This is a genomic window from Lysinibacillus canaveralius (genome assembly GCF_047301505.1).
Taxonomy (GTDB): domain Bacteria; phylum Bacillota; class Bacilli; order Bacillales_A; family Planococcaceae; genus Lysinibacillus_B.
In genome coordinates this window covers 3,725,825-3,780,000 of sequence record NZ_CP154840.1, presented here as the reverse complement: position 1 = coordinate 3,780,000, position 54,176 = coordinate 3,725,825, and the positions used below count along the sequence as shown (strand labels likewise).

The 54,176-nt window shown below is 42.2% G+C and carries 53 protein-coding genes, 17 tRNA genes and 2 rRNA genes (2 of these 72 running past the window's edge); 49 read left to right on the top strand and 23 right to left on the bottom strand.

Annotated features, from left to right (window positions below; all coding sequences use genetic code 11):
• The 19 genes from AA0Y26_RS19180 to AA0Y26_RS19090 form a co-directional block, all read left to right on the top strand.
• A 23S ribosomal RNA gene (locus tag AA0Y26_RS19180) occupies positions 1 to 2,810 on the top strand (it extends 119 nt beyond the left edge of the window).
• A 125-nt stretch (positions 2,811 to 2,935) separates the two neighbouring features.
• Positions 2,936 to 3,051 (top strand): 5S ribosomal RNA (gene rrf, locus AA0Y26_RS19175).
• Between the two features lie 15 nt (positions 3,052 to 3,066).
• Positions 3,067 to 3,141, top strand: a tRNA-Asn gene (locus tag AA0Y26_RS19170).
• 8 nt (positions 3,142 to 3,149) lie between these two features.
• Positions 3,150 to 3,241, top strand: a tRNA-Ser gene (locus tag AA0Y26_RS19165).
• A 26-nt stretch (positions 3,242 to 3,267) separates the two neighbouring features.
• Positions 3,268 to 3,342: transfer RNA gene (locus AA0Y26_RS19160), tRNA-Glu, on the top strand.
• Between the two features lie 29 nt (positions 3,343 to 3,371).
• Positions 3,372 to 3,447 (top strand) — tRNA-Val (locus AA0Y26_RS19155).
• 15 nt (positions 3,448 to 3,462) lie between these two features.
• Positions 3,463 to 3,539, top strand: a tRNA-Met gene (locus AA0Y26_RS19150).
• A 3-nt stretch (positions 3,540 to 3,542) separates the two neighbouring features.
• Positions 3,543 to 3,618, top strand: a tRNA-Asp gene (locus AA0Y26_RS19145).
• A 15-nt stretch (positions 3,619 to 3,633) separates the two neighbouring features.
• A tRNA-Phe gene (locus tag AA0Y26_RS19140) sits at positions 3,634 to 3,709 on the top strand.
• Between the two features lie 12 nt (positions 3,710 to 3,721).
• Positions 3,722 to 3,797, top strand: a tRNA-Thr gene (locus AA0Y26_RS19135).
• Positions 3,798 to 3,800: 3 nt separating this feature from the next.
• Positions 3,801 to 3,884 (top strand) — tRNA-Tyr (locus tag AA0Y26_RS19130).
• Positions 3,885 to 3,888: 4 nt separating this feature from the next.
• Positions 3,889 to 3,962 (top strand) — tRNA-Trp (locus AA0Y26_RS19125).
• A 39-nt stretch (positions 3,963 to 4,001) separates the two neighbouring features.
• Positions 4,002 to 4,077 (top strand) — tRNA-His (locus AA0Y26_RS19120).
• Positions 4,078 to 4,103: 26 nt separating this feature from the next.
• Positions 4,104 to 4,179 (top strand) — tRNA-His (locus AA0Y26_RS19115).
• Positions 4,180 to 4,211: 32 nt separating this feature from the next.
• Positions 4,212 to 4,286: transfer RNA gene (locus AA0Y26_RS19110), tRNA-Gln, on the top strand.
• Between the two features lie 3 nt (positions 4,287 to 4,289).
• Positions 4,290 to 4,364 (top strand) — tRNA-Gly (locus AA0Y26_RS19105).
• Between the two features lie 13 nt (positions 4,365 to 4,377).
• Positions 4,378 to 4,451 (top strand) — tRNA-Cys (locus AA0Y26_RS19100).
• Positions 4,452 to 4,496: 45 nt separating this feature from the next.
• Positions 4,497 to 4,571, top strand: a tRNA-Gly gene (locus AA0Y26_RS19095).
• A gap of 6 nt (positions 4,572 to 4,577) precedes the next feature.
• A tRNA-Leu gene (locus tag AA0Y26_RS19090) sits at positions 4,578 to 4,659 on the top strand.
• Positions 4,660 to 4,930: 271 nt separating this feature from the next.
• Here AA0Y26_RS19090 and AA0Y26_RS19085 read toward each other — a convergent pair.
• Positions 4,931 to 5,731, bottom strand: coding sequence for a formate/nitrite transporter family protein (locus tag AA0Y26_RS19085; protein WP_413363613.1), 801 nt, complete (start codon positions 5,729 to 5,731; stop codon positions 4,931 to 4,933).
• Between the two features lie 641 nt (positions 5,732 to 6,372).
• Here AA0Y26_RS19085 and AA0Y26_RS19080 point away from each other — a divergent pair.
• The gene (locus AA0Y26_RS19080) at positions 6,373 to 7,941 is read left to right on the top strand and encodes an alkaline phosphatase family protein (protein ID WP_413363612.1); all 1,569 of its coding nucleotides are present in this window, start codon (positions 6,373 to 6,375) and stop codon (positions 7,939 to 7,941) included.
• Positions 7,942 to 8,276: 335 nt separating this feature from the next.
• Here the strand turns inward: AA0Y26_RS19080 and AA0Y26_RS19075 are convergent, their stop codons facing one another.
• The gene (locus AA0Y26_RS19075; protein WP_413363611.1) at positions 8,277 to 9,029 is read right to left on the bottom strand and encodes an ABC transporter permease; all 753 of its coding nucleotides are present in this window, start codon (positions 9,027 to 9,029) and stop codon (positions 8,277 to 8,279) included.
• Positions 9,026 to 9,799: an ABC transporter ATP-binding protein gene (locus AA0Y26_RS19070; protein WP_413363610.1), complete on the bottom strand. Its 774-nt coding sequence runs from the start codon at positions 9,797 to 9,799 to the stop codon at positions 9,026 to 9,028. Before AA0Y26_RS19070 ends, AA0Y26_RS19075 begins: the two co-directional genes overlap by 4 nt.
• A gap of 160 nt (positions 9,800 to 9,959) precedes the next feature.
• Between AA0Y26_RS19070 and AA0Y26_RS19065 the strand changes: the two genes are divergently transcribed.
• The 6 genes from AA0Y26_RS19065 to nagB all read left to right on the top strand — a co-directional run bounded on the left by AA0Y26_RS19065 (position 9,960) and on the right by nagB (position 15,418).
• Positions 9,960 to 10,409: a LytTR family DNA-binding domain-containing protein gene (locus AA0Y26_RS19065; protein WP_413363609.1), complete on the top strand. Its 450-nt coding sequence runs from the start codon at positions 9,960 to 9,962 to the stop codon at positions 10,407 to 10,409.
• A 3-nt stretch (positions 10,410 to 10,412) separates the two neighbouring features.
• Positions 10,413 to 10,841 (top strand): DUF3021 domain-containing protein, encoded by a 429-nt coding sequence (locus AA0Y26_RS19060; RefSeq protein WP_413363608.1) that lies wholly within the window; start codon positions 10,413 to 10,415, stop codon positions 10,839 to 10,841.
• Between the two features lie 649 nt (positions 10,842 to 11,490).
• The gene (locus tag AA0Y26_RS19055) at positions 11,491 to 12,174 is read left to right on the top strand and encodes a hypothetical protein (RefSeq protein ID WP_413363607.1); all 684 of its coding nucleotides are present in this window, start codon (positions 11,491 to 11,493) and stop codon (positions 12,172 to 12,174) included.
• 18 nt (positions 12,175 to 12,192) lie between these two features.
• Entirely contained in the window at positions 12,193 to 14,079 is a 1,887-nt protein-coding gene (locus AA0Y26_RS19050; RefSeq protein WP_413363606.1) for a DUF6792 domain-containing protein, read from the top strand.
• 39 nt (positions 14,080 to 14,118) lie between these two features.
• Positions 14,119 to 14,412 (top strand): hypothetical protein, encoded by a 294-nt coding sequence (locus AA0Y26_RS19045; protein ID WP_413363605.1) that lies wholly within the window; start codon positions 14,119 to 14,121, stop codon positions 14,410 to 14,412.
• Between the two features lie 292 nt (positions 14,413 to 14,704).
• On the top strand, positions 14,705 to 15,418 hold the full coding sequence (nagB, locus tag AA0Y26_RS19040; protein WP_413363603.1) for a glucosamine-6-phosphate deaminase: 714 nt from the start codon (positions 14,705 to 14,707) through the stop codon (positions 15,416 to 15,418).
• Positions 15,419 to 15,445: 27 nt separating this feature from the next.
• On the opposite strand, the gene AA0Y26_RS19035 is transcribed toward nagB, so the two are convergent.
• Entirely contained in the window at positions 15,446 to 16,324 is an 879-nt protein-coding gene (locus tag AA0Y26_RS19035; RefSeq protein WP_413363602.1) for a DMT family transporter, read from the bottom strand.
• 188 nt (positions 16,325 to 16,512) lie between these two features.
• Between AA0Y26_RS19035 and AA0Y26_RS19030 the strand changes: the two genes are divergently transcribed.
• Positions 16,513 to 17,424 (top strand): S66 peptidase family protein, encoded by a 912-nt coding sequence (locus tag AA0Y26_RS19030; protein ID WP_413363601.1) that lies wholly within the window; start codon positions 16,513 to 16,515, stop codon positions 17,422 to 17,424.
• A 218-nt stretch (positions 17,425 to 17,642) separates the two neighbouring features.
• Here the strand turns inward: AA0Y26_RS19030 and AA0Y26_RS19025 are convergent, their stop codons facing one another.
• Together AA0Y26_RS19025 and AA0Y26_RS19020 are read right to left on the bottom strand one after the other, a co-directional pair.
• The gene (locus AA0Y26_RS19025) at positions 17,643 to 18,149 is read right to left on the bottom strand and encodes a hypothetical protein (RefSeq protein ID WP_413363600.1); all 507 of its coding nucleotides are present in this window, start codon (positions 18,147 to 18,149) and stop codon (positions 17,643 to 17,645) included.
• Positions 18,150 to 18,160: 11 nt separating this feature from the next.
• Positions 18,161 to 18,850 (bottom strand): B3/4 domain-containing protein, encoded by a 690-nt coding sequence (locus tag AA0Y26_RS19020; RefSeq protein ID WP_413363599.1) that lies wholly within the window; start codon positions 18,848 to 18,850, stop codon positions 18,161 to 18,163.
• Between the two features lie 50 nt (positions 18,851 to 18,900).
• On the opposite strand from AA0Y26_RS19020, the gene queG reads away from it, so the two are divergent.
• Both queG and trmL read left to right on the top strand, forming a co-directional pair.
• Positions 18,901 to 20,028: a tRNA epoxyqueuosine(34) reductase QueG gene (gene queG / locus AA0Y26_RS19015; RefSeq protein WP_413363598.1), complete on the top strand. Its 1,128-nt coding sequence runs from the start codon at positions 18,901 to 18,903 to the stop codon at positions 20,026 to 20,028.
• A gap of 16 nt (positions 20,029 to 20,044) precedes the next feature.
• On the top strand, positions 20,045 to 20,518 hold the full coding sequence (gene trmL, locus AA0Y26_RS19010) for a tRNA (uridine(34)/cytosine(34)/5-carboxymethylaminomethyluridine(34)-2'-O)-methyltransferase TrmL (RefSeq protein WP_413363597.1): 474 nt from the start codon (positions 20,045 to 20,047) through the stop codon (positions 20,516 to 20,518).
• Between the two features lie 152 nt (positions 20,519 to 20,670).
• Here trmL and AA0Y26_RS19005 read toward each other — a convergent pair whose 3' ends face one another.
• The gene (locus tag AA0Y26_RS19005; protein ID WP_413363596.1) at positions 20,671 to 20,832 is read right to left on the bottom strand and encodes a uroporphyrinogen-III decarboxylase; all 162 of its coding nucleotides are present in this window, start codon (positions 20,830 to 20,832) and stop codon (positions 20,671 to 20,673) included.
• Between the two features lie 249 nt (positions 20,833 to 21,081).
• Between AA0Y26_RS19005 and AA0Y26_RS19000 the strand changes: the two genes are divergently transcribed.
• Positions 21,082 to 21,303, top strand: coding sequence for a hypothetical protein (locus AA0Y26_RS19000; protein ID WP_413363595.1), 222 nt, complete (start codon positions 21,082 to 21,084; stop codon positions 21,301 to 21,303).
• A gap of 37 nt (positions 21,304 to 21,340) precedes the next feature.
• Here AA0Y26_RS19000 and lepB read toward each other — a convergent pair whose 3' ends face one another.
• From lepB to AA0Y26_RS18985, 3 genes are all read right to left on the bottom strand, one after another.
• The gene (lepB, locus tag AA0Y26_RS18995; RefSeq protein WP_413363594.1) at positions 21,341 to 22,138 is read right to left on the bottom strand and encodes a signal peptidase I; all 798 of its coding nucleotides are present in this window, start codon (positions 22,136 to 22,138) and stop codon (positions 21,341 to 21,343) included.
• Positions 22,119 to 22,667, bottom strand: coding sequence for a sigma-70 family RNA polymerase sigma factor (locus tag AA0Y26_RS18990; RefSeq protein ID WP_413363593.1), 549 nt, complete (start codon positions 22,665 to 22,667; stop codon positions 22,119 to 22,121). The genes lepB and AA0Y26_RS18990 overlap by 20 nt, the downstream gene beginning before the upstream one ends.
• A 166-nt stretch (positions 22,668 to 22,833) precedes the next feature.
• Positions 22,834 to 23,718 (bottom strand): VOC family protein, encoded by an 885-nt coding sequence (locus AA0Y26_RS18985; protein ID WP_413363592.1) that lies wholly within the window; start codon positions 23,716 to 23,718, stop codon positions 22,834 to 22,836.
• A 369-nt stretch (positions 23,719 to 24,087) separates the two neighbouring features.
• Here AA0Y26_RS18985 and AA0Y26_RS18980 point away from each other — a divergent pair, with 369 nt between their 5' ends.
• Positions 24,088 to 24,249, top strand: a complete 162-nt coding sequence (locus tag AA0Y26_RS18980) for a multidrug ABC transporter ATPase (RefSeq protein ID WP_413363591.1) — start codon at positions 24,088 to 24,090, stop codon at positions 24,247 to 24,249.
• Between the two features lie 145 nt (positions 24,250 to 24,394).
• On the opposite strand, the gene AA0Y26_RS18975 is transcribed toward AA0Y26_RS18980, so the two are convergent.
• On the bottom strand, positions 24,395 to 26,008 hold the full coding sequence (locus AA0Y26_RS18975) for a long-chain fatty acid--CoA ligase (RefSeq protein ID WP_413363590.1): 1,614 nt from the start codon (positions 26,006 to 26,008) through the stop codon (positions 24,395 to 24,397).
• 154 nt (positions 26,009 to 26,162) lie between these two features.
• Complete coding sequence (locus AA0Y26_RS18970) at positions 26,163 to 27,464, bottom strand: NCS2 family permease (protein ID WP_413363589.1); 1,302 nt, start codon at positions 27,462 to 27,464, stop codon at positions 26,163 to 26,165.
• 150 nt (positions 27,465 to 27,614) lie between these two features.
• Between AA0Y26_RS18970 and AA0Y26_RS18965 the strand changes: the two genes are divergently transcribed.
• Positions 27,615 to 28,445 carry an aldo/keto reductase gene (locus tag AA0Y26_RS18965; protein ID WP_413363588.1) on the top strand — a complete coding sequence of 277 codons (831 nt, stop codon included), beginning with the start codon at positions 27,615 to 27,617 and terminating at the stop codon, positions 28,443 to 28,445.
• 66 nt (positions 28,446 to 28,511) lie between these two features.
• Positions 28,512 to 29,345, top strand: coding sequence for an aldo/keto reductase (locus AA0Y26_RS18960; RefSeq protein ID WP_413363587.1), 834 nt, complete (start codon positions 28,512 to 28,514; stop codon positions 29,343 to 29,345).
• 69 nt (positions 29,346 to 29,414) lie between these two features.
• Here the strand turns inward: AA0Y26_RS18960 and AA0Y26_RS18955 are convergent, their stop codons facing one another.
• The 5 genes from AA0Y26_RS18955 to AA0Y26_RS18935 all read right to left on the bottom strand — a co-directional run bounded on the left by AA0Y26_RS18955 (position 29,415) and on the right by AA0Y26_RS18935 (position 33,446).
• Positions 29,415 to 30,791 (bottom strand): hypothetical protein, encoded by a 1,377-nt coding sequence (locus AA0Y26_RS18955; RefSeq protein ID WP_413363586.1) that lies wholly within the window; start codon positions 30,789 to 30,791, stop codon positions 29,415 to 29,417.
• Between the two features lie 19 nt (positions 30,792 to 30,810).
• Positions 30,811 to 31,431 (bottom strand): hypothetical protein, encoded by a 621-nt coding sequence (locus AA0Y26_RS18950; RefSeq protein WP_413363585.1) that lies wholly within the window; start codon positions 31,429 to 31,431, stop codon positions 30,811 to 30,813.
• A gap of 227 nt (positions 31,432 to 31,658) precedes the next feature.
• The gene (locus AA0Y26_RS18945; protein WP_413363584.1) at positions 31,659 to 32,492 is read right to left on the bottom strand and encodes an RluA family pseudouridine synthase; all 834 of its coding nucleotides are present in this window, start codon (positions 32,490 to 32,492) and stop codon (positions 31,659 to 31,661) included.
• Positions 32,493 to 32,551: 59 nt separating this feature from the next.
• Positions 32,552 to 33,019: a thioredoxin family protein gene (locus AA0Y26_RS18940; protein WP_413363582.1), complete on the bottom strand. Its 468-nt coding sequence runs from the start codon at positions 33,017 to 33,019 to the stop codon at positions 32,552 to 32,554.
• Position 33,020: 1 nt separating this feature from the next.
• Positions 33,021 to 33,446, bottom strand: coding sequence for a disulfide oxidoreductase (locus tag AA0Y26_RS18935; RefSeq protein WP_413363581.1), 426 nt, complete (start codon positions 33,444 to 33,446; stop codon positions 33,021 to 33,023).
• A gap of 122 nt (positions 33,447 to 33,568) precedes the next feature.
• Here AA0Y26_RS18935 and AA0Y26_RS18930 point away from each other — a divergent pair, with 122 nt between their 5' ends.
• The 9 genes from AA0Y26_RS18930 (at position 33,569) to AA0Y26_RS18890 (ending at position 41,096) form a co-directional block, all read left to right on the top strand.
• The gene (locus AA0Y26_RS18930; RefSeq protein WP_413363580.1) at positions 33,569 to 35,125 is read left to right on the top strand and encodes a GNAT family N-acetyltransferase; all 1,557 of its coding nucleotides are present in this window, start codon (positions 33,569 to 33,571) and stop codon (positions 35,123 to 35,125) included.
• A gap of 139 nt (positions 35,126 to 35,264) precedes the next feature.
• Positions 35,265 to 36,374: a GAF domain-containing sensor histidine kinase gene (locus AA0Y26_RS18925; RefSeq protein WP_413363579.1), complete on the top strand. Its 1,110-nt coding sequence runs from the start codon at positions 35,265 to 35,267 to the stop codon at positions 36,372 to 36,374.
• Positions 36,375 to 36,386: 12 nt separating this feature from the next.
• Positions 36,387 to 37,037, top strand: coding sequence for a response regulator (locus AA0Y26_RS18920; RefSeq protein WP_413363578.1), 651 nt, complete (start codon positions 36,387 to 36,389; stop codon positions 37,035 to 37,037).
• Between the two features lie 139 nt (positions 37,038 to 37,176).
• Entirely contained in the window at positions 37,177 to 37,950 is a 774-nt protein-coding gene (locus AA0Y26_RS18915; protein ID WP_413363577.1) for a hypothetical protein, read from the top strand.
• Positions 37,947 to 38,303 (top strand): GntR family transcriptional regulator, encoded by a 357-nt coding sequence (locus AA0Y26_RS18910; protein WP_413363576.1) that lies wholly within the window; start codon positions 37,947 to 37,949, stop codon positions 38,301 to 38,303. Before AA0Y26_RS18915 ends, AA0Y26_RS18910 begins: the two co-directional genes overlap by 4 nt.
• Positions 38,304 to 38,307: 4 nt before the next feature.
• Positions 38,308 to 39,009 (top strand): ATP-binding cassette domain-containing protein, encoded by a 702-nt coding sequence (locus AA0Y26_RS18905; protein ID WP_413363575.1) that lies wholly within the window; start codon positions 38,308 to 38,310, stop codon positions 39,007 to 39,009.
• Complete coding sequence (locus AA0Y26_RS18900) at positions 39,010 to 39,924, top strand: ABC transporter ATP-binding protein (RefSeq protein ID WP_413363574.1); 915 nt, start codon at positions 39,010 to 39,012, stop codon at positions 39,922 to 39,924. It begins immediately after the preceding gene.
• Positions 39,908 to 40,840, top strand: a complete 933-nt coding sequence (locus AA0Y26_RS18895) for an ABC transporter permease subunit (protein WP_413363573.1) — start codon at positions 39,908 to 39,910, stop codon at positions 40,838 to 40,840. The genes AA0Y26_RS18900 and AA0Y26_RS18895 overlap by 17 nt, the downstream gene beginning before the upstream one ends.
• Before the next feature lie 40 nt (positions 40,841 to 40,880).
• A complete protein-coding gene (locus tag AA0Y26_RS18890) occupies positions 40,881 to 41,096 on the top strand; it encodes a hypothetical protein (protein ID WP_413363572.1) in 216 nt (71 codons plus the stop codon).
• A gap of 37 nt (positions 41,097 to 41,133) precedes the next feature.
• Here the strand turns inward: AA0Y26_RS18890 and AA0Y26_RS18885 are convergent, their stop codons facing one another.
• Both AA0Y26_RS18885 and AA0Y26_RS18880 read right to left on the bottom strand, forming a co-directional pair.
• Positions 41,134 to 42,024 carry a cation diffusion facilitator family transporter gene (locus tag AA0Y26_RS18885; RefSeq protein ID WP_413363571.1) on the bottom strand — a complete coding sequence of 297 codons (891 nt, stop codon included), beginning with the start codon at positions 42,022 to 42,024 and terminating at the stop codon, positions 41,134 to 41,136.
• 78 nt (positions 42,025 to 42,102) lie between these two features.
• Positions 42,103 to 43,446 (bottom strand): hemolysin family protein, encoded by a 1,344-nt coding sequence (locus AA0Y26_RS18880; RefSeq protein WP_413363570.1) that lies wholly within the window; start codon positions 43,444 to 43,446, stop codon positions 42,103 to 42,105.
• A gap of 646 nt (positions 43,447 to 44,092) precedes the next feature.
• Here AA0Y26_RS18880 and AA0Y26_RS18875 point away from each other — a divergent pair.
• The 4 genes from AA0Y26_RS18875 to AA0Y26_RS18860 all read left to right on the top strand — a co-directional run bounded on the left by AA0Y26_RS18875 (position 44,093) and on the right by AA0Y26_RS18860 (position 49,504).
• Positions 44,093 to 45,835, top strand: coding sequence for an ABC transporter ATP-binding protein (locus AA0Y26_RS18875; RefSeq protein ID WP_413363569.1), 1,743 nt, complete (start codon positions 44,093 to 44,095; stop codon positions 45,833 to 45,835).
• Entirely contained in the window at positions 45,832 to 47,568 is a 1,737-nt protein-coding gene (locus AA0Y26_RS18870) for an ABC transporter ATP-binding protein (RefSeq protein WP_413363568.1), read from the top strand. Before AA0Y26_RS18875 ends, AA0Y26_RS18870 begins: the two co-directional genes overlap by 4 nt.
• A 36-nt stretch (positions 47,569 to 47,604) precedes the next feature.
• Complete coding sequence (locus tag AA0Y26_RS18865) at positions 47,605 to 48,045, top strand: GNAT family N-acetyltransferase (RefSeq protein ID WP_413363567.1); 441 nt, start codon at positions 47,605 to 47,607, stop codon at positions 48,043 to 48,045.
• Between the two features lie 196 nt (positions 48,046 to 48,241).
• Entirely contained in the window at positions 48,242 to 49,504 is a 1,263-nt protein-coding gene (locus AA0Y26_RS18860; RefSeq protein ID WP_413363566.1) for an MFS transporter, read from the top strand.
• A 16-nt stretch (positions 49,505 to 49,520) separates the two neighbouring features.
• On the opposite strand, the gene AA0Y26_RS18855 is transcribed toward AA0Y26_RS18860, so the two are convergent.
• Positions 49,521 to 50,330, bottom strand: coding sequence for an undecaprenyl-diphosphate phosphatase (locus AA0Y26_RS18855; protein WP_413363565.1), 810 nt, complete (start codon positions 50,328 to 50,330; stop codon positions 49,521 to 49,523).
• An 18-nt stretch (positions 50,331 to 50,348) separates the two neighbouring features.
• Here AA0Y26_RS18855 and AA0Y26_RS18850 point away from each other — a divergent pair, with 18 nt between their 5' ends.
• Complete coding sequence (locus tag AA0Y26_RS18850; RefSeq protein ID WP_413363564.1) at positions 50,349 to 50,510, top strand: hypothetical protein; 162 nt, start codon at positions 50,349 to 50,351, stop codon at positions 50,508 to 50,510.
• A gap of 207 nt (positions 50,511 to 50,717) precedes the next feature.
• Here AA0Y26_RS18850 and AA0Y26_RS18845 read toward each other — a convergent pair whose 3' ends face one another.
• The 3 genes from AA0Y26_RS18845 to AA0Y26_RS18835 form a co-directional block, all read right to left on the bottom strand.
• Positions 50,718 to 52,046, bottom strand: coding sequence for a hemolysin family protein (locus AA0Y26_RS18845; protein WP_413363563.1), 1,329 nt, complete (start codon positions 52,044 to 52,046; stop codon positions 50,718 to 50,720).
• Between the two features lie 36 nt (positions 52,047 to 52,082).
• Entirely contained in the window at positions 52,083 to 52,421 is a 339-nt protein-coding gene (locus AA0Y26_RS18840; RefSeq protein ID WP_413368317.1) for a MerR family transcriptional regulator, read from the bottom strand.
• Positions 52,422 to 52,600: 179 nt separating this feature from the next.
• Positions 52,601 to 52,810, bottom strand: coding sequence for a YheE family protein (locus AA0Y26_RS18835; protein ID WP_413363562.1), 210 nt, complete (start codon positions 52,808 to 52,810; stop codon positions 52,601 to 52,603).
• Positions 52,811 to 52,930: 120 nt separating this feature from the next.
• Between AA0Y26_RS18835 and AA0Y26_RS18830 the strand changes: the two genes are divergently transcribed.
• Both AA0Y26_RS18830 and AA0Y26_RS18825 read left to right on the top strand, forming a co-directional pair.
• Positions 52,931 to 54,076: a DUF445 domain-containing protein gene (locus AA0Y26_RS18830; protein ID WP_413363561.1), complete on the top strand. Its 1,146-nt coding sequence runs from the start codon at positions 52,931 to 52,933 to the stop codon at positions 54,074 to 54,076.
• 23 nt (positions 54,077 to 54,099) lie between these two features.
• Positions 54,100 to 54,176, top strand: partial view of a YlbF family regulator gene (locus tag AA0Y26_RS18825; RefSeq protein ID WP_413363560.1) — the 5' portion only. The gene runs 268 nt beyond the window's last position; only the first 77 of its 345 coding nucleotides appear in the window; the start codon lies at positions 54,100 to 54,102; its stop codon lies off the right edge, out of view.

Here is a 54,176-nt window from a genome sequence, read left to right as displayed (position 1 = left end):
GGGGGAACCCACTGCGTTTAATCGCGCAGTACTTTCGCGTGAATTCATAGCGCGTTAGAGACAGACCCAGGGAACTGAAACATCTAAGTACCTGGAGGAAGAGAAAGAAAATTCGATTCCCTGAGTAGCGGCGAGCGAAACGGGAAGAGCCCAAACCAAGAGGCTTGCCTCTTGGGGTTGTAGGACACTCTATACGGAGTTACAAAGGAATGATTTAGGCGAAGCGACTTGGAAAGGTCCGCCAGAGCAGGTAAAAGCCCTGTAGCCAAAAAGTCATTCCCTCCAGAGTGGATCCTGAGTACGGCGGAACACGTGAAATTCCGTCGGAATCCGGGAGGACCATCTCCCAAGGCTAAATACTACCTAGTGACCGATAGTGAACCAGTACCGTGAGGGAAAGGTGAAAAGCACCCCGGGAGGGGAGTGAAAGAGAACCTGAAACCGTGTGCCTACAAGTAGTTAGAGCCCGTTAATGGGTGATAGCGTGCCTTTTGTAGAATGAACCGGCGAGTTACGATTACGTGCGAGGTTAAGTTGAGAAAACGGAGCCGCAGCGAAAGCGAGTCTGAATAGGGCGAAATAGTACGTGGTCGTAGACCCGAAACCAGGTGATCTACCCATGTCCAGGGTGAAGGTGAGGTAACACTTACTGGAGGCCCGAACCCACGCACGTTGAAAAGTGCGGGGATGAGGTGTGGGTAGCGGAGAAATTCCAATCGAACTTGGAGATAGCTGGTTCTCTCCGAAATAGCTTTAGGGCTAGCCTCGTGATTGAGAATACCGGAGGTAGAGCACTGTTTGGACTAGGGGGGCATCTCGCTTTACCGAATTCAGACAAACTCCGAATGCCGGATATTTATACACGGGAGTCAGACTGCGAGTGATAAGATCCGTAGTCAAAAGGGAAACAGCCCAGACCACCAGCTAAGGTCCCAAAGTAATCGTTAAGTGGAAAAGGATGTGGCGTTGCTTAGACAACCAGGATGTTGGCTTAGAAGCAGCCATCATTTAAAGAGTGCGTAATAGCTCACTGGTCGAGTGACGCTGCGCCGAAAATGTATCGGGGCTAAACGATTCACCGAAGCTGTGGATTGACATCTTTGATGTCAGTGGTAGGAGAGCGTTCTAACTGCGTTGAAGTCAGACCGGAAGGACTGGTGGAGCGGTTAGAAGTGAGAATGCCGGTATGAGTAGCGAAAGACGGGTGAGAATCCCGTCCACCGTATGACTAAGGTTTCCTGAGGAAGGCTCGTCCGCTCAGGGTTAGTCGGGACCTAAGCCGAGGCCGACAGGCGTAGGCGATGGACAACAGGTTGATATTCCTGTACTACCTCCCCACCGTTTGAGAAATGGGGGGACGCAGTAGGGTAGGGTAAGCAGAGCGTTGGTTGTCTCTGTTCAAGCAGTAAGGCGTGTGTGTAGGCAAATCCGCACACTGTAACGTTGAGCTGTGATGACGAGTCCGTATGGACGAAGTTCCTGATCTCACACTGCCAAGAAAAGCCTCTATCGAGGTGGGAGGTACCCGTACCGCAAACCGACACAGGTAGTCGAGGAGAGAATCCTAAGGTGTGCGAGAGAACTCTCGTTAAGGAACTCGGCAAAATGACCCCGTAACTTCGGGAGAAGGGGTGCTCTGGTAGGGTGAAAGCCCGAGAGAGCCGCAGTGAATAGGCCCAGGCGACTGTTTAGCAAAAACACAGGTCTCTGCAAAACCGTAAGGTGACGTATAGGGGCTGACGCCTGCCCGGTGCTGGAAGGTTAAGAGGAGCGGTTAGCGCAAGCGAAGCTGTGAATTGAAGCCCCAGTAAACGGCGGCCGTAACTATAACGGTCCTAAGGTAGCGAAATTCCTTGTCGGGTAAGTTCCGACCCGCACGAAAGGCGTAACGATCTGGGCACTGTCTCAACGAGAGACTCGGTGAAATTATAGTACCTGTGAAGATGCAGGTTACCCGCGACAGGACGGAAAGACCCCGTGGAGCTTTACTGTAGTTTGATATTGAATTTTGGTACAACTTGTACAGGATAGGTAGGAGCCAGAGAGCCCGGAGCGCCAGCTTCGGAGGAGGCGTCGGTGGGATACTACCCTGGTTGTATTGAAATTCTAACCCATGCCCCTCATCGGGGCAGGAGACAGTGTCAGACGGACAGTTTGACTGGGGCGGTCGCCTCCTAAAAGGTAACGGAGGCGCCCAAAGGTTCCCTCAGAATGGTTGGAAATCATTCGTAGAGTGTAAAGGCACAAGGGAGCTTGACTGCGAGACCTACAAGTCGAGCAGGGTCGAAAGACGGGCTTAGTGATCCGGTGGTTCCGCATGGAAGGGCCATCGCTCAACGGATAAAAGCTACCCCGGGGATAACAGGCTTATCTCCCCCAAGAGTCCACATCGACGGGGAGGTTTGGCACCTCGATGTCGGCTCATCGCATCCTGGGGCTGTAGTCGGTCCCAAGGGTTGGGCTGTTCGCCCATTAAAGCGGTACGCGAGCTGGGTTCAGAACGTCGTGAGACAGTTCGGTCCCTATCCGTCGTGGGCGTAGGAAATTTGAGAGGAGCTGTCCTTAGTACGAGAGGACCGGGATGGACATACCGCTGGTGTACCAGTTGTTCTGCCAAGGGCATCGCTGGGTAGCTATGTATGGACGGGATAAGTGCTGAAAGCATCTAAGCATGAAGCCCCCCTCAAGATGAGATTTCCCATTACGCAAGTAAGTAAGACCCCTGAAAGACGATCAGGTAGATAGGTTCGAGGTGGAAGTATGGCGACATATGGAGCTGACGAATACTAATCGGTCGAGGACTTAACCAAATTTTGTGTGCTGCACAATGAAACGTTTATCCAGTTTTGAAAGAACAAGAAAAACTGTGGATTTTTAATAAAAAACACTTGAAATTAGCATAGAATATGCTATAATAAATCTTGTCTTTTAAGAGTCTAGTGATGATGGCAGAGAGGTCACACCCGTTCCCATACCGAACACGGAAGTTAAGCTCTCTAGCGCCGATGGTAGTTGGGGGCTTCCCCCTGTGAGAGTAGGACATCGCTAGGCTTCCAATAAAAATATTCCGAAGTAGCTCAGTGGTAGAGCAACCGGCTGTTAACCGGTTGGTCGTAGGTTCGAGTCCTACCTTCGGAGCCATTCTTCTTGGAGAGTTGTCCGAGAGGCCGAAGGAGCACGATTGGAAATCGTGTAGGCGGGTAACACTGTCTCAAGGGTTCAAATCCCTTACTCTCCGCCAGATTATATTTAGAGACGTTTTACATTGGCCCGTTGGTCAAGTGGTTAAGACACCGCCCTTTCACGGCGGTAACACGGGTTCGAATCCCGTACGGGTCACCACTTATTAAAATCATAAGAAATAACCAGATGGAGGATTAGCTCAGCTGGGAGAGCACCTGCCTTACAAGCAGGGGGTCGGCGGTTCGAGCCCGTCATCCTCCACCATCTTAATAACATTGTCGCGGGGTGGAGCAGTTCGGTAGCTCGTCGGGCTCATAACCCGAAGGTCACAGGTTCAAATCCTGTCCCCGCAACCAAATGGTCCCGTGGTGTAGCGGTTAACATGCCTGCCTGTCACGCAGGAGATCGCCGGTTCGATCCCGGTCGGGACCGCCATTCTTTATAAAATATGGGTCAGTAGCTCAGTTGGTAGAGCATTAGATTGAAGCTCTAAGTGTCGGCGGTTCGATTCCGTCCTGACCCACCATATTTCCAAAATGCCGGTGTAGCTCAGTTGGTAGAGCAACTGACTTGTAATCAGTAGGTCGTGGGTTCGACTCCTATCGCCGGCACCATTTGGAGGGGTAGCGAAGTGGCTAAACGCGGCGGACTGTAAATCCGCTCCTTAGGGTTCGGCGGTTCGAATCCGTCCCCCTCCACCATTTTAGGGGCATAGTTCAACGGTAGAATAGAGGTCTCCAAAACCTTTGGTGTGGGTTCGATTCCTACTGCCCCTGCCAGTTTTTTTATTTCATGAATTTTACTTAAACAATACAATGGCGATTGTGGCGAAGTGGTTAACGCACCGGATTGTGGTTCCGGCATTCGTGGGTTCGATTCCCATCAGTCGCCCCATCCTTTTAAGTAAATTCCTTATAATGGCGGTTGTGGCGAAGTGGTTAACGCACCGGATTGTGGTTCCGGCATTCGTGGGTTCGATTCCCATCAGTCGCCCCATTACTTTTTAAATAACTTGCATATTATATTATTGGGGTATAGCCAAGCGGTAAGGCAACGGATTTTGATTCCGTCATGCCTAGGTTCGAATCCTAGTACCCCAGCCATTTGCGGAAGTAGTTCAGTGGTAGAACACCACCTTGCCAAGGTGGGGGTCGCGAGTTCGAACCTCGTCTTCCGCTCCAATATTCTTTTTACGGCGGCTTAGCCAAGTGGTAAGGCACAGGTCTGCAACACCTTTATCACCGGTTCAAATCCGGTAGCCGCCTCCAGATTTTTTTGATCGGACATCCGGTTTTTTTTTATCTTAATAATTTGCGGAAGTAGTTCAGTGGTAGAACACCACCTTGCCAAGGTGGGGGTCGCGAGTTCGAACCTCGTCTTCCGCTCCAATCCATGCCGGTGTGGCGGAATTGGCAGACGCGCACGACTCAAAATCGTGTTCCTTCTGGAGTGTCGGTTCGACCCCGACCACCGGTATCTTAACTAACGAGAAACATGGTTATAGTAAACTTCACAGTATATTCTGTGGAGTTTTTTTTATTTTTCTTTTGCACGACAGAATAATTAAGAATCGTGTGCACTGAACCGAGGAAGAAGCATTAGAAATTCAATTATATAAGGGAAGGCAAAGCAAAGGACTACTCCAACTTTAGTAAGCAAAAATTGAAGTAGCCCTAAGAGAACCAGCCTATTATCGTAGCGTCAATTTAAAATAATAGGGTTTTCTAAATATTTATATGTCAGTTTCCTAAGAATTCTTAGGAAGTTTCTGAACTTGATTATCTTGTTTCTGATAAACATAAAAATACAACAATCCAACAAAAAGGGCCCCGCCTACAACATTGCCTAGGAAGGCTGGAATGATGTTTTCAATAAGATCAATCCAATTAAGCTGTCCTGCAAAAATCGCTGCTGGTATCACAAACATATTGGCAACAACGTGTTGGAAGCCAATCGCGACAAAGGCCATGACTGGGAACCAAATGCCGGCAATTTTCCCGATAAAATCATCTGCTCCATAAGCCAGCCAAATTGCTAGACATACAAGCCAGTTACAACCAATCGCTGATATAAAGGTTTGTAGGAAGGTTTCATCTACTTTTGAATGTGCCACTGCCACCGTTTTATCCAAATATGGGCCTGTTTCAGTTAAACCCACCACATGACCAAAGAAATATGCTACAAAAAGAGCTCCAACTAGATTTGCTAAAGTGACCCAAAACCAATTATGTACGAGATTCCCTAGAGATATTTTCTTTGCATAAAACGCCATGGATACCGACATTATATTTCCTGTAATCAATTCTGCCCCAGCAAGGACAATTAAAATAAGCCCAATTGGGAATACGGCACCTCCGATTAAGTTAGCAAGACTCCCCCATTCCGCTGGCAAATTACCTATGACACGAATATCTAGTAAATAACCCAATGAAATAAATGCTCCCCCTAAAAATCCAAGCAGCAACAAATGGGGAAAAGGAAGTTTTGTCTTTGTCACCCCTGCTTCTATCGTTATCTCTGCAATTTTTTGTGGTTTATGAAATGCCATAACCATTCTCCTCCTAGCTGTCATTAAAAAAAGGTAGCACCTTAAAAACCTTTTAATTAAAAGGTTTTTGAGATGCTACCTAACGTCTTTGCACTCGATACAAAGAAATCAATCATCATAATTTATACTTAAATAAAATCATATAAAAGCAAAAAAGCAGGTCTTACCTAATCACCATTTTATGTTTTCACCAGGTTCTATTTTAACGTATAACAGCATTTAGTACAAGATTTGATTTTAGATAATCTTTTCTTCGGTAGTTTTAAATTCCTTTTTAACCGGCTCTTGTATCTGTTGTGTTTCTTCTTTAAATGGTTGATTTAATATCTGACCTAAATAATGTCTCCCGACACCAAGGGCTAATACTCTCGCATAAAAATTAAGAGTAATGTGAAGTGAAAAACGATAGCAATGTATTAAAATTTTGATATTAGACGGTTTTAGTACCGCTCAAAATCGAGTTCCTTCTAGATTGTCGATTCGACCCTGATTAATGGTATCAAAGTGCCAAGGGATCCTTGATTATTCAGGGGTTCTTTTTTCTTTTCGTAAATAATGGCAAAAGATTTTACCTTCACGAAAGCATGTATTCATTTGTAATCACCATACTACTACTGATGAATGGAAGATAGGTGACTATAATGAAAAGAAAAATACTTATTGCTTTTATTTTAGTTATTATTATTTGTGGAGGACTTGCTCTCGCTATTTCCATGTCGCCGACTAAAAAGTTAAATAGCGTTCCCATTACAACGCAGCAAAAACCGGTTGTTTTGGTCACAGTGGATTCGTTAATGACTGAGCCCCTACAAAAGGCAATTCAGGAGGGAAGGGCTCCTGCTTTCTCGTTTTTAATGAAAAATGGAGATTTTTATCCAGAATTTATTAGCTCTTATCCGACGATGTCTGTAACTATTGATAGCACCTTGTTAACGGGAACTTATACAAATGGTCATAAGATTCCGGGCTTGATTTGGTTTAAAGAGGATGAGGATCGCATGGTCAGCTATGGAAGCGGTATAAGGGAAATGTGGGACAACGGTATAAAGAATGTAGCAGCCGATAGTGTGATTCGCCTTAATGAATCGCATCTAAGTAAGGATGTGCAGACGATTCACGAAGAGCTGGCAAACGCTCAATTGCAATCGGCGTCCATTAATGGCCTATTATACCGGGGAAGCACTCAGCATGAATTACATGTACCGAAGCTGCTCTCTTTTGCAAAGCTATTGCCGAAGGAGATAAAGGTGAATGGACCAGTGCTATTGTCACTTGGTGCGTTATCTCAATATAATCCAGAGAACGATCGGTATAAATTCAGCTGGAAGCGAATGGGTGTCAATAATGATTTCACAGTAAATGAGCTAAAGTATATACTCGAGCAAAATAAGCTTCCGATGTTTACCCTAGCTTATTTTCCTGATGCCGATGCCTCTATACACAAAAATGGTCCTAAAGATACAAAAGGAATTGAGAAGGCAGATCAAGGCCTTCAAGAGCTATTCAATCATTTTGAATCGTGGGAGGAAGCCATTCAGGAAGTAACATGGATTGTCCTAGGTGATAGCGGTCAATCATCGGTAAAGGAAGAGAAGGAGACAGCTTTAATTGATTTAAATGATGTGTTGAAGGACTATACGTTTTGGGAGAACGGAAAAGAGAATGCAGAGCTGGCTATTGCCATTAATGAGAGGATGGCATATATCTATCTGCATGATGAGCAAATTCCATTTTCTGAAGTATTAGATATTTTAAAAAAGGATGAACGAATTGGTTTTATTGCCTGGAGTGATCAGCAAATTAATTATGTTGTGAAACCAAAGGGAGAAGAACAATTTACATTTTCACCAAACGGGCCGACTATCGATGAGTACGGCCAATCATGGCATTTGGATGGTGATTTGTCTCTTTTGGATGTAAAGAAGGATGAACAGGGAGCCCTGTATTATCATACGTACCCTGATGCGCTTGCAAGGCTGCATGGAGCACTTCATTCACAAGAAGGAAAGGTAATTATCGTAGATGCAAAGCCTTCTTACGAGTTTATAGAAAAACATAGTCATGATCATGCGGGCGGTGGTGCGCATGGCTCTCTCCATCGTGTGGATTCTGTGGTTCCGCTCATTGTTACGGGCGAAATAGAGAAACCGCCATCAAACCGGCTTGTAGATGTGAAGAAATGGGTTTTAGACTTGATGGGCGGCTCTTAAATAAGAGCCACCTCAGCCAGTTGACAAACGCTTTCATCCAGCATTGCTTGCTTCGCTCGTTCCCTCATGAACTTAGGTTCTATTCGCGTCTTCGCTCGTTGATACTCCTTGTCTGGCAAGTGTTTTCAAGACAGGCTGGGTAAAAACGCCTTTTTATTAAAGTTTCTTAGAAGACATGAAGACAAAGTCATGAAACGATTTTGTCTTCACTCCGAGGCGGCTCTTGAATAAGAGTCGCCTTTTTTGGAGAAAAGATGATACAGTCCAAAGAGGAGGGAACATTTCATCAGAGCTTAACTATGAGGAAGGGGCAGCCATATCGCCTTTCACTGCAATTACGCCCAATTTTTCCTTTTGTAAAAAATAGCCCCCATTAAAGAGCAAAGTAGACAAATACCAGCTAGCATGCCAATTTCAAAGTTATATTCATGTAACGCCTCTCCATTAAAAGTTCCCTGTAAAAGATCGACTACATAGGTGAGGGGCAGAAATTTGGAGATAGATAATAAGGTATCCGAAAACATCTCTTTTGGCATGGTCGCTCCGGATAAAAACAACATGAGAAAATAAGAAAGATAACATAATAGATTGGTCATCTTGCTGTCTCGAGCAATAGATGTAAAGAGGAAACCAATTGAAAAAATAGCGGCGATAGAAAGTAAAATCGCAATACTGATAGCCCACAATTCCCCTTCATACTCCACATCATAAGCAAGCTTCCCTACAATAAATAATAGTAAAAATCCGAGAAGTGTCATGATGATATTTACCGCTGTCTGGATCCAAATAACAAAGCCTTTTCCAACAGGCGTCGCGTCCAATCGTTTATAGATTTGATGTTCTTTGTAATGAGCGAGTGTCAGCGGAAAGGCCATCAAGCCAGTTACACCGATAATCATGGCACAATAGGCAGGAATAGATACATCAATTGTTCCATAGCCATCAAAGTAAACAGTCGGTTCATTGCCATAAATGCTTCCGTAAAGTAATAGCAGCAATGAAGGAAATGCAAACGTAAAAAAGAAGCTGAAAAAATCACGTGTGTATAATTTCATTTCAATCATAAAAGTATGATAAATTTTCGTCATTTCATTACCTCCGATAATAGTGCTCCTTTTTTAGGGGAAACTAATAGATACAGCTGCTCCAAATTCAAGTTATGCTTCCGCTCAGAAGGGGTTATCTGATTTTCTGCATACTGGCGGAATTCCTCTAATGTCCCCTCAAATTGTTTATGACCGTCTACTAAATACAGCAAGCGATCTGCTAAGTGTTCAACCTCATCTAAATAATGAGAAACGAGAAGTATGGTAGTTCCTGCATTGCGGATATTGAGCAGGCTTTGCCACATCATCCGTCTTGCCTCTGGATCGAGCCCAGTGGTCAATTCATCTAAAATAAGCAGCTTTGGCTTTGGAAGCAAGGCTAATAGGATAGAGAGTTTCCTCTTTTCCCCTCCCGATAATTTTTTGATAAGAGTATTTTCACGCTTTTGTAAATCCAGCTGCTTTAGCAAAAGACGCCAATCTGCCGGGTGGTCATAGAAAGCTGAAAAATAAATGCATAGCTCCTTCACTTTCATTTTGTCAGGGTAATCAGCCTCCTGTAATTGAATGCCCATCTGTTTATATATCCTCTTCCGATTCAAGTGGGGAGTCACCCCGAGCACAGATACCTTGCCAGAACTAGGCATTCTTAACCCTTCAATACATTCTACTGTTGATGTTTTTCCAGCTCCATTCGGTCCGATGATGGCGTAGATTTCTTGCTCTTTTATGGAAAAGGATAAATTTTGAACAGCAATCGTTGTTTTATACTGAATGGAAAGGTGATTGACTGTCACGATTTTGTTTTCCATTTCTTCATCTCCTCCTTTATTTGAGATAAATATATACAACAGAGACAGCGGCAACAATGCATTTTGAGTGAGATGTCCAAACGGGTGTGTAAGATGCCTTATAGCGGTTTAACATGCATTTTATGGATAAATATGTATGATATAATTTTTGCGAGGGGGGATGATCGTGCGGGTAGAGGTGAGGATAGATCCTACGTATAAGGAGCCATATGCGACAATTCATGTATCAAAGCTTTCACCGGCAGTACAGGCAGCTATTTCACTTTTACAAAGTGAAGGGGAGGAACAGATATTAACAGCCCAATCGGATAATAAGACATATATCCTTGAACCGGCTTCTATTATTTTGATTCGAACAGAAGGGCGTGAACTCGTTTTATATGATGATGATAATAATCGGTATATTGTAAATAAACCTTTATATGAACTAGAGCAGCAGCTTGGCAGTGATTTTATTCGCATTTCGAAATCAGCGATTGTTCATTTCCGAAAAATAAAGCATGTCGAAGCTTCCTTCAATGGGACGATGGAGCTTGAGCTGGCATTAGGGCTCCGTGAAGTTATTACCCGAAATTATCGAAAGCAATTTAAAGAGAGATTGGGGGTTTAATATATGTGGGTTATGAAATATTTCGCATCTGGAGTCAGCTGGGGATGTACGGTTTTTGTATTCGTCAATCTTATTGGCTACTGGCTTGGCGGAGCGGTATTTTTAGATGCTGTGATGGCTGATTTTACGCGTCAGGCAGTAGGATCTATGATTGTAGGGGTCGCCTGTGCATCACCAGCTTTTGTATATCAAATAGAACGCTTGTCATTCTTCCAGCAATCCCTCATCCATTTTGTTGTTGGCTTAACGGTCTTCTTCCTCGTCGCTTTTTCTTTGAACTGGATTCCAACCAATTCTATGTCATTGATTATTTCAGTAGTTTTGTTAAATATATTGATCTTTACATTTGTTTGGTTTCTCTTTTATCTGTACAACCGCTTGGAGGCTAAAAAAATGAATCGGAAAATTAATGAACTGATTAACAGAGAATAGTTTGAGGAATAACTCAATAGTAAGTGAAAGGAACCCTTTTTTCAGAGGGTTTTTTTATTTTAGCCATATGAGACCCCGGGTTTAAGGACGCTTTTATAAGCAAATAGGAGCGCATGAAAGGAATAGGGCTTTTCGTCGATAGGAGGAAGAGAAATGTCCGTAATAAGTAATATTAATTAGCATGAAAATTTTCCTTTACTGAACGAATGCGTCTAGATGGAAAGCATTAATTTGCTTCTACTATATCGTTTACAGCGCCATTCTCTGCTAAATTATTAATAGGCAAATTTTAGATGATAAGAGGGATGCATCCTTAATAGACGTTATTTACAATTCTTCCTTATAATTGTTTTTTTCGGGGTGGCTGCATGACATGGCATAGGGAGAATGTTCTTCTGGAAAAGGGAATACAAACAATGGTCTTGCAGGATGGTTTTACAAAGGGTTGTCTTCCTTCTTCTAAAATACGTAGAGTTGAGATCAGAAGTTCATGAATACATGAAGCTATGATCGGTGAATGCAGTAATGAGTCAGCTGTATTACCAACATCGAGATGACTACTATGAAGAGCTTTGCTTTCTTTCAATAAGGAAGAAGAAATATCATTTAAATAAAATTAGGTTTAATCAACACAGAAGGGGGCACCATCTTGGCGAAACGCTACTTACCATTTCTTTTTGCAGTGACTTTATTAATAGGAGGGTGTGGGGCAATGAAAACAAATGACAATTCAGATACTAGCTCAAGTGCTAATTCAAGTGCGGAGAAGATTCAAACAGCAGCTTTAGAGGATGATTTCACGAAGGAATTCATTTCTTCTAAGGAAGAAACGGAAGAGGGATACTATACTTTTGAATCAGGTGTTGGCGGCTATACAATGCTTTACCCAGTGAATGCAGTGATGGATCAGACGTATTATCAATATCGTGATACAAAGTATGAAGCTATTCTTTTTGGTGAGGAACGAAAAGAAGAGAACTACAGCTATTCCGTCGTAGGAAATTTTGATGACCGAGAAGCTACCGAATGGATAGAAGGAAATTTAGAATTGCTAATCGGCTCCAAAAAATTAGTAACACCTGAAGACTTTGAAAAATATACAGTAGGGGATAATGATATCTACTTTGCTGAATATAGACAGGATATAAGTAATGACAAAAATGGATTTTACCTGCATTTTCTCGGCTATATAAAATCCCAGACTACCGATAAAGCAATAGGTCTAGAGTATAGTTCTACATGCATAAGCAAAACGGAAGAATGCAATCTCGATCTAACCGAAGAAAGAGAGCGGGCAAAAAAAATCTTCCATTCCGTTCGTTTCAATCCTTAATAAGAGAGAGGTGATTTTGTGGAAGAAATTCTATTTTCAGATGAGCTGCGTGGACGAATTGTAGATTTGGAATACGGCGAATTGTCAGAAGAGGCGATAAAGCAAATATATTTTGAGGAAACCGGCAAAGAATTGACGGTTGATATCCAGTTATATCATTCAAGTGATTACAGTAAAAAGCTGGAAATCGGGGAAAATGGATTTGATGGGACGATCGTTCATTTTTTCGATGAAGGTACAGGAGTCAATCAAGTGTACTCCATCGCGCGCGGCAGCGAAATGAAAGAAGAAGATAACTGGCGCCCGGAGGACTGGATGTACAATACATTTGGTATTTTTGTTGGGCAGAATAATGGGCAATATCGTGATGCACAATTATTTGAAACAGAAGTCACATCTATTATAGAGAATAAAACCAAAGATAGTGATATAGGTTTAGAAAAGTATGGTCTTGGTCACTCGTTAGGCGGCAATACGAAGCAAATGCAGCAACTCCTTGATCAGGAATTTGAAAGAGTATATACCATTAATGCTGCACAGCCAACTGTTTATCAACTGGCCTATAGTGATACTGATTTTCGTGCAGAACTGGTTAAGAAATTTGATTTGAGTCCTTTCAAATTTAACGAAATCTACACGGTCGACCCAGATGCTCTTGTACAATTCACTGAAGAATACTACAAGGAAGCAGGCGATGATATTTACCGTCTAGTAGCAGAGGAAGATATGATGTTGGCGGTGAGTGAAAATATCCGCGGTTTCATTACGGTTGGGCATGGCGAGCCGATTGACACGATGGCGGACTTCGCTGGGATTGGTAATATTTTAGGAGAAATTCCGGATAAGGATATCCAGGCGATTCAAATGTATATGGCCAAATACGCTTCCGATTACAATAATAAAGGATTTGACGGAGCCGTTGCAGCTATGACAGGTATTGATCTCAAGCTGATTGATCAGGTAATGGAGAACGACGGTTTTTGGGACCATGTTAAGGATGGGCCTCAAATAATCAGCCAAGGGATTCCTATGCTTCAAAATATGAGTAAGAAAATTCCTGAGTTGCTGACACATTTATCAGTAATCCATAAGAATTTAGATCCCATTTTAAGTGCCATGGTAAAGCACGGCTATGTCAGCCAAGATCAAAAGGCAGCTATTCTAGGTGCAGTAGAAGGCATAGAAAAAGATTTGCAGGATATTGTAGATGCGATAAACAAAGCGCTTGAACCGAATTTGACGACAATTGGTGAGATTATGGATATCATTGATGCCTATAAGACAATCAAAGAGAAATGGAACAGTATCACGGGTCATCTAGATACAATCCAGATGAGCTTAAGTGATTTAATGGAAGCCTTAAATAAAAGTGTTGATGGACATTCAATCTATAATCTTCTAGAAGCTTTAGCGGCAGAAAAAGGGAAGGAATACAAAGGAAAAGACCTGTTTATGACCGTGACAAGCAAGGGGCAAAAGGTAAAAATCAATCTTTCCTCCGCTGTGCGTATTTATACAACAGGAATGGCTATCTATGATGAAAAAGAGGCAGTGCTGGGGCGCCTGAAGTCGGACTATGAAACAAGTTATCTGCAGGACTTTGAAAATAGAAAGGCGAGGCTGGTAGAAAAAATTACCGATATGGAAGTGAACTATTCCAAGTATCAGTACTTGCTTGGGAATTTTACGTATGATGCCTACCAGAAATATGTTTTAACAGGAATCAATGTACATGAAGATATCCCGCCGCTTGCCGAAAATTTCAAGTCTTCTTTTGAACACATGTTTCATTACTATGAACAGGAAATAGAACAAGGTCGAAAGGCGATGGCAACGATAAAAAAGACAATTGAAGATTATTTCAAGTTTGACCAAGAACTTGCCGAGAAAATTGAAGCGGGGTGATGAATCGTGCCACAGCAAACAATGTTTCACCAGTTTTTTATGAATGAGGATTTATCATATAAAGCAAACTCCTTTATTACAAAAATACAGGAGCTGCGCCAATTAGGCGGTGAGCTGCAAAGCGCTGTTCAACAAGAAACATCAGAACAAATGGGGGATATCATTGAAGCAATCAATGAGTCTATTCAAACGAAAGAGAAAATGAACGAGGCATATCATGACGCATATGAAGTTGTCATGAAAAATATGGCGAGTCACTATTCCAATCATATTATGGAAATGAATTCACAAAAGCTAACGTTGTATTATGAAATAATAGAAAATAAAAAATAAATGCGGGCCCACCCTTCACTATTTATAAGGGAAGGGAAAGGAGCTCACGTATTTAGGACCGTTTTTTCCTATTCAAATAGGGAAGGCGGTATTTTTTTATTACCGGGGAATATATAAACATGTGCAGTGTGAATAACGTCCAGGCAGCCATAGCAAAATGACATATGCTTCTTCCCTTGCTTTTGTTTTTATCAAGAGCTTCTTTCTTCAAATGTCCTGCTGTTTACGCTTTCTTGTTTAAGGTAATGACTCTACCATGATGTGAAGTATAGATTAAGAAAGGGATGGTGGCATGAAATGGATTGAAACGGCAAGCTATGAGGAAATGAGTAAAATGGCTGCTGATCTTTTCATCAACCATATCAAGAATAACAGTAAAAGTGTGATAGGGTTGGCAACAGGCGGAACACCTGAAGGCTTTTATAAAGAGCTTGTAAAGAGCTATACATCTAGAAAGGTTTCGTATGCCCGCACTGTATCCTTTAACTTGGATGAATATGTAGGGGTAACAGCTGAAAGTGAAGCAAGCTATCATCACTATATGAAGAAACATTTATTTAACTATATTGATATAAAACGAGAAAACATCTATTTACCGAATGGCGATACACCAAACTTGGAAAAGGCAGCAAGAGAATATGAAAGGCAGATCGAGGAATCGGGCGGGATTGACATTCAACTGCTGGGGATCGGGACAAATGGTCATATCGGTTTTAATGAGCCGGGCTCTTCTTTTGAAAACACGACACATGTTGTGGAGTTGACGGCATCTACACGGGAGGCAAACAAGGTCTATTTTGAACGCCTGGAGGATGTGCCGAAGCATGCCATAACAATGGGCATCAAAACTATTATGCAGTCTAAAAAGATTATTCTTCTGCTTTCTGGAGCCTCCAAAAGAGAAGCCTATGACCGTCTTCGTACAGGAGAGGTTACAGAACAGTTTCCAGCCAGTGCATTGCATCTTCACAGCGACGTGACAGTTATTTATACAGGGGTAAAATAAACGGAGCAAGGATAGCCCCTGCTCCGTTTATTTTTTATTAGACAGCACAACGCCGCCAATCACTGCCAAACCACCAATCAACTGGGCAACAATCACTTGCTCTTCTAAGAAGAGGATAGCAAAGACAGCGGCAAAAAGAGGGATGAAATTGAGGTAGATGCTCGCTCTATTTGGTCCTATCGCGACTACACCGCTGTTCCAGCTCAAGAAGGCTACAATCGAGGCGGCAATCCCTACATAGAAAATAGCGCCAACCGTGCCAAAGGACCAGTTAATAGAAGCAGAGGTCGTCATCAATTCATATACCGTGAAGGGCAGTAACATGACAATGCCCAGTCCAATAGTGACCAGAAATGTAGAATAGCCTGGCAGACGTCCTGCATACTGTTTGACGAGCAATGAATAGATACTCCAGCAAAAGACAGCAGCAAGGACGATCAGATCTCCTTTATTAAAGGAGAACGAAAGCAGGCTTCCTATAGAGCCCCCGGAAATAATAAACAGCACGCCTATCAGCGACAGGGTCGTTCCTGCTAGCTGAAACTTGGAAAGACGTTCCTTTAAAAAGATAAAGGATAGTATGTATATAATAATCGGTGTCGATGAATTCATCAGCGATGCATTAATGGACGTTGTATAATGAAGTCCGATATACACAAGGGTGTTAAAGGAGGCAACCCCTGTTATGGCCATGGCAATAACAGCCGGCCAGTTCGCCTGAATCATGGGCCATTCTTGCCTTGTTCTCCGGTAGACAAGCGGGAAAAAGACAACAAAGGCTGCACACCAGCGAAGAAAGGCAAGTGTCAATGGCGGGATATCTCCAGCAACAGCACGGCCGATGACAAAGTTGCCGCCCCATAATATAGTAGCTAGAACGAGCAGTAGCTGCGGTGGAAAATTCATAAAAAGTTCCTCTCTGTATTTAGTACTTTTCGGTGTGCCATTCTTTTCTTTCGATGAAAAGAAGAGCATCTGCCGAAAGAAGATAAACGATTTTAACAACTTACATATATTATAGGAATGGAAAGGTTCAGATTGCAATGAGCTTCCTATGGTAAAATAGCATGGATGACAAGAAGGGGGAATGAAGGATGAAAATACGCCCGCAAAGATTAAAACAAGGTGATACGGTAGGGCTGGTAGCGCTCAGCAGCCCATTGAAAATGGAGCAGCTGGAGGCGAAGACAGCATTTATCGAGTCGTTAGGACTTCACTATAAGCTAGGACAAACAATCGGGTTGCCGGATGGAATGCTGGCTGGAACAGATGAGGATCGTCTGGAAGATCTTCATGCCATGATAAGGGATCCCGAGGTAAAAGGTATTTTCTGTGTAAGAGGCGGCTATGGTTTAGCGAGAATTGTCGATCAAATCGACTATCAGCTGCTAGAAGAAAATCCAAAAGTTATTTGGGGTTTTTCAGACGTCACTTCGCTGCATTTAGCTGTTAATGAGTTTTCCAACCTTGTTACATTCCATGGGCCGATGCTGTCCAATGGAGAGGAGGCAATGGATGCATTGTCGGCTAAAATGTTCCAACAGCTATTTTCACCGTTGGAAATTCAGTATAGTGAGATGATCAGCCCACTAGAAACAATTTCCGGAGGCGTTGTGCGTGGTGAGCTGACAGGAGGAAATTTAAACCGCATCGTGAGAACACTCGGGACAAAATTTGAATTTGATGCTCAAGGGAAAATTATTGTGCTGGAAGATATCAAGGAAGCGCTGGAGCATATTGATGGAATGATGAATCAATTGCGGCAGGCCCGTAAGCTTGAACAGGCGGCAGGCTTCGTGATTGGCAGCTTTACTGAACTTGGTAAAGAGGAGACATATGAAGAGGTGCTCGATATTATGCGTGAATACTTGATACCGCTGAATAAGCCTGTACTGGCTGGCTTCCAGATTGGACACTGTAAGCCGAATGTGGCCATTCCTTTAGGGGTAGAGGCAATTTTAGATGCAGACGAAAAGGTACTGCGCATTTTACCGGGGGTTGAATAGAAAAGGGTGTGGCTGTTTAAGGCCACACCCTTTTTTGCTACGGATGTCAATATAAACGAAATTACGATAGGTCACTTTAGCAATAGTTGGTCATTTGTTAAAGGTAACCGGAGTAACAGGTTATTGGTCATTGGTTTGCATATAGCAACTAAATTGTGATATGCAAAAATGCATGAGGACACCCGCAGCAACCCGGGTTGGACTCTCACCGCGCCGGGCTAGAAATATTTTGAGTCGTCAAAATCGAGCTGGACTTGATAGTTTTTTGCATTAATCGCGTTCGATAGACGGTGAGCGGATTTTTCAAGCTCGTTCGCCTTTACCCGGTATTCGTTCGGGTCATACAAGGAAACGCGGTAAAAAATTGTATCTCCTGAACCATGGAAGAAGGATTCTTTCTCGGATAATCCAAGCTCCTTATAAAGAGTGGCTTGCGCACGCAATTGGATGGCAAGTTCAATCGCTTCTACCAATGTATAAGTCTCGTTTTCGAATTCAATAGAATTCTTGATATTCGCCTCATAAATCAGGCGGTCAAGGATACGTGCATCGCGGCGTATATCCCCTAGTTCAGCATCAATTTGGCTTAATGTCCGATCTGGAATTTTCGGCTCTTCGCCTTTTTCTACAATTGCATGAGAGACGCTATGAATTTCGGAAATCAACTCTTGCTTCTTTTTGTTTAAGATTGATTTTAATTTAACTGCTTCTGCTAATGAAATCATTCAATCGCTCCTTATAGGGAAGTCGTTGGCCCGGCGGCAGACAGGATGGCAAATTCAAAATCGCCGCCATTTACTTGTGTAAACATTTTACCGGAAGAAGTAAGCAATTGTCTCGCCTCAGCTTCATCGATAGATGGGCGGAGATAAAAAATATGCAGCGCGTCTGTTGTGTTTTCCGAAACAGCTGTACGGATAGAATCTACATAAGGACTTCCAAATGCTCCGGCAGCATCTTTTGAATATGGAATGTTCTTCAGCGAGATGGATCGGCCATTCAGCCCGTCATAGCTGGTTTCCTCATCCCCCAAAGCGAGTGTAATATCTCCTTCTAAGTGAGAAGTATCATAAATTCCAACAGGGATCTCATATTGGAGTGAGAAGAAATTATTAATATCTACGGCCGAATGAAACGGTGTGAGATACTGTTGTTTGGCAATGCGGCGCAGCAGGCTTTCAGCTGAAGGGCGGTAACGGTTCGGGTCAGCACCGAAAGCTTTCCAGAGTGCCCGCCATTCTTTGATGCCTGGCCGCTCTGCTACAGGTACATCCTGAAGCTCAAAGAATAAATTTTCCTGATAGAGCTGTATACGTCCTTTAATCATTTGAGGAGAGTCAGAGACGGTAATTTTGGTATAATGGATAAGGCCTATTTTCATAGCAGGCACTTTTTCAAGAAGAGATGTATCGAGCGTAATGTTCATAGTATCACCTCAGGATTTTTAGTTTATTGTACCATAAGGAAGGTGAGGAAATGCGTATAGCAGCTTTGCAGGAACAGTTAATTGAATATGCTAAGTCGATTGGCGTTGATAAGATCGGCTTCACTACTGCCTCGCCGTTTCATGAGTTAAAAAATAGATTGCGCCGCCAGCAGGAGCTCAGTTTTCAGTCAGGATTTGAAGAATCGGATGTTGAGCTTCGAACGGAGCCGCTTCGTTTATTGGACAATGCAGAGAGTATTATTGCAATTGCCATAGTGTATCCTTCGAAAATGAAGGATGCTCCTGCAGGAAAGAAAGGTGAGCGCCGAGGAATTTTCTGCCGAGCATCATGGGGCATTGATTACCATGTAGCTGTCAGGGAAAGGCTGCAGCTGATAGAAGCATGGCTGAAGGAACGGATTCCGGATGTTCGTATTAAATCAATGGTCGATACCGGAGAGCTTGTGGACCGTGCTGTAGCAGAGCGTGCCGGCATCGGATGGAGCGGGAAAAACTGTTCCATTATTACACCGGAATTCGGCTCTTACGTTTATTTGGGAGAACTGATCACAAATATTCCGTTTGCGCCGGATACGCCTATTGAGGACGATTGCGGCGATTGCACGCTATGTCTAGATGTTTGTCCGACGGGAGCCATTGTAGCGCCTGGGCAGCTGAATTCACAGCGCTGTATTGCTTATCTGACACAGACGAAGGGCTTTTTACCGGACGAATTCCGCGGTAAAATTGGGAATCGTTTGTACGGCTGTGATACATGCCAGACAGTATGCCCCAAAAATAAGGGGAAAGCAAACTGGCTACATGAAGAATTTACTCCAGACCCGGAAATTGCGAAACCATTATTGACTCCGCTCCTTTCCATCTCGAATAAGGAATTTAAAGCGAAGTTTGGACATGTTTCTGGTTCTTGGCGAGGGAAGAAGCCTATTCAGCGAAATGCAATATTGGCACTAGCACATTTTAAGGAACAATCAGCAGTACCTGAGCTGATTAATGTGCTGAAAAAGGACGAGCGCCCTGTTATTAGAGGGACAGCAGCCTGGGCACTTGGTAAAATCGGCGGGCATGAGGCCGGACTCGCTCTTCAAGGAGCAAAAGAGCGTGAAATGGATGCTGAGGTGCTCGCGGAAATAGAAAAGGGATTAGCACTATTATAAGAAAGAGGTCTTTAGTTTGCCGTTACATGTAGTTTTATATCAACCAGAAATCCCTGCAAATACGGGAAATATTGCTCGCACTTGTGCAGGAACAAATACAAGTCTGCATTTGATTCGTCCACTTGGTTTTTCAACGGATGATAAGATGCTGAAGCGGGCTGGATTGGATTATTGGGAGCATGTAAATGTAGTTTATCACGATTCATTAGAGGATTTCCTTGCCTATTCTGACGGGGGCGATTTATATCTAATTGAAACATATAGTGAAGAGCCGTTTACAACACATGACTTCAGCGATAGGGAACGAGACATTTACTTTATGTTCGGAAAAGAGACGACGGGGCTGCCGAAAGACTTCGCATACGAGCGGCGGGATATGTGTCTCCGTATTCCGCAAAGTGACCACATTCGTTCATTGAATTTATCTAATACAGCCGCTATTGTCATTTATGAGGCGCTTCGGCAGCAGGGCTACCCGGGACTTAAATAGAGTAAAAGGATACAGGGATATACAGACAGCAGGGGGAAGAATTTTCTCCTGCTGTTTTTTATTTATAAAGAAAGAGGTTATGTAGAAGGCGATTCCTCTAAAATACACCATCCTTCAAAAGAATGGTGTGAAAATGAGGGGGAAGTTTTAGATTATGAAGGATTGATGACATCCGGCGGCTGCTTGTCAGCAGGGAATGGATTTGAGCTAGCTGAAGCATCATAAGCAATAAGAATAACTCCAAGTTTATCTTCCAGCGCATTGATTTCATCTAGTTTTTCGTGGTTAAGCTGGGCAAATTGTGCGTCTTCCAACAGTATCACATCCTTTCTTAAGTAGTATGGATCATCAAACTGCTGCTATACTTGCCGGCCTTCCTAATAGAAAAGGGCTGGTAAACGGATAGAAAGATAAATGTAAATCAACTGTACTTTGGAAAGCAGGGGAATAGGTATCTGTTTGAAAGCCAGGAAAAATAGTTTACAGGAGAGAGCGATGAGGAATTTACTAATTATTAAATCATTTAGTAAATAATTATTTCAAACCGATGTAGGAGGACTACGATGCTGACGTATTATTTTTATAATCAGAATATAAATGCCGAAGGGAACCATCAAGTACATGCTCCGGACTGCTCCCGCTCTCCTGAAGCCGAAGACACCATTGCCTTAGGCATGCATGCCAATTGCGAGGAGGCTATTCGATATGCCGAAGCTTTTACAGGAAAAACGAACTTTGACAGCTGCACATGCTGCTGTGTGATTTTGGAAAAGAGCGGGGTTTAAGAAATGGTCATTCCGATACAAGCGGAATGACCATTTTTTATTGTGCATACCCTTTCACTAATCCGATGATTTGCTCTGTTTGAAGAGGACCATGGTCTTTACTGTCTATTCCGCGCCACCATTGATCGACAAGTACAAATACTTCATTCTTTCCAAGAGTCACAGGAGACATGGAAGTAGAGAAATATTTACGAGTCATTTCTTCATCTGCAATATTATTTGCGTTTACCTTTTCAAAATAAGCTTCTTCGGTCAGCCCATGCATTGTCGCTTCTGAATAGAAGGCTGAGAGTTTTCTTTCGTTTATCCAAACATGGCCTTTAATAATTTCAATCGTCTCTCCAGGCAGACCAACGATACGGCCTATATTTTGAGCTGTCGCATTTGAATTAGCCTCAGTAGCAGCTATTTTATAGTACACGACATCGCCTCGGCTAAAATTCGCAGTACTTGGATCAATAACAAGCGGTGAATGGTAGGAAGTAACGTAGTCATGATTCCCTCTATCCATGGAATCGGACAGCCATTCAATCGTGAATAGTTCGCCTGTTATTGCCACTTTTTGAAGACTTTCCGGTGTATCAATATCTGAAATTGTTTCAACAGCCCTTTTCTCAGGGGCACTTGCAGGAATAAAAAAGTATAAGCCGCATATCACAAATAAACTGAAAAGGATAAGAACTGCCTGAGGGGTAAAATAAAATCGCCACTTTTTCCGGTTAGCTCTGCCCAGCACAGCCTGCTTATTTTGAGGGGTAAAAGTGATATGCGCCAGTGCCTGTTGATTCTGTTTTTCTTTCAGTGTTTTAAGCTGCTCATCCACTGAAATCACCATCCTTTACTAGCTGTTTCAATAACTCACGTGCTCGCTTCAGCCTTGTTTTTACCGTATTCTCATTAAGCTGGAGCATAAAAGATATCTCAGCAATTGATAAATCCTCATAATAAAAGAGCAGTAAAGTTTCTCGATATTTGATTGGCAAATTCAGCACAAGCATTAGTAAATCGTGGTGCTCCTCCTGTCTAATAAATGCCTGTTCTGTAGAATTAGGTGCTTTTGTATAGGCAGGGATGAAATTGTTTAAGATTACCCGTTTCATCCAGCCGCTTCTCAGCTTATCCTTTGAGCGGTTAATTGTTACTTTATACAACCACGCTTTCAAAGAAGTAATTTGCTGCAGTTCTTCAAAACGTTCATAGCATAGAAGAAATACGTCCTGTACAATTTCTTGTGCCTTTCCTATATCCTTAATGTAGCTATAGGAGAGCTTTGTTAAGGCATCCCCATACGTATCCATCAAATACTCCAGCCATTCGACTTGCGTTATGTTTTGTTTAGCGGAAGAAAGGTGAGTAGAATCCATTTCATCCCCCCTTTAAATCGTTTTATCTAAAACGAATGAAAACAGGAAAAAGTTTCAAAATTACATTGATTTAAATAGAAATAAGATGGATTTTTCTTCTTTTGAAAACTTTTTTCCAGAAATAATAAAGAGGCTATCGCTTGGATAGCCTCTTACCTTCTTTTTACTAGTTTCCTTCTATTGTAAAAATGATACGAATACCGTTTGGATCGACTGTAGAAAAAAGCTGCTTGCCGCCATATAATGGTCCATCTTCAGCTGCCTCTGCCAACAGCCCGGCTGATTGCAGTTTATTTTTCACGGAATTGGCGTATGCTTCATCCTTCAATACAACTGTATAAGATTTTAAACCTGCTGCATGATCAGGCAGAGCAGGTCTGCCATTGCTTTGCCAAGTGTTCAGCCCAATGTGATGGTGGTACTTGCCGGTAGAAATAAATAGCGCCTGCCCTCCGTATCGGCACACAACTTCATAATCCAGTAAGCGTGTATAAAATTCCTCCGTTTTTTCTAAGTCACTTACAGACAAATGAATATGGCCCATCACTGTACCGTTTGGAAGACCATTCCATGCGCCATCTGCTTCTGCTAAAATCGGCTGGAAATTCAGCTGATCGGTTGTCATATGGACCAGACCTTCCTGCGTCCATGACCATTCCTGTTCAGGGCGGTCAATGTAAATTTCAATCCCATTTCCATCAGGATCATTAAGATAGAGCGCTTCACTTACGTCGTGGTCTGCTGCTCCAAGACGTACATTGTGCTGAATAAAATGCTGCACGATGTTGCCGAGATCCTTCCGTGTCGGCAATAAAAGAGCAAAGTGATACAGTCCTGTGAAGCCTTGGGGGAAAATAGCATTTTTTACTTCTACTAACGAAATCAAGCTGGATGCGCCATCAACTGTTAAATACGCAGTCTTTTCCGTTTGGTTTAGTACCTGAAAGCCTATAATGGTTGTGTAGTATTCAATGGAGCGTTCAAGATCGGAAACTTTTAATTGTACATGAGAAGTGTATAAATTCGGTTTTTTATGGAAATGTGTAGCCATAGGGAACAGTGCCCCTCCTTAATTATTATTTTATAGTTACTTACTTTATGTAACTTATTGTAGTGGCTTAATCGAATGGCGTCAAGAAAAAAAGACGACCGCTTTACACGGTCGTCTCTTAAGAGCAATAGCTACGAATTAGTTTTCTTTAGAAAAAGGTTTACCTTCGTAACCAGCTGTGAAGATTGCAGTTAAGAATGCAGCACATACACCAAGAATTAATAATAATTTCATGGAAGCACCCTCCTTAAGTATTGAAAATCTCTTTTATCAGTATATCCTATCTAACAAGGCTTTACCAATAATATTTTGTGGCAAAAATGGTTCAACTGAAGAAACTAGGGAATAGTGTAAAAAGGAGGGATAAGGATGGAAAGGGACAAAGATCAAGTAGTGAACGGTAATATGGCAAATACGATGGAAGAGCTCAAGAATCTTGGAAAGCAGATGGAGCATCTCCGGGATGAAAAGCAGTTAGAAGAGGATGGAAGAGAATCAGATCCAGAGCAGTTCGATGATGAAGATCGATGAACGCTGGCAGGAAAAGCTAGTTTTTAGCTGTGAAGGAGAGAAGGGAAGCATCCAGTGAAAGAAATGGAAAATAGAATAGGCAAGTAAAACAAGGAGATGCCCAAATAGGGGAATCTCCTTGTTTTGATTTAGGAATTTATACTTCCTACAACGGCAGCCTATAATCATTCAGTTCTTCGCGAAGCTTCGCCTTTAGGAACTTTCCAACAGATGTTTTTGGAATTTCGTTTAGGAACACGACATCGTCTGGAATCCACCAGTTAGCGAACTGACCACGAAGGGCTTCCAGTAACTCTTCTTTTGTAGCTGCAGCTCCCTCATGCAATACAACGCATGCTAACGGGCGCTCCTGCCATTTTTCATGTGGAATGGCCACTACGGCAGCTTCAAATACGGCAGGGTGGGACATTAAGGCATTTTCTAAATCGACTGAGGAAATCCATTCACCACCCGATTTGATCAAATCTTTTGTTCGGTCGGTAATTTTGATATAGCCTTCCTTCGTTAATACAGCAATATCGCCTGTATACAGCCAGCCATCACGGAAGGCTTCCGATGAGCGTTCATCCTTATAATATTCAGAAGCAATCCAAGGACCGCGGATGCGCAGTTCACCCATTGTCTTGCCATCCCATGGAACAGGGCCGTCTTCATTGACGACTTCCGTTTCAACAAGGGAGGATGTCAGCCCCTGTGTTGTGCGAAGATCCATTACTTCTTCAGCGGAATAGTCATCCATTGTAGAAAGCGGGTATGACATGCTGACTAGCGGTGATGTTTCGGTCATTCCGTATGCATTTAAATAAGGGATGTTATGCTTTTCATGATAGGCTTTAATTAGCCCTTTCGGAGATGCAGAGCCGCCAGAGATGATTAGTCGAAGGGATGATAGATCACGCGGATTTTTTTCCTGCTCATTCAATACACCGAGCCAGATCGTAGGGACGCCTGCTGTGACCGTAACCCTCTCTTTTTCAAATAGATCCAGTAATAGTGCAGGGGTAAACATCGGGCCAGGTAGGACCTGTGTCAGCCCATAATTGACTGCTGCAAACGGGAAGCCCCAGGCGTTTACATGGAACATCGGAACAACCGGCAGCGCTACATCCCGTTCATTAACCCCAAATGACTCCGCGAGCCCAAGAGCCAAGCTGTGCAGAACGATACCCCTATGGTTGTAGACAACTCCCTTTGGCATACCTGTTGTGGCGGATGTATAACACATTCCTGCCGGCATCTGTTCATCCAAATCCTCAGGGAACTCAAAGTTCTCATCTGCCTCTGCTAGTAAAGCCTCGTAGGAGTGGACATTTTTGAAGCTAGATTCAGGTACTACATGATCATCACGCATAACAACAACATGTTTAACTGTTTTCAGATGGCTAAGTGCAGGCTCCACCAGCGGGAAAAGGTCGCCATCAATTAACAAAATCTCATCTTCGGCATGATTGATAATATAAATAATATGCTCAGGTGCTAAGCGAATATTGATCGTATGAAGAATAGCTCCCGAACATGGAATAGCAAAATAGGCTTCGAGGTGGCGGTGATGGTTCCAGGCGAATGTTCCAACCTTGGTTCCTCTTGTCATACCGAGCTTTGTTAAAGCATCAGCCAGACGACGGGTACGCTTAACGTATTCAGCATAAGTAATACGGTGCGTCATCGTGTCGCTTGTGCGTGAGACGATCATTTTATTAGGAAAGAACCGTTCGGCACGCTTTAAAAATCCTGTTAATAGTAACTGTGTGTCCATCATATTCCTTCATCCCCCTTGTAGGAAAAATGTGTAACTCCGTTAACTATTCTACTTTGTGCTTATAAATCCTTTAAAAAACGAAATAATTCTACAATAACGAATAGTCGTTAATGAAAAAAGAGTGCTCCGCCATAGGGCAAGAGCACTCTTTTTATTAGTGAGGCAGAAATACTAATTGAATGATAAATAGGATGGCAAAGATATAAAGAAGGGGATGTACATCGCCTGCTTTTCCCTTCACCAATTTAATTAATGGATAAGTAATAAACCCTAGGGCAATACCTGTAGAGATACTTGAAGTCAAAGGCATCGTTAAGATAACCAGGAATGCCGGGAAAGCTTCATCAAAATCATCCCACTCGATTTGCTTCACAGCGCCGATCATCAAGCTTCCAACAATAATTAATGCTGGAGATGTAATAGCAGCTACGCCGGAGATAGAAGCAACCAATGGCCCAAAGAATGAAGATACAAGGAACAGAGCCGCAACAGTCAATGTCGTTAATCCTGTACGTCCTCCTGCTGCTACACCTGCAGATGATTCAACAAAGGCACTTGTCGGGCTTGTACCGATCATAGCACCGGCAGTAGTAGCAATCGAGTCTGCAAGTAACGCCTGACGCGCTCTTGGTAAATTTTCTCCCTTCATGAGACCAGCTTGTCTTGCTACGCCGACCATTGTACCCGTCGTATCGAATAGAGTAACTAAAATGAAGGAGAAGACAACGCCGTATAGTCCGTAGGAGATGACATCTCCGATGGCAGCGATTGGATTCCACACCAGGATCCCTTCAGGAAGATGCGGCATCGCTACTACTTTTTCGATCTTTAATTGGTTTGTAAGGACAGCTACGATAGTTGTAGCGACCATCCCAATAAATAGGGCTCCCTTGACATTTCGGGCCATCAACACCACTGTCAGTGCGAGTCCAAATAAAGTAAGCAGAACAGAAGGGTTTGATAAATCTCCCAACCCTACTAGATTTGATTCATTTGCCACAACAATTTGGGACATGCGCAGACCAATGAAGGCAATGAAAAGCCCGATACCAGCTGTAATGGCCAGCTTTAAATTTTTAGGGATCGACATAATGAGCTTTTCACGGAACGGCGTCAAGCTTAAAATGACAAAAATAATACCGGCTACGAATACAGCGGCAAAGGCTGTCACATAATCGATTGCCCCGTCAGAGCCGATCACAACTGCATAAGTAAAATAAGCATTCAATCCCATACCGGGGGCGATAGCGATTGGATAGTTGGCCATAAGTGCCATCCAGGCAGTACCGATGATGGCAGAAATAATTGTAGCCATAAAGACTTGATCAATTGGTACACCGGCATCAGCTAAAATAATCGGATTTACGACAACGATGTATGCCATCGTCAAAAATGTAGTTAAACCCGCTAACATTTCCGTCTTTACTGTTGTATTGTTTTCTTTCAGTCGAAACATATAGAAGTAATCCTCCTTAAAACACGAACATTTTTAACAACATTTAATATAATATTCGTTTTTAGAGAACTTTGCAACTGTTTTCTTGTAAATTTCATGACCACGCTGAAATTGCTATAATGAAATTATTACCGCGAAGGAGTGAATAGTATGGATTTGCAAACAACTAGAAAATTAGCCAATGGAATTGAAATGCCGATATTTGGGCTGGGTGTTTATAAAATGACAGACCCGCAGGAAACGATTGAGGCTATTACCAAGGCTCTGCAGGTGGGATACCGTGCAATTGATACAGCATCACTTTATGACAATGAGGAACAGGTAGGAGAGGCAATCCGTCATTCAGGCGTGCCGCGAGAATCTATCTTTGTTACGACAAAAGTATGGAATTCCGATCAAGGGTTTGATAACACATTGCGTGCCTTTGAGGTATCACTGAAAAAGCTAAACATGGATTATGTCGATCTTTACCTAACACATTGGCCCGTGGAAGGAAAGTATGCAGAAACTTACCGCGCAATTGAGCGATTATATGACGAAAAACTAATTCGTGTTCCAGGTGTTTCAAATCATCACGAACGACACATTGAAGAGGTGCTGAAGGCAGCACAGACGCCGCCAATGGTTAATCAAATTGAAGCGCATCCTTATTTATCTCAGGAACCGCTGCGCGCATTTTGCAAGGAACGTAATATCGCTGTCACGGCGTGGTCACCTCTTGGACGCGGGGGAGTATTACAGGATGAAGTGATCCTGAAAATTAGTGAAAAATACGGCAAATCACCAGCCCAAGTCGTTCTTCGATGGCATGTACAAAATGATATTCTTGTCATTCCAAAGTCGGTAACGCCCTCCCGGATCGAAGAAAATGCAAATATTTTTGATTTTGAGCTGACAGCTGGGGACATGAATGCATTAAATGGACTGAATCGTAATCAACGCTTCGGCAAAAGTCCGGAAAATTTCCATTTGTATTTTTAATTCGGTTATCGAAATTTTTGGAGGCTTGCTTTATAATAAGTTTTGTAATAGGAAAAGGGGGATTTTATGACAACTGCTAAAACAATTACTGAGACGATTACATTAGCCAATGGGGTCGAGATGCCGCGTATCGGCTATGGTGTGTTCCGAATGAAGGAGCATGAAGTTGCCTATAATGGAGTGGCTGAGGCACTAAAAGCCGGATACCGGGCAATCGATACAGCAGCTATCTATCAGAATGAAGAAGCTGTAGGACAAGCAATCAAAGATTCTGGTATCGCACGTGAAGAGATTTTTGTTACAACAAAAGTCTGGAATTCTGATCAAGGGTTCGATAATACGCTGCGTGCTTTTGAAACGTCATTGAACAAATTAGGTTTAGAGTATGTGGATTTGTATTTGACACATTGGCCAAAGCCGACACTTGCTGACACATATAAAGCGATTGAGCGCTTGTATGAAGAAAAGCTGATCCGCGTGCCTGGTGTGTCCAACCATCATCAGCATCATTTAGAAGAAGTATTTGCAGCAGCAAATGTAAAGCCGATGGTTAACCAAGTAGAATGCCACCCATCCCTATCACAGGACAGTTTACGTGCCTTCTGTGCAGAGCATAATATTGCCGTAACAGCATGGGCACCGCTTGGTACAGGAATTGTATTTACACATCCTGTTGTAAAGCAGCTTGCAGAAAAATATAGCAAAACACCTGCTCAAATTGTGCTTCGCTGGCATTTAGAAATCGGCAATATTGCTATCCCTAAATCAGTAACACTTGAGCGTATCAAGGAAAACTTAGAAGTATTTGATTTCAGCTTAGCTACAGATGAAGTAGCTGCTATTACAGCCCTGAATACGTTCCACCGAACAAGTGCTGATCCGGACAATTTTGATTTTTAATAGTTGGTGAAAAAGCAAACTCCCTGTAGTTGTCTTCATAAGGCAATACAGGGAGTTTTTTGAGTAAATTTATAGAACATACAGCTTATTAGTAGAATTTGCATAATACTGGCAGGCGCTTGCTTTTGCATAAAGCGTATCAAAAGCGGGTGCAGTAATCTCTTTTGAGTAAGCCAGCCCAAAATGAATCGGCAGGGGATCTAAAGGTGAATCGGTTGCAGCAGCCATATTCCGTACGTTTTGGTAAATTGAATATACAACTTGCTCCGCATCTGTATCATTAAAAAGAATGATAACCCCTTCCCCGTGTCCTGTATGGGTGAAGAGGTGAGGGGTATTTTTTAAGTGCTCCTGGATCATCACAAATACAGCGTAAGTTAATTGATAATTTGATTGTAAACCTTCTATATTTTTTAAAGCGTCTTTTTCATAAACTGAGAAAAGAATGCACACGCAGCTTTCTCCTTGCGCTAACTTTTTGTTCGTCATTTCACTCACCTGCGGAAGGTTCATAAGTGATAAAGAATCAAATAGGATATCGCTGTTTTCATACGGGAGACCGACGCTATAGTTGAATGCTTGGCCTTCTCCGGAAGAGCGCAGATGCCATTCATGAAGATGTGATTCAATTTGCTGCAGCTGCGTACGTATATAGCCCTTTGGAAAATAGGCATCTAATTGGCGCTTTAAAATGTCATGATAAATATAGCAAAGATAAAGAAGGTGCTCCTCTGCGTTTAGCAGTTCCAGTGCCTTTTTAAATGTCAGGCTGCTTTTTTCAAAATCGCGGAGATTATAAAGTAAGTTCCCCTCAAATAACATCATTCTTGCAAAGTGAAACTGCAGTGGTCGATCGCCAATCAGCCTCTTTGTCGACTCCCGTAATTCCATAAATTCCTCTTGTCTTGCCATTTGAGCATACGTGTACATAAGAGAAATATTCATACGTATAATAGCATCTTTGTCATCTAGAATATGCTGACTGTAATGATGGGCCAGTTTCACACCGAACATTGCCTGCTGCTCTTCTTCCCTATCGATTAATACATTGCTGATCAGGGCATAGCAAGAAGCAATCACTTCATAATCTTTCAGCTCATGGGCATAATGCAAGGCGGCTTTGTATGATTTAAGCGCAAACTCTTTATTATCTGTAATGCCGTGAAAAATGCCTGAAAAGCGGTAGTAATGCATTTTATCCTTCAAGCTGCCATGAACTTTACACAGCTTCTCATACTCAAGCAGCGTTTCGTACAATAAAGAGGTATTGCCTAAGTTGTCATAGGCTTCTAAGATGTCCTGATAGAATGCCAACGCTTCAGGGTAGCACTGATTTTTTAAAGCCAGCGACAAGGCTTGTTTCCCATACTGAAGCATTTGTTTAAATTGGCCTTGAGTATATAATTGGCTAATATATTCCTGATGAGTGGACATTTTAAGCTGCATATATAATCACCTCGATTTGTTAAATAAATGTATCATATAAGAGATAGTACATATCTTTTGCCGCCTTAATACCGTTTTCGACAGCCTCGTTTAGTTCACATGGACATTCGGCAGCAATTTCGGTGATTTTTTTAAATACTTTTGCCTGGGTAACTGCGAGCTGCTTCGGATAGGATTCCAAGGTTTGAAATGATTCATCGAAATAGCTGGAAATATCTTTAGAGGCATACATCAGCAAATCATCCAGATAACTTGCATATTCAGCATCCTGTTTTGTTTTTGAAATAAAAAACTGATCCAGCTCGATCAGCGTATAAAGAGAAAATAAATAGGCGAACCGGTCATTCTTATATGTTAAAGGCAGCACCCGATGGACGGCCTGCAATTGAAAAGCTTCGTAAATGATCGTTTTACGAACTATGTAAATAAGGGAATGATGTGGATGCTCGATTAAATCATCTTTAGAAAAAGCAGCTTTTATCCAGAAATCAACGAATATATTCCATACTTGAAAGCAGTCAAAACTAGGCGGGATGCTTAGCGTAATAAGCTCTAATTCTTTTCGAATGACATTAAAGCGATCAAGTACCGTATCATTTATTAAGAACAGGCTTTCATTTTTCTTAATATCTGTAAACAAATACAATCCTCCTTTATTATGAAAAGAATAATTTTTTATAATCATAATCTAAAAATAGGAAAATTTTAATAGAAAGAAGGATGCTTTTAAGGAAAAAAAATATATGATGCTCCCTGACCTTTAAAATGTAAAAAAAAGGAATATTTTAGAGCTGGTAGGGATACTGGAGAATAAGAAAAGCCCATATCTTCCCGGAGAAAGATACAGACATTCGGAATAATATTCTATTATTTGTCTTTAATTGTAATATTATGATTTGTAAAAGGATGGATAAAATCCAATTGAATGGCATGGAGTTTATAGTCACCGTTAGAAGTTTGGCGCGCATTATACAACGTATCGCCTACGATAGGATGACCGATATGGGCAAGATGAACCCGGATTTGATGCGTACGCCCGGTTTCTAGCACTAGATGAACAAGGCATGTTCCCTTGAAACGCTTTACTACTTCATAATGAGTAATAGCATGCTGACCTGATGACGAAACGACACGCCGTGTTTTATGGTGGCGGTCCTTTCCGATTGGCGCATTAATAGTACCGCTATCCGTTCTAATATTGCCTTGTACTTCAGCTTCATATGTCCGAATAATTTTCTTTTCCTCAAGCATCCGGTCAAATACTGATTTGGCAATCGGATGCTTGGCAATGAGCAGTAAACCTTTTGTCCCTTGGTCAAGACGGTGCACATGCTCTGCGTACTGTCCTCCGTTTGCCTGTACATACGCCATGACATGGTTCATGCAAGTATCTGTATCAGAAGGAGTATTCGGGTGTGTGGACATTCCTTTTGGCTTAGAGACAACGAGGCAATGTTCGTCTTCATACAGTACTTCGACACCGCAAGCATTCATCGGCTTGTAGGCTGAGGAGGGGATATCGAACATAAAAGTTAATTTAGTCCCTTTTGGAAGAGGCTCTTTCCAGTTAACAGGTTCCCTTTCGGATAGTACCGCCTTTGCCATACGCAGCTCATGTACTTGCTTTTTCCCAAGGCGCCATTTGTTTCGCAGCAATTCTTCTACTGTCTCCCCATCTTGCATAACTTCATATTGAAACATTTTTTTCCTCCGATTTTAAAAAAGGCGTGTCCTCTATTAAAGGACACGACCTTTTGTTTTTATTTTTTTACACTCGCAAAGAATTGGCGGACTTCATCTTCACTATGATCCCCAACTAAACGCGTAACTTCCTTGCCGTCTTCAAAATAGATTAGCGTAGGTGTTGCTTCAATCTGATAAGTCGTCCAGGCATTTTCATATTCCAGTACATTTAACTGATCGATTTGAATATCCTCTTTTTCAGCAACAGGCATTAATTTTGGTGTGAACTGTTTACAGTAGCTGCAAGTTGGACTGAACAAGTAGGCGAATACCCCTTCACCAGATTCAATTTTCTTTTCTAAATCCTCCGGCAAGATAATGTTTTGGTAGTTCTCATCATCTAATAAATCAATTGTAGGCTGTTGAAGATTTTCTGTGCCGTATGGGTTGTCCTTTAGTTTATCTGAGTTAGACATGTTTGTTAAAACGATAATGCCAATGAACAGAATAATAACTATCCCACCGATAATTCCTAATTTTTTCACGTTATTTTTCCTCCTTTAATACCTTAAGCATATAAAAGCTTGTAATGGCGATAATAATAAAAGCAGTCAATGCCAAAAACGGAATCGTAATAAAGCCAAGCCAATTAATATATGCTCCTGTACAGGATACTTGTCCACAGGCCGGTGCGTTCTCTTGCAAAAAGGAGACTTTTTGAATGCCGTAATGGTAAAGAGACATACTGCCGCCAATAAAAGCGAATACTGCTGTAGTGAGGGCGATGCGAGCATTTTTTTGTATGTATGCAATAGTAGATATGATGACAATCGGATACATCAGAATACGTTGATACCAACATAATTCACAGGGAATGTAGCCTTTTATTTCCGAAAAATAAAGAGAGCCGAGAGTAGCCACAAGTGATGTAACCCAGATAATCAGCAGGCTATTTTCCAGTTTTTTATTCATAAAAAAACCTCTACTTCTTATTTTATTTTGCTTTCTTGATTATAGAGCGTTCTAAATAAGAAGTAAATCGTTTCGATTGAAAGGGTTTAGAATTGGGTATATGGGTAGAGGAGGTGTGAAATTTGAGTGAATCACTAGATACTTCACAGTTTGAAAAGAAAATGATTATACGAAACATGCAGCATGAAGATATTGATGCCATGTTAGAAATCCAACGTGTATCCTTTCCTGGGATGTCCCCTTGGAAAAGAGAGCATTTATATAGCCATTTAGCCATTTTTCCGGAAGGACAGATTGTCGCTGAATTTGAAGGACAGGTAATCGGATCGTGCTCCAGCCTGCGTATTAACTTTGATGAATATGATGACCGCCATACGTGGAGCGATATTACAGATGATGGGTTCATTACAAACCACGACCCGAACGGTTATAACCTGTACGGAATCGAAGTAATGGTCCATCCTCAATACCGCCGGATGAAGGTGGGGCAGCGCCTTTACGAGGCAAGAAAAGATTTAGCAAGAACATTAAATCTAAAATCCATTATTATTGGCGGACGCATACCGAACTATCATCTGCATGCCTCGGAAATGACACCGCGTGAATATGTAGATGCAGTAAGCCGTCATAAAATCTATGATCCAGTATTAACATTCCAGATCATGAACAACTTCACACTGATGCGCGTAAATCCGAATTACCTGCCGGACGATGTTGCTTCAGGGAAGTACGCTACGTTAATGGAATGGAATAATGCAGACTATATGCCGCAGTCAAAGCGCCATTTTAAAACGAGCTACCCGGTTCGTATTTGCGTTGTGCAGTATATGATGAGGGAAATCGCAAGCTTTGACGATTTTGCACAGCAGTGTGAATACTTTGTAGATGTCGGGTCTGATGCAGCGGCTGACTTTGTCGTCTTCCCGGAAATTTTCACGACGCAGCTGATGTCCTTTTTAAATGAAAAATCACCTTCTCAGGCAGTACGCAAATTAACAGAATTTACCCCTCAGTATATCGAGCTATTTACGAATTTAGCGGTACGTTACAATGTGAACATCATTGGCGGCTCGCATTTCGTAGAAGAAGAAAATGATGAAATCTATAATATTGCATACTTATTCCGCCGAGACGGAACGATTGAGAAACAATATAAAATTCATATTACACCGAATGAGCGAAGATGGTGGGGGATCTCTAATGGGGATTTAGTGAAGGTCTTTGATACGGACTGTGGCAGGATTGCTATCCAGATCTGCTATGATATCGAGTTCCCGGAGCTTGCGCGTATCGCCACAGATATGGGCGCTAACATTATTTTTGTTCCGTTTTGTACAGAAGACCGGCAAGGATATTTGCGAGTGCGCTATTGTGCACAGGCCCGTGCTGTTGAAAATCAGGTATATACGGTTATTTCCGGAACGGTCGGCAATCTTCCACATACAGAAAACATGGATATTCAATATGCCCAGTCTGCCATTTTTGCGCCGAGTGACTTTGAATTCGCACGTGACGGGATTGTAGGGGAAACAAATTCAAATGTCGAAATGGTATTAATCAGCGATATTGATCTGGAGGTTCTCCGCAGACAACGCCAAAATGGTACGGTAAAGCATTTGAAAGACCGCAGGCATGATGTTTACCGGATCGATTATTTAAAGGGCGAAGGTACATTTTAATTGTCATTATCTAAACAAAATATGCATTTTGTTTATAACAACATTTCCATATTCGGTATATGAAAAGAGCGTGCTGCAGTTTGCGGCACGCTCTTTGTTATGGTATAGATGAAGTAAGGGATGAAGAGAAGGTGACAATATGAATGATCATTCGAACATAACGATTTTAAAAGAAATTGCAGAGCTATTGAATGAAGAAACAGAAATGATTCCGATGCTGCGCGGGGCGCTTCATAAATTTTTAAGTGGAACGAAATTCGATACAGGTTGGATTTTCTTTATCAATGAGAAGGGCAAGGCTGAACTTGTCGCTCATGAAAATTTACCTAGGGCACTCAGCTACAATAAATGCGAATATTTGAAGCATGGCGGATGCTGGTGTGTATCCCGCTATCGCAATGATGAGCTGAAGAGAGCTTCCAATATTATTGAATGCCAGCGGATTGAGAGTGCCAATGAGGCGGAAATAGGCGACCCGGAAGGTATCACGCATCATGCCACAGTCCCGCTTCAATCAGGACAGGAGAAATTTGGCATCCTAAATGTTGCTTCTAAAAATACGATTCGCTTTTCAGAGGAAGAGCTGGAACTATTAGAATCTGTTGCGTTCCAGTTAGGCTCTGCCATTAAACGGATTCTCCTCGTAAATGAACAGCAGGAGATTGCACTCGTTCAGGAGCGTAATCGGCTTGCCAGGGACCTGCATGACTCCGTCAATCAATTGCTGTTTTCTGTTACGCTGACTTCACGTGCAGGAATCGAAATGACAGAGGATATGGAAGTGAAGGATACATTTAAAGAAATCCAAAATCTGACCCAGGAAGCTTTAAATGAAATGAGAGCGCTTATCTGGCAACTGCGGCCAAGAGGACTTGAAAGCGGTCTTATCGATGCAATTAAAATTTATGCAGAAATGCTCGGATTAAAACTGGACGTAACGGTTTCTGGTGTGCTGCAGTTTCCATCGAGAGTAGAGGAGACGTTGTTCCGTATCTCGCAGGAAGCGCTCAATAATGTAAGGCGCCATGCAGGAGTAAAACAGGCAGAAATGTTTGTAACAGTAACGCCTACCGATGTCTTGCTCGTCATCAAAGACGAAGGACGGGGATTTGCCCACGATCCAGACGCGGCGCTTCCTTCCATGGGACTGCAATCCATCAGGGATAGGGCAAAAGCAATCGGCGGTTCGGCTGACTGGGTAAGTGAACTGGGGAAGGGGACGGAACTATTGATCCGTTTGCCATATTAGGGGGAGAATGAGATGATTCGAGTGTTAATTGCAGACGACCATCATGTAGTGCGTCGAGGTCTGCTGTTTTTCTTAAAAACGCAAAAAGACATAGAGGTTGTAGGAGAAGCAAAAAATGGACTGGAAGCGATTGATATGGCTGCTTCGTTAAAGCCGGATATTGTACTAATGGATTTAGTCATGCCAGAAATGGACGGTATCCAGGCGACGAAAAGCATCAAATCGAGATGGCCGGATGTGCAGGTATTGATGCTGACGAGTTTTTCGGATAAAGACCATGTGCTGCCCGCCATCGAGGCAGGAGCATCGGGCTATCAATTAAAAGATATCGAGCCGGATGAATTAGTGGAATCAATCCGGCTCATCATGCGTGGGGAAAATACCATTCATCCTGAAGCAACGACACAGTTAGAAGAGGGGTTACGTGAAGAGGAGAATCTTCCGCACGTATTAAATCCCTTAACACCTCGTGAGCAGGATGTACTAGCCGAGCTTACAAAAGGAAAAAGCAATCGAGAAATTGCTTCCTCTCTATTTGTAACGGAAAAAACCGTGAAGACGCATATCTCAAATATTTTTACAAAGCTTGAAGTACAAGACCGCACACAGGCTGCCCTTTACGCGGTCAAACATGGTTTGACAGAGGGAAGCGGTAAGGTATAGGAGGTCATTAAAGGCATGGTTAATGTTCCATGTCTTTTTTTATTTGGAAAAATATTATAAAAGCGGTTGCGCTTCATAGGGTATTAGTGTACTATGTCAATAGTACACTAATACAACATTTTGAAGGGCGTTGATTTATATGCGCAAGTTTTGGAGTCTCGTAAAAAAAGAATGGCATATGTATAAGGCCTGGCCAATTATCTTTTTCATAGTAGGAGCAGTATCCATTGGTTTATTACCTATGTTTGAAGGACGCTTCATTCACGTCAATATAGCGAAAGAGGAATTTAGGATAGGGCTGCTGTTTCTTGGCTTACTCCTAATAGGAAGCGTGATGCCATGGCAGTTTCTTTTCAGTATTAGAAGAGGCAGCAAGGAAAAGGAGTTATGGCTGCATAATAGCAGTCCAATAACTGTGCTTATCGGTGCTAAGCTATTTTATACCGTCGCTTGGACGACATTGATCAGTGCATTCTATACATTCTTTTTTCATTGGACGACGGGTATTATCGATGGATCGACCGGTGAAATTATTTGGCTGCAGGGGCTGGTCGTTAGCATCATTTTCCTTCTCGGAATCCTTACCTCAGTAGTGGCTCTGCTGTTCTATGCAGTTTATATCCAGTTGAAACGATATATCAGATATGGAAGTGTGATTATCACAGGGATGTTATTCGGCTTGTTTTTATTTGCGATTGATAAGATTGCGACTTCCTCTTTATACGACAAACTGCTAATACATGGGGAGATTCCTCTGACTTTCCTAGAGAAGAATATGCCGGTATTCACATCGGAGGATGTACTTGTAAACTTTTACAGCCTGTATATCGTCGAGGAATTGGCTATGTGGCTGGTGATGGCCATCTGCTTTATCGCGGCAAGTAAATGGATTGAAAGGGTGATCACGCGATGACGCAGGATTTTTCAAAGGATAAGCCGATTTATGCACAGCTGGTCGACCGCATATGTGGAGACGTCCTGAAAGGATATTTGAAGCCGGGGGAGAAGCTTCCTTCTGTTCGTGAATATGCGATAGAAAGCGGTGTGAATGTGAATACAGTACAACGTGTATACAAGGAGCTTGAAGCAATGGAAATGACAGAAACAAAGCGTGGGCAAGGAACGTTTATTACCACAAATGAGGAACGCATTGGGGAGCTGAGGGAAGAGATGATGACGCAGGTAGCAACGCAGTTCCTGACCATGATCGATTCATTGGGGTTTACAAAAGAAGAGATGATTGAAGTCTTGAAAAAAGGAGGGTGAGGATATGCTGCAATTGGAAAATGTACTGTTTAAATACAGAAAAAAAACAATCGTTAACGATGTTTCCTTTACCATTCCGACTGGCCAGATTATCGGCGTGATTGGGGAAAATGGCTGTGGAAAATCAACGCTGCTTCAATTGATGGCGGGCCTTCTTCGGCCGAACAATGGGTTAATACAGCTGGGAGGCCGGGAAGTGACAAGGCGGTCTGCCGATAAAATAGCCTATTCACCTGATATTGATCTGTTTTATGAAAGTTATACAGGGGAACAGGTTTTCCGCTTCTATAGTGAGCAGTTTGCCGATTTTTCTTTGGAGAAGGCCCACATTATCGCCAAGCATTTAGAGGCGCAGACAACAGTCAAGCTTGGAAAGTTATCAAAAGGAAACCGTGCCCGTATTAAAATGGCGGCGACATTAGGACGTGAGGCATCACTTTACTTACTTGATGAGCCTTTTGCAGGACTGGACCCGCTTGCGAGAGAGTCGCTGATTAAGGCACTAATCCGTTTCATCGATATGGAAAATCAGTCTGTCGTCCTCTCGACTCATGAGGTGAATGAGGTGGAGCCGATTTTGGATCAGGTCATTCTGCTTCGTGATGGCAGACTGACAGCAATGGAGGAAATGGAACTTATTCGTGATGAACGGAACGAGGATGCAGTGGAATGGATGAAATCATTATATGAAAAGCAGGTGAGGTAAATGGCAAAGCCAATTGTTCAATTAAAAAACTTATCGAAAACGATTAAAGGAAAGCAGATTATCAAGGATATTACCCTGGACTTCTATCCAGGTCAGATTACAGGATTCCTCGGACCAAACGGGGCGGGGAAAACAACGACGATCCGCATGATGACACGCCTTATGTATCCGACAAGCGGGGAAATAATGATCGACGGCAAGTCACTTGCTGATCATTACGAAGAGGCGATTTCACAAGTGGGGGTTATTGTAGAAAATCCGGAAATGTATAAGTTTTTATCGGGCTACAAAAATCTGCTTCACTTTGCGCGTATGCATAAAGGAGTGACAAAAGAGCGGATAGATGAGGTAGTGAAGCAGGTAGGTCTGGAAAAGAGGATACACGAAAAAGTGGGGACTTATTCCTTGGGAATGCGCCAGCGTCTCGGTCTGGCACAAGCACTTTTACATCGTCCAAAGTTTCTAATTTTGGATGAACCAACAAATGGGCTCGATCCAGCAGGTATAAGAGAATTCCGTACTTATTTGCGGCATGTTGCCGAAACAGAGGGGCTCGCTGTCGTTGTTTCAAGCCACTTGTTATCCGAAATTGAGCTCATGTGCGACCGGGTAGCCGTCATTCAGAACGGAAAGCTGATCGACATCCGTGATCTGCAAAATACAGTAGTTTCTCTTTATTATATTGAACCGACTTCAGTTCAGTCAGGGGCTGCTGTTTTGGAGAAACATGGCTATACATTTACTGTACAAGGGGACGGCATGATTGTCGAAATCGAAAAAAAGGATGTCCCTGTGCTGACACAGCACCTATTCGAAGCGGGCGTACAATTATATACTGTGCAGCCGCATGTGAAAACGCTCGAAGATCAATTCCTAGAAATGACAGGAGGCGGCGCAATTGCTGAAATACATTAGAAACGAATGGATGAAGCTATGGGCTAGAAAAAGTACTTGGACGATGCTGGCATTAACGATTTTGTTAGCAGTCGTCCCAGCATTTGTAATGAAATATACAGAGGATGATAATCAGGACTGGCGTACTTCTGTAGAAGAGGATACGAATATGTATAAGAGTATGCTGGAGGAAGAAGGGATTCCAGCGGAAGATGCGGCCTACTTTAATGAACAGATTGCGCTTAATGAGTATCGCCTAGCGGAAGATATTCCTCTTGCTGTCAATACTACATTTGATAGTTATCTGAGCTATGGAGTAGGACTCATGGTAATGGTCACGATTTTTTCAGTTGTTGTGGCAGCGGGAATCGTTTCTTCGGAATTTTCGACAGGCACGATTAAAATGCTGCTGACAAGACCTGTATCCAGAACAAAAATTCTATTATCGAAGCTATTGACAGTTATTCTATTTGGCCTGCTGTTATATGCGGTATGTCTGGCAGGTTCCTCTTTAATAGGACTGCTATTATGGGGAACGGATGTTTCTCAAGAGCTTCAAATGGTAGATGGTGTAATTAAAGAAATAGACGTATGGGAACCTATCTTTGAGAATTTTATTTTATCTTTTGGAGACTTTTTCATGTCCATCTTCTTTGCTTTCATGCTGGGCTCTATTTTCCGCTCAAGCTCTTTAGCAATTGGTCTGACGCTTGTCATTTCTATGATGGGTGCCTTGATTATCTCACTAATGAGCAAGTACAGCTTTGCTAAATTCGTATGGATTTCCCATTCGGATTTAACACAGCATGCAAGCGGCGCTACACCATATTTAGAAGGGGTCACACTGCCGTTTTCATTAACTGTGTTAGCAGTTTATGCGGTTCTATTCGTTTTAAGCAGTTTTATTATCTTTAATAAACGTGACGTAACAGCTTAATGATGTATAATGTACCTATTGAATAAATAGAGGTGCTACTATGAGTATCGTTATGGCTGGAGTGCTTATTTCCTTTTCAGGAATGGCGGTCATTGCGGCAGTGATCTTTGGGATTTTACCGGCAGACAATCAAACAATGCAGCTTGCATTTTTAGCAATTGGATGGGTTTTTGTGTTGATTGGTGCCATTATCCGTTATAAAGGACTAAAGATGGAACGTAAGCAGGACCAGGCAAAAGAGCAGCAAAAAAAATAAAAATGCGAAGTGGGCTTGTCCCATTTCGCATTTTTTATTAGGGGGAATCCGCAGTTGGCGGTATAAAATGAGGCTCGATATGCACGAGCACGATACAATACGGATTAAAGTGCTGGACAGTCGTTTCAATCTGATCGCTGATTTTGTGGCTTTCAATAACGTTTAAATAAGGGTTGACCGTAACTGTTACATCGATAAAGCTCATATTTCCATGAGCACGTCCTTTTAAATCCGTAATGTCGATGACACCCTCTACCTTTTCAATTAGCTCCTTCAGCGTCTCTGTTTCTTCCGTATCGAACCCATCTGTTAGTGTAACGACAGCCTCCCAGAAAATCTCGACAGCTGTTTTGATGATAATCAATCCGACGATTAATGCTGTAATAATATCAATGATTGGAAAGCCAAAAATTGCTCCAAGAATACCGATGGCAGTACCAATACTTACGAGGGCATCTGAGCGATTGTCATAAGCGGCTGCCCGAACGGCAGAGCTTTTAATTTTATCAGCCAGTGCCAGGTTGTAGCGATAGACAACATACATGATGGCCGCGCTGAAGAGGGCAACAACCGCGGTTACTATGGAAGGAGTTTCCTGCACGGGAGCGAACATCCCTCGTATAGAAGTAGAAAGCACCTGCAGTCCCACTACCATCATAATGAATGATGCAATAAGTGAAGCAATAGTCTCCGCACGCAGATGTCCATACCGATGGACACGATCCGGGGGTTTTTGAGAAATCCGCAGTCCGATCAAAACGGCAATGGATGCTATGATATCCGTTGTATTATTTAGACCATCTGCTTTTAGAGCAGCACTGGCTCCCAAATAACCGACTATTAATTTCATAGCACTTAAAAAGATATACGTCCCGATGGATAGCCAAGCCCCTTTTTCGCCAGCACGCAAGTTTGAATATAATTCCAAAATGTTTCCCCCTCGCAAGATTTAAAGATACGAGAAAACGACCCCCCTGAAATGAGAGAGTCGTTTTCCTATCCGTAATTATTCTTCGAAGATTTCTGCGTCTTTTTCTGGGATCTTTGTTACTTCTAGGTATAGGATGTGATGACCGTCAAGCTCTTTAATTTTAAATTCATAGCCATGGGCCTCGATTGTGTCACCTTCAACTGCATCAAAATGCTGTGTCATGAACCAGCCGCCGATTGTATCAATGTCTTCGTCCTCAATGTTTGTCCCAAGAAGGTCATTGACTTCCTGCAGCAGCATTTTTGCATCAAAGATGTAATGCTCGCCTTCTGTGATTTCCTGTACTTCTGGGATTTCGTCCTCATCGAACTCATCCTGGATATCACCTACAATTTCCTCGATGATATCTTCAATTGTAACAAGACCAGATGTACCGCCATATTCATCCATTAAAATGGCCATATGGATGCGTTCCTGCTGGATTTTCAGCAACAGGTCACTGATCGGAATTGTTTCGATTACCCGAATGATTGGCTGCATATAGTCAGTTACCAATTTATCACCATTCGACGGGTTTTTAATATATGCAGTAAGCAGGTGTTTCATGTTTACAAGTCCAATTACATGGTCCTTGTCGCCATCTGTAATAGGGTAGCGTGTATATTGTTCAACCCCCATCACTTCAAATACCTCGCGCAAAGTTAAATCCTTTTCTATGCTGGTAATTTCAGTACGAGGAACCATAATCTCTTTTGCAAGACGATCGGAGAATTCGAAAATACTATTTACATACTCGTACTCTGAAGAATTGATTTCACCGCCCTTATAACTGTCTGTCAGAATGATACGCAGCTCCTCTTCCGAGTGGGCGACTTCAGATTCTGATACAGCCCGCAGGCCGAACAAGCGGCCAAGCGCACGTGCCGAACCGTTTAAAGCGCGAATGAATGGATACATGATGTTATGGAATAAAATCAGTGGTCCAGCCAAACGTAAAGTAAGTTCTTCAGATTTTTGAATAGCAAACGATTTTGGTGTTAACTCCCCTACAACAACGTGCAAGAATGTAACAATTGCAAATGCAAGAGCAAACGACAGTAAAGAAGTGACACGCGCTTCTAAACCAAGTAGATCAAATAACGGATGCAGGATTAAATCGAATGTCGGTTCACCCAGCCACCCGAGACCAAGCGCTGTAATTGTAATACCTAGCTGACAGGCAGACAAGTATTCATCCAAATTTGAAATTACCTTCTTCGCCTTGATCGCTTTTTTGTTGCCTTCTACAACAAGCTGATCAATCCGGGTTGTTCTTACCTTTACAATGGCAAACTCTGTTGCAACGAAAAATGCCGTAGCGGCAATTAATAGAGCGAATGCTCCGAGCTTAATGGTTAGCTCAACTATATCTACGTCCAAATACTATCTTTGCTTACGGCGCAAATGAGCGGGGCAAGCAAAGAATACACCTCCTATGAGAAAAAATATTAGATAAGATAATCATAAAATATTTCAAAAGAAAAAACAAATTTTGCCTTCAATAAAGTGGCAGCCCTTTTTACAGAAAAGGGAAAGTCTTATATGGATTTGACATAAAATATTATATTTTCAAAAAATATTGACAACGGAAATTTTTGTATGCTAATGTTAAGGTACACTAAATAATCGTAAAGAATGGAGGACCGGAAATGATGACTATTAAAAAAAATTCGCCAGCAATTAAACATCATTCCCCCATCCTGCAGCCATTCTTTTCATTATTTGCTTGAAACGCGCATAAAAGAAGGAGTACAGGTGAGGTTTACCTGTACTTTTTTTAGGCACTTATCCTAAAAAGGGTAGGTGTTTTTTTGGTTGGAAAAATGATTTCCCACCCTATCTTCATCCAGCCATTGCTTCTTTAGGGAAGCGGATGTTTGGCGGGAAACCGTGCAGCTCAGGTCGGTGTGAGAAAAATTGAGGAGGAATTAAAATGAGAATTGTTAAGGCAACAAGAACGTTTTTTACAAAGGAATCGCTTGATAGCGGGTAGTGGAATCGAAGGAGAAGGAAGGAAAGAGGTCTTATGTTTGATGTACTGTTTAAATTAAAGTGGTTTTTCAAAGAGTATAAAAAGCAATACACAATAGCGATCGTGCTATTGATTTTGGCAAGTATCATTGAAGTGCTTCCGCCTTGGTTAGTCGGAGAAGCAATTGATGATATGACAAGCGGGGGCATGACAAATGGCCAGCTATGGATGTATGTCGGTGCTATTTTGCTCGCAGTGATATTAAGCTATACGATGGGCTATGTATGGCAGTATCAGTTGTTTGGCGGCGCAATCAAGCTTGACCGTATATTACGAAAAAGGTTAATGCACCAGTTTTTGAGAATGACGCCTACGTTTTATGAAAAGAACCGCACAGGCGATCTGATGGCGCGGGCAACGAATGACTTGAATGCCGTGTCGCTGACTGCTGGTTTTGGCGTCATGACACTTATTGATTCTACGGTCTATATGGGGGCCATTATTTGTGCTATGGGTATTTTCATTTCATGGAAGCTCACATTTTTCGCTATGCTGCCAATACCGATAATGGCGCTCATTATTCAATACCTAGGAAAAATTGTGCACGAGCGTTATATGATCGCACAGGAATCATTCGGGGAATTGAATGACAGCGTCCTTGAATCTGTAGCAGGAGTACGTGTCATCCGGGCGTACGTACAGGAAGCGAAGGATGAGCAGCGTTTTGCTGATATGAGTGAAGACGTGTATCAAAAGAATATGAAAGTGGCATTTATCAATGGTCTGTTTATGCCTATTACAAAAGTAGGAACAGCAATCTGTTATGTAGTGGCATTGGGGTATGGCGCTGTTCTCGTTTCCAACGGGGAACTGACAGTCGGCCAGCTTGTATCCTTTAATGTCTATCTGGGGCTTGCGGTTTGGCCGATGTTTGCTATCGGCGAATTGATTAACGTCATGCAGCAGGGCAGTGCCTCTCTAGATCGTGTACAGGAGACGCTTGACTACGAAGCAGACGTGCAAAACCCTGCTTCCCCTCAAAAAGTTGATACTCCACATGCAATCGGGTTTGATAGATTTACCTTCCAGTATCCACTGTCACAAGTAAAGAATTTACAGCAAATCTCCTTAAATCTGGAAAAGGGGCAGACACTTGGGATTGTCGGGAAAACAGGGGCTGGAAAGACAACATTCATCCGACAGCTTCTTATGGAATACCCGCTTGGGGAAGGCCAGATTGTCATTGGTGATGTGGATTTGGCAAAGCTGACGAAGGAACAAGTACTTGACTGGATTGGCTATGTACCCCAGGACCATGTGCTGTTTTCACGTACGATTCGCGAGAACATCAAGTTTGGTAAAGAGAATGCAACGGAAGAAGATATAGCAGAAGCAATCCGTCTTGCATATTTTGAAAAAGATTTAGAACATTTGCCGATGGGTTTGGAAACGCTTGTCGGTGAGAAGGGTGTATCCCTATCCGGTGGTCAAAAGCAGCGTGTGTCCATTGCACGTGCGCTTATTAAAAACCCGGAAATTTTAATTTTAGATGATTCTCTGTCAGCAGTCGATGCAAAAACAGAATCCAAAATCATTGAAAATATTCAGACAGAGCGGTCAGGAAAAACAACGATTATTTCGACGCATCGTCTCTCCGGTATCCAACATGCCGATGAAATCATTGTATTAGATGATGGGGTCATTATAGAGCGTGGTACGCATGAAGAGCTGATTGCTCTAGGTGGCTGGTATAAAGAACAATATGACCGCCAGCAGCTAGAGGAGGTGGACGCATGAGTACATCGAAAAGACTGTATCTTTACGCATTAAAATTTAAAAAGCCAATTTTAATTGGTCTGTTTTTATTAACGTTAGCTGTCCTGACTGATATTGCAGGTCCGTTCATTGCCAAATATATTATCGACCATTATATGGAACCGGGAAATCTAGAGGCAGAGCCGATTGCATGGCTTTTAGCTTTGTTCTTCCTATTAGCTGTTCTAACAGCGGTATTCCGTTATTTTATGTTTTTAAGCCTTCAGCGGGGAGCCAATCGTGTCGTTCAGCAGATGAGAAAGGATGTTTTTGGGCATATCCAGAAATTACCGGTACATTACTTTGATACTCTACCGGCGGGAAAAGTTGTTGCCCGTGTTACAAATGATACGGAAGCAGTAAGAAATCTTTATGTTACCGTTCTTTCTCAGTTTGCAACAAGTATTATTTCCATTGCAGGGGTTTATATTGCACTGTTTATCTTGAACTGGAAGATGGCATCATTTACGTTGATCCTCATCCCAATCGTATACATTTGGATGATTCTGTATCGTAAATATGCATCAGCCTACAATCATGTCATCCGGACAAAAATTGCCGATATTAACGCAATGATTAATGAATCCATCAATGGGATGACTATTATCCAGGCATTTCGCCGTGAGAATCAAATGAAAAAAGAGTTTGCAGAGATGAACGAGGAGCATTATGAATACAATCGTAAACTGCTTGTTTTAGATTCTGCGACAGCACACAATCTGGTGAATGTGATGCGTTTAATCATGTTTGCTGTATTCATCTTTTATTTTGGCACACAATCGATGACATTACCGGAAGCTGTATCTGCCGGTACGCTTTACGCATTCGTCGACTATATTACACGCTTGTTTAATCCAATTGTAAACATTGTCAACCAATTTTCTCAGCTGGAACGTTCCTTGGTGGCAGGTTCGCGTGTATTTGAGCTGCTGGAACAAGATGGTGAAGAGGTTAGTACAAAACGTGTGCCTCGTTATGAAGGAAATGTCGTATTCGAAAACGTATCATTTGCCTATAAAGGTGATGATTACGTACTGAAAAATTTAAATTTCGAAGCGAAAAAAGGAGAAACAGTAGCACTGGTCGGTCATACAGGCTCAGGGAAAAGCTCTATTATGAACTTACTGTTCCGCTTCTATGATCCTCAAAAGGGCCGAATAATGATTGATGGAACAGATCTGGCAAACCTTCCGCGACAGGCTGTACGTGATCATATGGGCATCGTTCTGCAAGATCCTTACTTATTTACAGGCACCATTGCCTCTAACGTTAGCCTGAATGATGAGCGGATTACGCGTGAAACAGTGGAGCAGGCATTAACAGCTGTCGGTGGAGAGCGTGTATTGAAGAACTTGGAAAAGGGTCTAGATGAGCCTGTAATTGAAAAAGGAAGCACACTTTCTTCGGGACAGCGTCAATTAATTTCTTTTGCACGGGCATTGGCATTCGATCCGGCCATTCTTATTTTGGATGAGGCGACTTCCAATATTGATTCGGAAACTGAAGAAATTATCCAGCATGCGATGGAAGTATTGAAGGAAGGCCGGACGACATTCATTATTGCTCACCGTTTATCGACGATTAAAAATGCTGATAAAATTTTAGTCTTAGATCGCGGTGAGATTGTGGAGTTCGGGACTCATGATGAACTAATCGCTTTAGGAGGACGTTATGAAACAATGTACCGTCTGCAAGCGAAGTCATTGCATACGTAATTGGATGGGCTGCCCGTAAGGAAGAGGTGAACCCGAATGAGATTGGTGGAAGTGACAGAACAAAATTGGCTTAAGGTAGTTTTCTTATCAACCAGCGGGAAAATGCCGGCAATTTGTGAGGAATTTGTCGCTTCAAATGCGTTGTCACTTGTGCAAGCGCAATTTGAGCCTTATTGGGTGACGAAAGCCATTGAGGTGGAAGAAACATTAGTAGGATTCGCCATGTACGGCTTTATTCCTGATGAACAGCAGTATATGATCTGCCGTTTAATGATTGATCATAAGTTCCAGCGGAGAGGCTATGGAAGAAAAGCGATGGAGCTGATCATCGCTGAATTGCAGAAAAACGAAGATTGCCATGCCATTTATTTGTCTACAGAGCCGCATAACCATGCAGCGAAAAAGCTTTATGAAAGTCTAGGCTTCCGTAGTACAAATCGGTTGATCGATGGGGAAGAAGAGTTTGTTTATAGGTAGCATCTAAGTATAGAAAAACCAATAAAAACAGGGAGAGAAAAATGTTCCATTTTTCTCTCCCTGTTTTACTATGTTTTATTTTAAAATCGCAAAGATATATGAAAATTTCAGAAAAGTTTTATTTCGTATTGCGAAATTTATGGAAACATCGTATTATTTAGGGAACCGAAATAAAAGGAATGTGGAGTGCGTTTCCATGAAAAAGTGGCTTCAACAAGTAAAATCCTATAACAAAAATATCCGTACATTTATTATCGCCAATATTCTCATTCAGATTGGAATGGGTGTTTTTAGTGTTATGTACAATTTGTATATCCGTGAGCTTGGCCTGCCAGAAGCAGTGAATGGGAGCGTCATCTCTGTAACTTCTCTAGCGACCGCTATCATGCTTGTACCAGCAGGGATTTTAAGCGATAAGTTTGGCCGTAAGTGGATTTTAATAACCGGAACAGCTTTGACTGCCATTATGCTATTGGGAAGGAGCATTGTGACAGCTGAGCAGCCGATGTTGGTACTGGGGTTTGCGACGGGGGTTGTTTGGGCGTTAACTCAAGTATCGGGAGTCCCTTTCTTGGCTGAAAACTCCAGACCCTCTGAACGTATGCAGCTCTTCAGTATTCATTTTGCACTTGTAACAGTGGCAAACGTAGTAGGAAGCCTGCTTGGAGGGATCATTGCGGACTTGGCACTTATGTTAGGCGCAGGCGATGTTGCAAGCATCCAAATTTCTTTACTGACAGGCGTATTGTGTTTCGTAGCAGGCTTGCTGCCTCTATTTTCTTTGAAGCCTATTAAAATAGAAGAAACAGAAGAAGAAGGGAAGGAGCAGGAGGAAGAGGTTCAGACGGTGGCAGATTTCAAAGTAAATTTAAAGGTCATCATCCTCTTTAGTATTGCTAACTTATTAATTGGTACCGGATCTGGTCTTGTTATTCCGTATCTTAATTTATATTTTGCCAACCGATTTGATGCAACGAATTCGTATATCGGATTTATCCTGGCACTTGGTTCAGCAATGACTGCCGTTGCTATGCTAATAGGGCCTCGCCTCGTAAAACGGGTAGGGAAGGTAAGAGCACTGGTCATTTTCCAGATTGCCTCCATTCCATTTTTATTTTTGACAGCCTATACGGGCTCCTTATTTTTAGCAAGCGTAGGATTTTTACTAAGACAGGCATTGATGAATGCAGGAAATCCGATTCAGAGTGCCATTGCCATGGATGTCGTGCATGATAAATACAAAGGGCTGGCCAACTCGGTTAATCAGATGGTATTTAATATTGGCTGGGCGACAATGGGACTGCCGGCAGCATGGCTAGTGACGGAATTCGGAACCTATTGGGGCTATGCATATGCCTTTTCTATTACTGGAGGCCTTTATTTAATAGCTTCCACGTATTTTTACATGATGTTTGGCCGCAGATATATAAAAACAAAAAGACTTGCCTCTACAGCATAGAGCAAGTCTTTTTCCTTTAGTAAAAGATCAGGAGCAGGGCGCCTACAATAAAGCAATAATACGTAAAGTAAATCAATTTCCCGTGCTTCATAATCCCCATGAACCATTTCATAGCAAAATAGGTCATGAATACAGTCGCAATAAATGTGACGGCATATGGAAGAGCTAGTTCAGCTTTATTTGGTTCATTGACGAAATCGGAAATTCCTAAGACGACACTTCCTAGGCTGACAGGGATGTAGAGCATAAAGGAATAGCGAAGGGCTGTTTCTTGTTTCATTCCTACAGCAATCGCTGAAATGATTGTAGCACCGGAGCGGCTGATTCCCGGTGTGAGGGCAACTGCTTGCCCAAGTCCCACAAGAAAAGCATCCTTAACGGTGATGTCCGCATCGCTTTTTTTACCGCGCATATTGCGAATCAGCCATATTGCCGTTCCTGTTACAAATAACATAATCGCAATTGTTGTCATACTGACATTTTCAGCGATGACATCGCTCAATAAAATACCTAGAACTCCAGCGGGAATCGAACCGACGATGATCAAAAGGACAAAGCGAAAGTCAGCAGCGTATCTGCTGTTTCTCGTCTGTATATAACGAAGGGAGTTTACTATCAGCCTGATAATATCTTCCCGATAAATGAATAATACAGCAAGTAAAGACGCGGTATTTGTTAAGATAGCAAAAGTAAATCCTTGCTCGCCAAGACCAAGAATTTCAGAGGCAATCATTACATGCCCGCTGGATGATACAGGGATTGGTTCGGTGACACCTTGTACAATTCCAATAATGAAGTGTTTAATTAACAAAATAAAATCTTCCATACAAAGCTCCTTTAACATATGTATAGTAAAACAAACTGCTGGCATGACTTCTTCATAAAAGTTACTTATGAGCAGATGAAACAAAAGAAAAATGGATTCTATCCAATTTCTATCAAGCACTTATTCACAGTGTATTATGCGGGGATGGAGAATTTGACTAAAGCAGAGGAATCAATTTAAGTTAGCAGACAGTCCCTTGTTGTACAGGTTTCAGGATAGTCTTTACGGCCCTTCATAAAGGACGTTTTTCTGTGTAAAGAGTTGCAGTTTTTTTAGTTGAGTAGGATAAGTGGATTTTGTTCGGATATTTTACCATACTTTTAAGGGCTGCTGATCAAGCAGATAGAACTAATGAAAAAGGCGGGCAATTTTGCCCGCCTTTTGCTGTTATTCGGCTATTGCCTGTGGTATAGGAGCCGCTTCTTTCTTTACTTCAAGATATTGAATCTGATGGCCGTCCTTTTCCTTGATGGAAAATTTGTACCCTTCATGATAGAGGGATTTTTCCATATCCAGATCTACATCATTTGTAAAGTACCAGCCGCCGATCGTATCAACGTCTGAGTGTTCTAGTTCGATATATAAAAGCTTTGCTACATCATCAAGAAGAACTTTTGAATGAAGGATGTAGTGGTCTTCACTCACACGGCGAATTTCTGGGATTTCATCATCATCAAATTCATCGCGGATTTCACCGACAAGTTCCTCTAAGATATCCTCGACCGTTACCATACCACTTGTACCGCCATATTCATCAAGCAGAATAGCGATATGAATACGCTCTTTTTGCATTTTTTGGAGTAAATCATGAATCGGTGTTGTTTCGAGGGCACGAACAACCGGATTGATAAAGTCCTCTAATTTGAATGATTCGGGACGGATCCGGTTTTTCATTCCTAATGTCAGGAAGTCCTTAATATTTAGGAAGCCTAGAATGTTATCGCGGTCTCCTTCATAAATAGGGTAACGTGTATATCGTTCCTCCGACACTTGTGTAAGTACTTCCTCGAATGTTGCGTTCACTTCAAACCCAACGATATCCGTTCGCGGCACCATAATTTCACGCGCAATTTTATCATCAAATTCAAATACATTGTTTACATATTTCAATTCGTTCATATTAATTTCGCCTGATTTATAACTTTCGGAAAGAAGGAGACGAAGTTCTTCTTCTGTATGGGATAGTTCGTGCTCGCTCGCCGGCTTCATACCAAATAGGCCGACAAGAAGACGAGCCGAACCATTCAGGAACCAAATGAACGGATAAAGAATTTTATAGAAAATCATAATTGGCTTGGCAAAAGCAAGTGTAACTGCTTCCGCTTTTTGAATAGCGACAGTTTTCGGAGCCAGCTCCCCAACAACTACGTGCAGGAATGTGGCGATGACGAATGCTGCACCGATTGTAAACCAGTGGATGTAATCAGTTGGAATCCCTACTGATTCAAATAAAGGGTGCAGAATGAATTCGAACGTCGATTCCCCGACCATACCTATACCAAGGGCTGTCACGGTAATACCTAGCTGGCAGGCAGATAAGTACTCGTCAAGATGCGTTGTCACATTCTTGGCAGAAAGCGCTCCTGCTGTTCCCTCTGCTACAAGCTGGTCGATCCGGGATTGGCGTACTTTTACGATGGCGAATTCCGTCGCTACGAAAAAGGCCGTTAATGCCAATAAAATGATGAAAATCGTTAAGTTAATTGCGGTGGACAATTAGTCGTTCTACTCACGAAGTAGAACGTTCACCTCCTAGTTATTTAAAAGTAATAATAGAGACTGCATGAGTGCCACACTTTCAGGTGACACTTTTTTTCGTATCTTTTGCTTTTCCTTTTCGTCAAGCTGATCCATAAGCTTTGCAACATCGTGTTCCAGTTTTTTCATCTGTAGACGAATTTCCTGAACATCAACCTCTTCAGCAATAGGTTCTTCGACACTCAGCATTCTACGAATCTCTTCCAGGCATTTACCCTGAGTTTTTTGCTCTTCAATCCAATGAATCCGTTCCATCATTGCGCGGTCGTAATAGCGATAATTTGATGCTGAACGTTCAACTTGCAATAAGCCGAGATTCGTATAATAATCGATTGTTCGTTTTGTTACGCCTGTTTGCGCAGCCAGTTCACCTATTTTTAATTTCTCGTTCCCAAATTATCACCCCAAACCATCACGTTATAGTTCTAATTATAATGTAATATAAGCATTTTGTCGACTTTTTGAGCTGTACGCAAAAGAAGGACAAGTACAGAACCTGCCCTTACTTATCCTCAATCATATACGTGGAATAGCATTAACTCATGAATCATTTTTTCAACACTTTCCCGCTCTTCAGGCAATGGTGCCTCTCCGATATATTGAATACCGCCATCTTTTCTATATTCGGCTTGATAACGCTTTTGTTTATAGAAAAATGATAGTATCCAACCTGGAAGTTGTGTATTTTCATATAAAGGTTTATAACTAAAATGTTGAATCATGGAACTTCCCTCCCTGTTCAATCGTACTTGATAAAGGGGCCCTATGCAATTGCCAAACAGCTTATAATTCCTATTTCGGTGGTATAATAAAAAAAGTTGAAAAGGAAATGAGAGGATTCAATGGATAATTTATTTGTTTTAATCTTGTTTTTAGCGGGTGTCGGAGGAATCGTTGGAGCAGCGACAAATTATATGGCTATTAAAATGCTCTTTCGCCCCTACAAGCCTATTTATTTTATGAAATGGCGACTGCCGTTAACACCTGGACTTATTCCAAAACGCCGGGATATGCTGGCGGTTCAGCTTGGTAAAACAGTAACGGAGTATTTACTAACACCGGCCACTATTCGAAAGAAATTTTTATCAGATGAAGTGCGCAGGAACGTTCTGCAGTTTGCGCAGCAGAAAGTTGAGCAGGAAATCTTTTTAAACGATAAAACATTAAAAGACTGGCTTGAGCTGGCTGGGTTCGGTCATCTTCCTGCAACAGTGGAGGGGAAGGTAGATGTTATCATCTACAGCCAGTTTGAAAATATGAAGAATGTGCTCTCTGCAAAGAAGATTCATGAGCTGCTTCCAGAGGACTTAGAACCGGTACTGGACCGCAAAATTCCGGAAGCGGTTGAGCAGATTCTTCAAAAGGGAGAAGATTACTTCTTATCACCAGAAGGGTATATGACCATCCGTAATATGCTCGATGACTTTTTATCGTCAAAAGGTTCAATTGGTGGTATGATTCAAATGTTCGTTGGCGATTCCTCTTCTCTGGTAGAAAAGGTACAGCGAGAGCTGGTGAAATTTTTACAGGCTCCGGGGACAAGCGCCCTTCTGAATCGGATTTTCATAGCAGAGTGGGAGAAAATAAAGGAACGCCCTGCAATGGATTTTATGAAGGATGTCAATTTCGACAGCATAGCAGCCAATATTCAGGAATATGCTAAACGAGAATTAGCGTTAGATGAACGTTTGGACAAAAGAATTCAAGATTATTGGCCGCAGGGAAATGACTGGGCAAAACATGAGCTGCTTCCAAAACTACTGGATAAGGTATTTATAGAAGCAGAAAATAAAATTGAAGATGTACTGCAGCGTCTAAACTTAGCAGAAGTAGTCCGTGAGCAAGTGGATTCTTTCCCAACAGCTAAATTAGAGGAGCTTGTTTTAGGTATTATTAGTAAAGAGCTTCGACTAATTACATGGCTCGGTGGGATTATCGGTGGGTTAGTCGGTATTGTGCAAGCCTTCATTGTGTTCTTTACAAACTAATTAAAAAGAGAGTAGGCATACAGATGATCAATATTTATGATGACATTAATAAACTGGAAGCTACCTTCCGCAAGACACAGGAATTCAAGGCATTGCAAGA

Excerpts from the sequence above, each read along its gene's own strand:
- AA0Y26_RS19085 (WP_413363613.1), bottom strand. The coding sequence starts at position 5,731 with ATGGCATTTCATAAACCACAAAAAATTGCAGAGATAACGATAGAAGCA.
- AA0Y26_RS19080 (WP_413363612.1), top strand. The coding sequence starts at position 6,373 with ATGAAAAGAAAAATACTTATTGCTTTTATTTTAGTTATTATTATTTGT.
- AA0Y26_RS19075 (WP_413363611.1), bottom strand. The coding sequence starts at position 9,029 with ATGACGAAAATTTATCATACTTTTATGATTGAAATGAAATTATACACA.
- AA0Y26_RS19070 (WP_413363610.1), bottom strand. The coding sequence starts at position 9,799 with ATGGAAAACAAAATCGTGACAGTCAATCACCTTTCCATTCAGTATAAA.
- AA0Y26_RS19065 (WP_413363609.1), top strand. The coding sequence starts at position 9,960 with ATGATCGTGCGGGTAGAGGTGAGGATAGATCCTACGTATAAGGAGCCA.
- AA0Y26_RS19060 (WP_413363608.1), top strand. The coding sequence starts at position 10,413 with ATGTGGGTTATGAAATATTTCGCATCTGGAGTCAGCTGGGGATGTACG.
- AA0Y26_RS19045 (WP_413363605.1), top strand. The coding sequence starts at position 14,119 with ATGAATGAGGATTTATCATATAAAGCAAACTCCTTTATTACAAAAATA.
- nagB (WP_413363603.1), top strand. The coding sequence starts at position 14,705 with ATGAAATGGATTGAAACGGCAAGCTATGAGGAAATGAGTAAAATGGCT.
- AA0Y26_RS19035 (WP_413363602.1), bottom strand. The coding sequence starts at position 16,324 with ATGAATTTTCCACCGCAGCTACTGCTCGTTCTAGCTACTATATTATGG.
- AA0Y26_RS19030 (WP_413363601.1), top strand. The coding sequence starts at position 16,513 with ATGAAAATACGCCCGCAAAGATTAAAACAAGGTGATACGGTAGGGCTG.
- AA0Y26_RS19025 (WP_413363600.1), bottom strand. The coding sequence starts at position 18,149 with ATGATTTCATTAGCAGAAGCAGTTAAATTAAAATCAATCTTAAACAAA.
- AA0Y26_RS19020 (WP_413363599.1), bottom strand. The coding sequence starts at position 18,850 with ATGAACATTACGCTCGATACATCTCTTCTTGAAAAAGTGCCTGCTATG.
- queG (WP_413363598.1), top strand. The coding sequence starts at position 18,901 with ATGCGTATAGCAGCTTTGCAGGAACAGTTAATTGAATATGCTAAGTCG.
- AA0Y26_RS19000 (WP_413363595.1), top strand. The coding sequence starts at position 21,082 with ATGCTGACGTATTATTTTTATAATCAGAATATAAATGCCGAAGGGAAC.
- lepB (WP_413363594.1), bottom strand. The coding sequence starts at position 22,138 with ATGGTGATTTCAGTGGATGAGCAGCTTAAAACACTGAAAGAAAAACAG.
- AA0Y26_RS18990 (WP_413363593.1), bottom strand. The coding sequence starts at position 22,667 with ATGGATTCTACTCACCTTTCTTCCGCTAAACAAAACATAACGCAAGTC.
- AA0Y26_RS18985 (WP_413363592.1), bottom strand. The coding sequence starts at position 23,718 with ATGGCTACACATTTCCATAAAAAACCGAATTTATACACTTCTCATGTA.
- AA0Y26_RS18980 (WP_413363591.1), top strand. The coding sequence starts at position 24,088 with ATGGAAAGGGACAAAGATCAAGTAGTGAACGGTAATATGGCAAATACG.
- AA0Y26_RS18975 (WP_413363590.1), bottom strand. The coding sequence starts at position 26,008 with ATGATGGACACACAGTTACTATTAACAGGATTTTTAAAGCGTGCCGAA.
- AA0Y26_RS18970 (WP_413363589.1), bottom strand. The coding sequence starts at position 27,464 with ATGTTTCGACTGAAAGAAAACAATACAACAGTAAAGACGGAAATGTTA.
- AA0Y26_RS18965 (WP_413363588.1), top strand. The coding sequence starts at position 27,615 with ATGGATTTGCAAACAACTAGAAAATTAGCCAATGGAATTGAAATGCCG.
- AA0Y26_RS18960 (WP_413363587.1), top strand. The coding sequence starts at position 28,512 with ATGACAACTGCTAAAACAATTACTGAGACGATTACATTAGCCAATGGG.
- AA0Y26_RS18955 (WP_413363586.1), bottom strand. The coding sequence starts at position 30,791 with ATGCAGCTTAAAATGTCCACTCATCAGGAATATATTAGCCAATTATAT.
- AA0Y26_RS18945 (WP_413363584.1), bottom strand. The coding sequence starts at position 32,492 with ATGTTTCAATATGAAGTTATGCAAGATGGGGAGACAGTAGAAGAATTG.
- AA0Y26_RS18935 (WP_413363581.1), bottom strand. The coding sequence starts at position 33,446 with ATGAATAAAAAACTGGAAAATAGCCTGCTGATTATCTGGGTTACATCA.
- AA0Y26_RS18925 (WP_413363579.1), top strand. The coding sequence starts at position 35,265 with ATGAATGATCATTCGAACATAACGATTTTAAAAGAAATTGCAGAGCTA.
- AA0Y26_RS18920 (WP_413363578.1), top strand. The coding sequence starts at position 36,387 with ATGATTCGAGTGTTAATTGCAGACGACCATCATGTAGTGCGTCGAGGT.
- AA0Y26_RS18915 (WP_413363577.1), top strand. The coding sequence starts at position 37,177 with ATGCGCAAGTTTTGGAGTCTCGTAAAAAAAGAATGGCATATGTATAAG.
- AA0Y26_RS18910 (WP_413363576.1), top strand. The coding sequence starts at position 37,947 with ATGACGCAGGATTTTTCAAAGGATAAGCCGATTTATGCACAGCTGGTC.
- AA0Y26_RS18905 (WP_413363575.1), top strand. The coding sequence starts at position 38,308 with ATGCTGCAATTGGAAAATGTACTGTTTAAATACAGAAAAAAAACAATC.
- AA0Y26_RS18900 (WP_413363574.1), top strand. The coding sequence starts at position 39,010 with ATGGCAAAGCCAATTGTTCAATTAAAAAACTTATCGAAAACGATTAAA.
- AA0Y26_RS18890 (WP_413363572.1), top strand. The coding sequence starts at position 40,881 with ATGAGTATCGTTATGGCTGGAGTGCTTATTTCCTTTTCAGGAATGGCG.
- AA0Y26_RS18875 (WP_413363569.1), top strand. The coding sequence starts at position 44,093 with ATGTTTGATGTACTGTTTAAATTAAAGTGGTTTTTCAAAGAGTATAAA.
- AA0Y26_RS18870 (WP_413363568.1), top strand. The coding sequence starts at position 45,832 with ATGAGTACATCGAAAAGACTGTATCTTTACGCATTAAAATTTAAAAAG.
- AA0Y26_RS18865 (WP_413363567.1), top strand. The coding sequence starts at position 47,605 with ATGAGATTGGTGGAAGTGACAGAACAAAATTGGCTTAAGGTAGTTTTC.
- AA0Y26_RS18860 (WP_413363566.1), top strand. The coding sequence starts at position 48,242 with ATGAAAAAGTGGCTTCAACAAGTAAAATCCTATAACAAAAATATCCGT.
- AA0Y26_RS18855 (WP_413363565.1), bottom strand. The coding sequence starts at position 50,330 with ATGGAAGATTTTATTTTGTTAATTAAACACTTCATTATTGGAATTGTA.
- AA0Y26_RS18850 (WP_413363564.1), top strand. The coding sequence starts at position 50,349 with ATGTATAGTAAAACAAACTGCTGGCATGACTTCTTCATAAAAGTTACT.
- AA0Y26_RS18835 (WP_413363562.1), bottom strand. The coding sequence starts at position 52,810 with ATGATTCAACATTTTAGTTATAAACCTTTATATGAAAATACACAACTT.
- AA0Y26_RS18830 (WP_413363561.1), top strand. The coding sequence starts at position 52,931 with ATGGATAATTTATTTGTTTTAATCTTGTTTTTAGCGGGTGTCGGAGGA.